General features: G+C 49.2%; 44 protein-coding genes and 1 pseudogene (2 of these 45 cut by a window edge). 27 read left to right on the top strand and 18 right to left on the bottom strand.

What is annotated here, in order from left to right:
- From BQ9893_RS00455 to BQ9893_RS00440, 4 genes are all read right to left on the bottom strand, one after another.
- Nucleotides 1–38: the 5' portion of a (Fe-S)-binding protein gene (locus tag BQ9893_RS00455; protein WP_075964252.1), read on the bottom strand. 703 nt of this gene lie to the left of the window's left edge; only the first 38 of its 741 coding nucleotides appear in the window; the start codon lies at nt 36–38; the stop codon falls past the left edge of the window.
- A 95-nt stretch (nt 39–133) separates the two neighbouring features.
- Nucleotides 134–3,406, bottom strand: a complete 3,273-nt coding sequence (gene carB, locus BQ9893_RS00450; protein ID WP_075964251.1) for a carbamoyl-phosphate synthase (glutamine-hydrolyzing) large subunit — start codon at nt 3,404–3,406, stop codon at nt 134–136.
- A gap of 50 nt (nt 3,407–3,456) precedes the next feature.
- Entirely contained in the window at nt 3,457–4,629 is a 1,173-nt protein-coding gene (gene carA, locus BQ9893_RS00445; RefSeq protein ID WP_075964250.1) for a glutamine-hydrolyzing carbamoyl-phosphate synthase small subunit, read from the bottom strand.
- Between the two features lie 19 nt (nt 4,630–4,648).
- Nucleotides 4,649–6,541, bottom strand: coding sequence for an amidophosphoribosyltransferase (locus BQ9893_RS00440; RefSeq protein ID WP_075964249.1), 1,893 nt, complete (start codon nt 6,539–6,541; stop codon nt 4,649–4,651).
- 529 nt (nt 6,542–7,070) lie between these two features.
- On the opposite strand from BQ9893_RS00440, the gene BQ9893_RS00435 reads away from it, so the two are divergent.
- A complete protein-coding gene (locus tag BQ9893_RS00435; RefSeq protein ID WP_075964248.1) occupies nt 7,071–8,615 on the top strand; it encodes an ATP-binding protein in 1,545 nt (514 codons plus the stop codon).
- Between the two features lie 56 nt (nt 8,616–8,671).
- On the opposite strand, the gene BQ9893_RS00430 is transcribed toward BQ9893_RS00435, so the two are convergent.
- Nucleotides 8,672–9,379 (bottom strand): DUF169 domain-containing protein, encoded by a 708-nt coding sequence (locus BQ9893_RS00430; RefSeq protein ID WP_075965335.1) that lies wholly within the window; start codon nt 9,377–9,379, stop codon nt 8,672–8,674.
- 338 nt (nt 9,380–9,717) lie between these two features.
- Between BQ9893_RS00430 and gltB the strand changes: the two genes are divergently transcribed.
- The 6 genes from gltB to BQ9893_RS00400 all read left to right on the top strand — a co-directional run bounded on the left by gltB (nt 9,718) and on the right by BQ9893_RS00400 (nt 18,443).
- Nucleotides 9,718–14,235: a glutamate synthase large subunit gene (gltB, locus tag BQ9893_RS00425; RefSeq protein WP_075965334.1), complete on the top strand. Its 4,518-nt coding sequence runs from the start codon at nt 9,718–9,720 to the stop codon at nt 14,233–14,235.
- Nucleotides 14,236–14,282: 47 nt separating this feature from the next.
- Nucleotides 14,283–15,716, top strand: coding sequence for a glutamate synthase subunit beta (locus BQ9893_RS00420; protein ID WP_075964247.1), 1,434 nt, complete (start codon nt 14,283–14,285; stop codon nt 15,714–15,716).
- Nucleotides 15,717–15,742: 26 nt separating this feature from the next.
- Nucleotides 15,743–17,407, top strand: a complete 1,665-nt coding sequence (asnB, locus tag BQ9893_RS00415) for an asparagine synthase B (protein ID WP_075964246.1) — start codon at nt 15,743–15,745, stop codon at nt 17,405–17,407.
- A gap of 105 nt (nt 17,408–17,512) precedes the next feature.
- Nucleotides 17,513–17,746, top strand: a complete 234-nt coding sequence (locus BQ9893_RS00410) for a DUF3791 domain-containing protein (RefSeq protein ID WP_075964245.1) — start codon at nt 17,513–17,515, stop codon at nt 17,744–17,746.
- Complete coding sequence (locus tag BQ9893_RS00405) at nt 17,743–18,222, top strand: DUF3990 domain-containing protein (RefSeq protein ID WP_075964244.1); 480 nt, start codon at nt 17,743–17,745, stop codon at nt 18,220–18,222. The genes BQ9893_RS00410 and BQ9893_RS00405 overlap by 4 nt, the downstream gene beginning before the upstream one ends.
- Nucleotides 18,219–18,443 carry a hypothetical protein gene (locus BQ9893_RS00400; RefSeq protein WP_075964243.1) on the top strand — a complete coding sequence of 75 codons (225 nt, stop codon included), beginning with the start codon at nt 18,219–18,221 and terminating at the stop codon, nt 18,441–18,443. Before BQ9893_RS00405 ends, BQ9893_RS00400 begins: the two co-directional genes overlap by 4 nt.
- A 90-nt stretch (nt 18,444–18,533) precedes the next feature.
- On the opposite strand, the gene BQ9893_RS00395 is transcribed toward BQ9893_RS00400, so the two are convergent.
- Nucleotides 18,534–18,866 (bottom strand): cupin domain-containing protein, encoded by a 333-nt coding sequence (locus BQ9893_RS00395; protein WP_075964242.1) that lies wholly within the window; start codon nt 18,864–18,866, stop codon nt 18,534–18,536.
- A 113-nt stretch (nt 18,867–18,979) separates the two neighbouring features.
- On the opposite strand from BQ9893_RS00395, the gene BQ9893_RS00390 reads away from it, so the two are divergent.
- The 10 genes from BQ9893_RS00390 (at nt 18,980) to BQ9893_RS00345 (ending at nt 32,779) form a co-directional block, all read left to right on the top strand.
- The gene (locus tag BQ9893_RS00390; RefSeq protein WP_075964241.1) at nt 18,980–22,564 is read left to right on the top strand and encodes a glycoside hydrolase family 2 TIM barrel-domain containing protein; all 3,585 of its coding nucleotides are present in this window, start codon (nt 18,980–18,982) and stop codon (nt 22,562–22,564) included.
- Between the two features lie 315 nt (nt 22,565–22,879).
- The gene (gene dapF / locus BQ9893_RS00385; RefSeq protein ID WP_075964240.1) at nt 22,880–23,704 is read left to right on the top strand and encodes a diaminopimelate epimerase; all 825 of its coding nucleotides are present in this window, start codon (nt 22,880–22,882) and stop codon (nt 23,702–23,704) included.
- Nucleotides 23,705–23,730: 26 nt separating this feature from the next.
- The gene (locus BQ9893_RS00380; RefSeq protein ID WP_075964239.1) at nt 23,731–24,960 is read left to right on the top strand and encodes an LL-diaminopimelate aminotransferase; all 1,230 of its coding nucleotides are present in this window, start codon (nt 23,731–23,733) and stop codon (nt 24,958–24,960) included.
- A gap of 433 nt (nt 24,961–25,393) precedes the next feature.
- Nucleotides 25,394–26,026, top strand: coding sequence for a transposase (locus tag BQ9893_RS00375; protein ID WP_244155011.1), 633 nt, complete (start codon nt 25,394–25,396; stop codon nt 26,024–26,026).
- Nucleotides 26,027–26,222: 196 nt separating this feature from the next.
- Nucleotides 26,223–26,579, top strand: coding sequence for a P-II family nitrogen regulator (locus BQ9893_RS00370; RefSeq protein ID WP_075964238.1), 357 nt, complete (start codon nt 26,223–26,225; stop codon nt 26,577–26,579).
- Nucleotides 26,580–26,648: 69 nt separating this feature from the next.
- Nucleotides 26,649–27,917, top strand: a complete 1,269-nt coding sequence (locus BQ9893_RS00365; RefSeq protein ID WP_081415330.1) for an ammonium transporter — start codon at nt 26,649–26,651, stop codon at nt 27,915–27,917.
- A gap of 95 nt (nt 27,918–28,012) precedes the next feature.
- The gene (locus BQ9893_RS00360; RefSeq protein ID WP_075964236.1) at nt 28,013–30,199 is read left to right on the top strand and encodes a glutamine synthetase III family protein; all 2,187 of its coding nucleotides are present in this window, start codon (nt 28,013–28,015) and stop codon (nt 30,197–30,199) included.
- Between the two features lie 124 nt (nt 30,200–30,323).
- A complete protein-coding gene (locus tag BQ9893_RS00355) occupies nt 30,324–30,533 on the top strand; it encodes a hypothetical protein (RefSeq protein ID WP_075964235.1) in 210 nt (69 codons plus the stop codon).
- The gene (locus BQ9893_RS00350; RefSeq protein WP_075964234.1) at nt 30,512–30,841 is read left to right on the top strand and encodes a type II toxin-antitoxin system RelE/ParE family toxin; all 330 of its coding nucleotides are present in this window, start codon (nt 30,512–30,514) and stop codon (nt 30,839–30,841) included. The genes BQ9893_RS00355 and BQ9893_RS00350 overlap by 22 nt, the downstream gene beginning before the upstream one ends.
- 6 nt (nt 30,842–30,847) lie before the next feature.
- On the top strand, nt 30,848–32,779 hold the full coding sequence (locus BQ9893_RS00345) for an NAD(+) synthase (RefSeq protein WP_075964233.1): 1,932 nt from the start codon (nt 30,848–30,850) through the stop codon (nt 32,777–32,779).
- Nucleotides 32,780–33,416: 637 nt separating this feature from the next.
- Here the strand turns inward: BQ9893_RS00345 and BQ9893_RS00340 are convergent.
- Nucleotides 33,417–34,829, bottom strand: a complete 1,413-nt coding sequence (locus BQ9893_RS00340) for a Gfo/Idh/MocA family protein (protein WP_075964232.1) — start codon at nt 34,827–34,829, stop codon at nt 33,417–33,419.
- 73 nt (nt 34,830–34,902) lie between these two features.
- Nucleotides 34,903–36,162, bottom strand: a complete 1,260-nt coding sequence (locus tag BQ9893_RS00335) for a DEAD/DEAH box helicase (RefSeq protein WP_075964231.1) — start codon at nt 36,160–36,162, stop codon at nt 34,903–34,905.
- Nucleotides 36,163–36,292: 130 nt separating this feature from the next.
- Here BQ9893_RS00335 and recQ point away from each other — a divergent pair, with 130 nt between their 5' ends.
- Nucleotides 36,293–38,122, top strand: a complete 1,830-nt coding sequence (recQ, locus tag BQ9893_RS00330; protein ID WP_075964230.1) for a DNA helicase RecQ — start codon at nt 36,293–36,295, stop codon at nt 38,120–38,122.
- Between the two features lie 18 nt (nt 38,123–38,140).
- On the opposite strand, the gene BQ9893_RS00325 is transcribed toward recQ, so the two are convergent.
- From BQ9893_RS00325 to BQ9893_RS00300, 6 genes are all read right to left on the bottom strand, one after another.
- On the bottom strand, nt 38,141–38,731 hold the full coding sequence (locus BQ9893_RS00325) for an aminotransferase class IV family protein (protein WP_075964229.1): 591 nt from the start codon (nt 38,729–38,731) through the stop codon (nt 38,141–38,143).
- Nucleotides 38,715–39,716: an aminodeoxychorismate synthase component I gene (locus BQ9893_RS00320; protein WP_075964228.1), complete on the bottom strand. Its 1,002-nt coding sequence runs from the start codon at nt 39,714–39,716 to the stop codon at nt 38,715–38,717. Before BQ9893_RS00320 ends, BQ9893_RS00325 begins: the two co-directional genes overlap by 17 nt.
- Nucleotides 39,713–40,588, bottom strand: coding sequence for a carbon-nitrogen hydrolase (locus BQ9893_RS00315; RefSeq protein ID WP_075964227.1), 876 nt, complete (start codon nt 40,586–40,588; stop codon nt 39,713–39,715). Before BQ9893_RS00315 ends, BQ9893_RS00320 begins: the two co-directional genes overlap by 4 nt.
- 53 nt (nt 40,589–40,641) lie before the next feature.
- Entirely contained in the window at nt 40,642–41,679 is a 1,038-nt protein-coding gene (locus BQ9893_RS00310) for an agmatine deiminase family protein (RefSeq protein WP_075964226.1), read from the bottom strand.
- Nucleotides 41,680–41,738: 59 nt separating this feature from the next.
- A complete protein-coding gene (locus BQ9893_RS00305) occupies nt 41,739–43,298 on the bottom strand; it encodes a DUF7824 domain-containing protein (protein WP_075964225.1) in 1,560 nt (519 codons plus the stop codon).
- 146 nt (nt 43,299–43,444) lie between these two features.
- The gene (locus tag BQ9893_RS00300) at nt 43,445–43,933 is read right to left on the bottom strand and encodes a Dps family protein (protein WP_075964224.1); all 489 of its coding nucleotides are present in this window, start codon (nt 43,931–43,933) and stop codon (nt 43,445–43,447) included.
- Between the two features lie 217 nt (nt 43,934–44,150).
- Between BQ9893_RS00300 and BQ9893_RS00295 the strand changes: the two genes are divergently transcribed.
- From BQ9893_RS00295 to BQ9893_RS00255, 9 genes and pseudogenes are all read left to right on the top strand, one after another.
- Nucleotides 44,151–45,077: a hydrogen peroxide-inducible genes activator gene (locus BQ9893_RS00295; RefSeq protein ID WP_075964223.1), complete on the top strand. Its 927-nt coding sequence runs from the start codon at nt 44,151–44,153 to the stop codon at nt 45,075–45,077.
- A 300-nt stretch (nt 45,078–45,377) separates the two neighbouring features.
- Nucleotides 45,378–45,581: pseudogene (locus BQ9893_RS22400) on the top strand (AAA family ATPase); the annotation flags it as partial.
- Between the two features lie 304 nt (nt 45,582–45,885).
- Nucleotides 45,886–46,731, top strand: a complete 846-nt coding sequence (locus BQ9893_RS00285) for a prephenate dehydratase (protein WP_075964221.1) — start codon at nt 45,886–45,888, stop codon at nt 46,729–46,731.
- On the top strand, nt 46,706–47,917 hold the full coding sequence (locus tag BQ9893_RS00280) for a pyridoxal phosphate-dependent aminotransferase (RefSeq protein WP_075964220.1): 1,212 nt from the start codon (nt 46,706–46,708) through the stop codon (nt 47,915–47,917). The genes BQ9893_RS00285 and BQ9893_RS00280 overlap by 26 nt, the downstream gene beginning before the upstream one ends.
- Nucleotides 47,918–48,007: 90 nt before the next feature.
- Nucleotides 48,008–49,075, top strand: a complete 1,068-nt coding sequence (locus tag BQ9893_RS00275; protein ID WP_075964219.1) for a bifunctional 3-deoxy-7-phosphoheptulonate synthase/chorismate mutase type II — start codon at nt 48,008–48,010, stop codon at nt 49,073–49,075.
- A 97-nt stretch (nt 49,076–49,172) separates the two neighbouring features.
- The gene (locus BQ9893_RS00270; protein WP_075964218.1) at nt 49,173–49,946 is read left to right on the top strand and encodes a prephenate dehydrogenase; all 774 of its coding nucleotides are present in this window, start codon (nt 49,173–49,175) and stop codon (nt 49,944–49,946) included.
- Nucleotides 49,947–50,056: 110 nt separating this feature from the next.
- The gene (locus BQ9893_RS00265) at nt 50,057–50,605 is read left to right on the top strand and encodes a DUF4833 domain-containing protein (RefSeq protein WP_075964217.1); all 549 of its coding nucleotides are present in this window, start codon (nt 50,057–50,059) and stop codon (nt 50,603–50,605) included.
- A gap of 281 nt (nt 50,606–50,886) precedes the next feature.
- Nucleotides 50,887–52,974 carry a DNA topoisomerase 3 gene (locus tag BQ9893_RS00260; protein WP_075964216.1) on the top strand — a complete coding sequence of 696 codons (2,088 nt, stop codon included), beginning with the start codon at nt 50,887–50,889 and terminating at the stop codon, nt 52,972–52,974.
- A gap of 110 nt (nt 52,975–53,084) precedes the next feature.
- Nucleotides 53,085–53,576: an NUDIX hydrolase gene (locus tag BQ9893_RS00255; RefSeq protein WP_075964215.1), complete on the top strand. Its 492-nt coding sequence runs from the start codon at nt 53,085–53,087 to the stop codon at nt 53,574–53,576.
- A 160-nt stretch (nt 53,577–53,736) separates the two neighbouring features.
- Here the strand turns inward: BQ9893_RS00255 and glmM are convergent, their stop codons facing one another.
- The 4 genes in view from glmM to BQ9893_RS00235 are tightly spaced (at most 53 nt apart) and all read right to left on the bottom strand, a layout consistent with a single transcriptional unit that may run on beyond the window.
- Entirely contained in the window at nt 53,737–55,125 is a 1,389-nt protein-coding gene (gene glmM / locus BQ9893_RS00250; protein WP_075964214.1) for a phosphoglucosamine mutase, read from the bottom strand.
- A gap of 9 nt (nt 55,126–55,134) precedes the next feature.
- Entirely contained in the window at nt 55,135–55,716 is a 582-nt protein-coding gene (locus BQ9893_RS00245) for a BamK family beta-barrel-assembly machinery protein (RefSeq protein WP_075964213.1), read from the bottom strand.
- A gap of 53 nt (nt 55,717–55,769) precedes the next feature.
- The gene (locus BQ9893_RS00240; protein WP_075964212.1) at nt 55,770–56,819 is read right to left on the bottom strand and encodes a DHH family phosphoesterase; all 1,050 of its coding nucleotides are present in this window, start codon (nt 56,817–56,819) and stop codon (nt 55,770–55,772) included.
- 44 nt (nt 56,820–56,863) lie between these two features.
- Nucleotides 56,864–57,671, bottom strand: partial view of a ComEC/Rec2 family competence protein gene (locus tag BQ9893_RS00235; RefSeq protein WP_075964211.1) — the 3' portion only. Its footprint extends 467 nt past the window's final position; 808 of the gene's 1,275 nt are visible here — the last part of the coding sequence; the start codon falls outside the window, past its right edge — the gene reads right to left on this strand; it ends in the stop codon at nt 56,864–56,866.

Raw genomic sequence — 57,671 nt, 5'->3', positions numbered from 1 at the left:
GCATTGATATAACAAGGAATAAATAGTCCTATCTTCATATTGGTTTGTTTTAATTACCACAAATGTAGTAATTATTTCTGTTACTTTTGGCTTGATCCAAAAGTAACAGAAATATCAAGCCAAAAGTGACGGATCACTTATACTCTTGCCAGCTCCGGATCTGTATATCGTCCATGCTCAACGTGCAGAATGCTTCGATAAAGGCACTTGCCAGACGTGCATTCGTGATAAGCGGGATGTTCAGGTCGATGGCGGCACGGCGGATCTTGTAGCCGTTGTCCAACTCTCCGGCGGAAAGGTCACGCGGGATGTTCACAACCATATCGATTTTCTTTTCGTGTAGCATAGCGAGTGCTTGCGGTTCCTTGCCTTCTTCGCTCGGCCAGTAGACCAACGTACTGGGGATACCGTTTTCCCGGAGGAAACGGTGCGTTCCGCCTGTAGCGAAGAGGTTGTAACCTTTCGATGCCAACATCTTGGCGGCATCCAACATGGCAACTTTCTGTTTCGGTGTACCCGTCGAGAGCAGGATGTTCTTTTCCGGGATACGGAGGCCGACGGAAAGCATGCTCTTCAGAACTGCTTCGGAAACATCATCACCGATACATCCGACTTCGCCCGTCGAAGCCATGTCGACACCCAAAACGGGATCGGCCTTCTGCAAGCGGTTGAAGGAGAACTGGGAGGCTTTGATACCTACATAATCCAGATCGAACTCGTTCTTATTCGGTTTCTCGACAGGCAAGCCCAACATGATACGGGTAGCCAGTTCGATAAAGTTAATCTTCAAGACTTTGCTGACGAACGGGAAGGAACGGCTCGCACGGAGGTTACACTCGATCACCTTGATCTCGTTGCCTTTCGCCAAATACTGGATATTGAACGGACCGGAGATATTCAGCTCTTTTGCGATCTGCTTGCTGATACGCTTGATCCGGCGAACCGTTTCGACATACAGTTTTTGCGCGGGGAACTGGATGGTCGCATCACCGGAATGCACGCCGGCAAACTCTATATGTTCAGAGATGGCATACATGACAATCTCACCTTTATCGGCCACCGCATCCATTTCCACTTCTTTAGCATGCTCGATGAACTGGCTGACAACGACCGGATGTTTTTGCGACACGTTGGCCGCCAGCTGCAGGAAGCGTTCGAGCTCTTCCTGGTTGGAGCAGACATTCATGGCGGCGCCACTCAGCACATAGCTCGGACGGACCAGAACCGGGAAGCCCACTTCGGCCACAAACTCGTTGATATCTTCCATCGACGAAAGCTCTTTCCAACGCGGCTGGTCCACACCGATACGATCCAGCATGGCGGAGAACTTCTCACGGTCTTCGGCATTGTCGATGCTCTTGGCAGACGTTCCTAAGATATTGACATGCTGTTCGTCAAGGCGCATCGCCAAGTTATTGGGTATCTGGCCGCCTGTCGAGACAATCACGCCGTGCGGATTTTCCAGTTCGAGGATATCCATCACACGCTCGAAGGTCAGCTCATCGAAGTAAAGGCGGTCACACATATCATAGTCGGTCGAAACCGTTTCGGGATTGTAGTTGATCATCACCGAACGCCAACCTTCCTTACGGATCGTTTCCAACGCCTGCACGCCACACCAGTCGAACTCGACCGAGCTGCCGATCCGGTAAGCACCGGAACCCAGCACGACGATAGAGCGATGGTCACCCTGATACTGCACGTCGTTTTCCGTACCGCTATAGGTCAGATACAGATAGTTCGTCTGCGCCGGGTATTCGGCAGCCAGCGTATCGATCTGCTTCACTACCGGGACGATGCCGTGTTCCTTTCGGAACTGGCGGACCTGCATCATACCTTTTTCTATATTTCCCTCAAGGCCGAAGGCGCGGGCTATCTGGAAATCGGAGAAACCTTGCCGTTTCGCTTTGCGAAGCAATTGACAATGGACAATGGACGATTGACAATCATCAGGATTGCGATATTCTTTTTTAATTGCCAATTGTCCATTTTCAATTGTCAATTTGTGCAACTCCTTGGAGGTACACATGATTCCATAGAGTTTTTGCAGGAACCACCGGTCTATCTTGGTCAGTTCGTGTATCTGGTCGACGGTATATCCGGCGCGGAATGCTTTGGAGATAACGAAGATACGGGTGTCGGTCGGTTCATGGAGCGCCTTGTCGATGTCGGCTATCACCAGCTCCTTGTTTTCAACGAATCCATGCATGCCCTGTCCGATCATACGCAACCCTTTTTGGATCGCCTCTTCGAAGGTGCGGCCGATCGCCATCACCTCACCCACAGATTTCATGCTCGACCCTAATTCGCGGGCCACGCCGTGAAACTTACCTAAATCCCAACGCGGAATCTTGCAGACCACATAATCGAGAGCCGGTTCGAAGAAAGCGCTTGTTGTCTTTGTCACCGAGTTTTTCAAGTCGAAGAGGCCGTAGCCCAATCCCAACTTGGCAGCGACGAAAGCCAACGGATAACCGGTAGCTTTGGAGGCCAGCGCAGACGAACGGGAAAGACGGGCGTTCACCTCGATCACGCGGTAGTCTTCGCTCTCCGGATCGAAAGCATACTGCACGTTACATTCGCCCACGATGCCGACATGGCGGATGATCCGGATAGCCAGTTCGCGCAGTTTATGATATTCGCTGTTGGTCAGTGTCTGCGACGGAGCGATCACGATACTTTCGCCGGTATGGATGCCCAGCGGGTCGAAGTTCTCCATGTTACAGACCGTGATGCAATTGTCGAAACGGTCGCGCACCACTTCATATTCCACTTCTTTCCACCCTTTCAAGCTCTTTTCCACCAATACCTGGGGAGAGAAAGAGAAGGCTTTTTCGACCAGCATATCCAGTTCCTCTTCGTTGTCGCAGAAGCCGGAACCGAGGCCACCCAGTGCATAAGCGGCACGGACAATCACCGGATAGCCTAACTCGGCAGCAGCCCGGCGGGCATCTTCGGCATTCTCCACAGCTTCGCTCTTGATCGTCTTCACACCGATCTCGTCGAGCTTGCGGACAAAAAGTTCGCGGTCTTCCGTATCCATGATCGCCTGTACCGGAGTACCGAGTACACGGACGTTATATTTTTCCAGCACACCACTTTGGTAAAGCGCCACACCGCAGTTCAACGCCGTCTGGCCTCCAAAAGCGAGCAGGATGCCATCCGGACGTTCTTTGGCGATCACTTTTTCGACGAAGAAGGGGGTGACGGGCAGGAAATAAACGGTATCCGCCACTCCTTCCGAAGTCTGTACCGTAGCGATGTTCGGATTGATAAGCACTGTCTGGATTCCCTCCTCCTTGATGGCTTTCAAAGCCTGGCTGCCTGAATAGTCGAATTCGCCCGCTTCGCCGATCTTAAGGGCGCCGGAACCAAGTATCAGGACTTTCTTTATATCTTCTTTCATTTTTCGGACTCTTTTATTCGTTAACATTTTTAGGTACGTTGCCTCACTCCCTAAAGAAGGTCGACAAACTTATCGAAGATGAACTCCGTATCGGTCGGCCCACTGCATGCTTCGGGATGGAACTGGGATGAAAAGAAAGGTTTCGTCTTATGCCGGATCCCTTCGTTCGTCCCGTCGTTCATGTTGATAAAGAGCGGTTCCCAGTCAGCCCCCAACGTGTCGCCCGCCACTGCGTAGCCGTGATTCTGGGAAGTGATAAAACACTTATCCGTCCCCACCATGCGTACCGGTTGGTTATGGCTGCGGTGGCCGTATTTCAACTTATAGATAGAAGCGCCTCCGGCTTTGGCAAGCAACTGGTTTCCCATGCAAATGCCGCAGATAGGTTTGTCCCCATCAAGTGCCTTGCGGATGTTCCGGACGGCAGCATCGCAGGTATCGGGGTCGCCGGGACCGTTCGAAAGGAAAAGCCCGTCATATTCCAGGTGATTGAAATCGTAGTTCCAAGGGACACGTATCACAGCAACATTCCGCTTCAAAAGGTTACGGATGATATTGGCCTTCACACCGCAATCGAGAAGCACTACACGCTTTAAGAGTTGAAAGTTGAAAGTTGAAAGTTGAAAGTTGTCAGTATCTACGGGAAACGACATTTTCGTTCCGTCAGGCAGGTAGGCAATGATCTCTTTACAGGAAACGCGGTCCACATAGTTGATGCTCCCGTAGTCCGGCATTTCCCCTTCACTTTCTCCTTTCACCTTTCCACTTTCACCTTCGTTATCGGTACCCCCGATAACGATGCGTCCCATCATTACCCCATGCTCCCGGATTTTCTTCGTCAGCGCACGGGTATCGATACCGGTGATTCCGGGGATCTTTTCACGTTTCAGCCAGTCGCCGAGGCTTTCCACAGCATTCCAGTGGCTATACTCTTCGCTATAGTCACTCACGATAATCGCCTCCGCATGAATTTTCTCACTCTCCATAAAGGTAGGCAAGCCGTTCTCTTCGATAGAGAAAGGAGGCACCCCGTAGTTTCCGACCAGCGGATAGGTCAGAACCATCAACTGCCCGGCATACGAAGGGTCGGTAAGACTTTCGGGATAACCGGTCATGGCAGTGTTGAACACCACCTCACCGGCCACTGCCTTGTCGAAACCAAAAGAGAAGCCGTGAAACATGCTTCCGTCGTCTAAGACCAATGTTGCTGTTTTTCTTGTCATTTTCAATCTTATTCAATTATCATTTTTCATTTTCCAAATATTCCTCTTCCATATAATGGATGAACGCTTCGTTCACCATTCGCGCACCACCCGGCGTCGGATAATCGCCAGAGAAGTACCAATCGCCCGGATGATCGGGACAGGCGGCATGCAGCCCTTCGAGCGTCTGGTAGACAATCTCCACCTTCGCATGCGTCCCGGCGGGGGTAAGCAATTCCACCATCTTGGCCGAGATTTCCTCATCGGTGAAAGGCGCATAAATTTCCTTCACATAGTTCACGGTCGTATCGCATGGCACGGCCTGTTGTTGCTTGGCTTTCTTATAGGCACCGAGCAAGACGGATTCCATACCCTTGTCCACTAAAAGCGCCACGGCAGCCTTGAACGCGATAAATTCGCTCATGCGAGACATGTCGATACCGTAATAGTCCGGATAACGCACCTGCGGAGACGAACTGACCACCACGATCTTCTTCGGGTTCAGGCGGTCCAGGATACCGATGATACTCTGCCGGAGTGTCGTGCCACGCACGATACTGTCGTCGATCACGACCAGATTGTCTTCGAAAGGCACGATACTGCCATACGTGATGTCATACACATGGGCAGCCAGGTCGTTACGGCTGTTTCCTTCGGCAATGAAAGTACGCAATTTTATATCCTTGATCGCTACTTTTTCACATCTGACGCGCATGGACAGGATTTGTTCCAGTTCTTCCTCCTGAAGCAGGTGGCTGCGATCGGTGATCCATTCCTTTTTCTTCCTGTTCAGATATTCGTTCATCCCCTCCTGCAACCCGAAATAGGCGACCTCCGCCGTATTCGGAATAAAGGAGAAGACCGTATGGTTCAAGTCATTGTCCACTGCCTTTAGTACGGCTGGCACAAGATTTTCCCCTAATCGTTTCCGTTCGCGGTAAATATCCCGGTCGCTTCCACGCGAGAAGTAGATGCGTTCGAACGAGCAGGCCTTATTCTCTTTCGGCTCCATGATCTGCGACGTATGCCACTCGCCTTGCTTGTTGATGATCAACGCATCTCCTCTTTTCAGTTCGCGTATGTCATCGACAGAGACGTTCATGACCGTCTGGATCACCGGACGTTCGCTCGCCAGGATCACAATCTCGTCATCGGCATAATAGAACGCCGGACGGATGCCCCAGGGATCGCGCACGCTGAAAGACTCGCCGCTCCCCGTCAGCCCGCAGATCACGAAACCGCCGTCCCACAGCGGGGCACAACGTTTCAGGACATTCGACAGGTCGACATTCGCTTCGATCGCATGGGTGATCTCCATCCCTTTCAGTCCTTCGGCCTCATACAGCCGATACAGGCGTTCGACCTCGCGGTCCAAACGATGCCCGACCTGTTCCAACATGATGAATGTGTCGGCATAGGCACGCGGATGCTGGCCGATGGCTGTTATCTTTTCAAAAATATCTTGTACGTTAGTAAGATTGAAATTACCGCAAAGAGCGAGGTTCTTGGCTCTCCAGTTGTTGCGGCGTAAAAAGGGATGGACATAGGAAATACCGGACTTACCGGTTGTACTGTAACGCAGGTGTCCCATATAAAGCTCTCCTGCAAAAGGTAGGTTTGTTTTGGCAAAAAGCGGATCGTTCAGTTTGCCGGGTGGCAAATCTTTGTAATGTTCATGAACGGCGGCAAATATTTCGGTAATGGCTCCAGTGCCTAACGCTCTTTCCCGAAACATATATTCTTCGCCGGGGCTGGCTTCCAACTTGACGCATGCTAAACCGGCTCCTTCCTGACCACGGTTGTGCTGCTTTTCCATTAACAAATAGAGCTTATTGAGCCCATACATCCAGGTTCCATACTTCTGATGATAATATTCCAAAGGCTTTAGTAACCGGACCATGGCGACTCCACACTCGTGCTTAAGTACTTCCATTTGGTTCTATCTTGTTTATTTCGACTGCAAAGATACTTACATTATATTACATAATGTTCATACAAACGAAATTTATTTGACACATTAATAGAAATAATCACTTTATCTACCATTTGGTTAAATTATTTTATAAAACGATACTCTTTCGACAATTCTGTCAAATGAAAAGAAAAAACCCTTTCACCCTATACGAATTGTAAGAAAGCAAAAGGCTTTTCCTTTACAATCATAATCGGAGCGTTTTTGTTCCGGGGAAGCAAACAAAGAATCTATTTTCGACAATCTTTTCCACTTTGTCTTTTTGACAACCCAATCAGGGTTTTGGCTATCATATAGACTGTTAAAAAATATTACCCTTGCTACTAATTTCCAAAAAACAGCCTACTAATTCAAAATAGAAGGGATAGTGCTGTCATTTTGATAATAACAAATATGTTCCGTACGACCGGCCAACATCCAGAAAATCTCACATTTCCATATCCTTTATCGTAAAAAACCTGTATATTTGTCTAACGTTAAAATTCAAGTTATGAGAATCTATTACTCCATTATCATCCTCATCATCGGTTTCTGTGTTTCCCTTCAGGCACAAGACAATGCGGACAATTTTAAACGACAGGCCCAAAGTAGCTTTGAGAACAAAGACTATATGAAAGCCCGCAATCTTTATATCCAGGCATATAAGGAGTATGCAAATGAAGGAAAAGCAACGCAGGCAATCGAATGCGGAACACAAGCGGCCTCCCTCTATTACCGTGAGAACAACTATCAGGATGCGTTCGAGCTTTGCCGGCAAATGAACCAGATAGTGGCGAACCAGGAGCAGGCGGAACAAAAGAAACTGTACGACCTGCGTTTTATGATCACAAAAGAGCGCCTGCAAATGTATATCAAACTGAGAAACGCCGCACAGGCGCAACTCCAGCTTAACACACTGGACAACCTGGCCGAAGAATCAGGCAATCCCGGACTTTCCGAAGAGCTGTTGTACACAAAAACCGATTACTACTATATCTTCGGGCAGAAGAGTGAAGGAGACGCAGCTTTCAACAAACTCGTCAACCAATACCGGGAGAAAAAGGAATACGGCAAAATCAGTGAATGCTATCAAAATCTAATCGCGATTGCACGCAATGCCAATAATATCCCGCTGATGGAGCAGACCTACGAGAAATATATGGTATGGACCGATTCAGTAAAGAAGCTTACCGAAGAGGATAAATTGGACGCCTTGCAACAAAAATACAATGGCAGCCTGCAAACGATACAGGAAAAAGAAGGCCAGTTATCAGTCAAGCAGTATATCATCGCCGGACTCTGCACGCTGATCGCCATCCTGGTTGCCGCGTTGGTGTTCCTGGCATTCATGGTCATGCGTTTCATCATCCTGAACCGGAAGTTGAAGAAGACTATCCAGACCATCACCGAGCACAGCGAACAACAGACCGGATTCATCCAAAGCATATCGGCGCAGATGGGACCGACGCTGGAAGGAATGAGCAAGTCGGTAGCCGGACTGCAGGCCTCCTCACCCGGACAGGCAAAGGCCATACAGGCACGCATCGATACCCTGAAACAGTTCGGAGACCATATACAAGAACTTTCTTCGCTTGAAAACTCCTTGCTGGAAACCTACGAAGCGCAATCTTTTAATGTCAGCTCTTTCTGCGAGAAAGTGATGGAACAGATAAAAGAGGATGTCCGTCCGGGCGTCGAAGTCACCACGGATATTCCGAAGATAGAAATCAAGACTAATGCCGAACAGTTGCAACGCATCCTGCTGCATCTGTTGAGGAACGCAGCGAACTACACGACTTCGGGCAAAATCAAGCTGGAATTCAAGAAGAAAGGAGCCCATATCTGCCAGTTTATCGTGACCGATAACGGTCCGGGCATTCCAGCCGAAAAGCAGGAGGTGCTCTTCAAACCTTTTACCGAAATCAAGGATCTGGCCGATGGCGACGGACTGGGATTGCCTATCTGCTCCCTGATCGCTTCAAAAATGAACGGCACACTGTCCATAGATTCCGAATATAAAAAAGGCAGCCGTTTTATTCTGGTGTTGCAGGTGTAACCTGACACATACATTGCCGGACGCGGGGAAACGCGTCCGGCTGTATCCGGTAAATGTCACTCCATCCTCGCCTTTACCTTCTCCCAGGCATGCGTGTCGAAAAGGCAACAGCTTCTCATCGTATCGTACATTTCACGGAACCGCGACAACGGTATCATAAAACTTAAAATATCCGGTTCGAAATAAGGACGTACCGAAGGATCGAAAAATCCGATAAAAGTACGCTTGCCTCCCCGGTTGTTTTCTACAACGGCTTGTGTCACGACGGAGCAACACCCCGAACCGAACAGAGAGGTAACGGCATCCGGCGCGTTATTATCGAAAAAAGCCCAGGTAGCCAGGCCGGAAAGCATATCGGGAGTAGCCAGGAACAACACCCCTTCCAGATTGTCGAAGCTCTCCACCTGGTCCATACGCGCAAAGTTCAGGTAAGCAGACTTTGCCCTGGGGACTTTCAGTTCATCAAGAAACTCCGATACCTTCTCCGGTGTCTGTTTGTACTTTTCCTTTAACGACACGAAGCCCGGTATACGCTCCGGCATCTCCGTAAAACCGGCATAGAACTTTCCTCCGCCACAACCGATAGTATCGACACTCAGGGTAACCGTCTTTCCTTCCCTGACATCTTTCATACATTTAAACAGACAGCCTCCGATCTTATCGACCGGATTCACTGAATGATCTGAAAACCAAAAGACAATGGGTAAGTCGACTTTCTCCCCGAAGGCTTCACGGAAGTTATTAAGAAATACTTTTATATCCATGATATAAACAGTTTTATTGGTTTTGTCAAATATACGCAAAATAGAGCAACCAAGTGCGACTAAGCAAAAAGACAGGGCCAGCTTCATTTGTTATCATTTTGATTATTTCCATAGAAAACACAATAAACTTTCATTTTTATACAACAAAACAAGAATATAATTACAAATTATCACACAAATCAATCATATCCTTTCAAATAGAAACAGACCAATTCCTAAAATAAAAAAGCCTCTCATCTTTTATGCATAACAACATTACATTTTGAAACACATATAGTATATTTGTCGAACATTTTGATAAGCAAATAAACATTACACAAACATAAGGTCAACAAATGATGAAAGAGAGAAGCCTTTTGAACAACAAACAAGGATTATACGATCCTGCTAACGAGCATGACGCTTGCGGCGTAGGACTGGTCGTAAACGTCCACGGTGGTAAATCACACGACATTGTAGAGTCTGCCCTTAAGGTATTGGAAAACATGCGGCATCGAGGTGCGGAAGGAGCAGACAACAAGACCGGAGACGGGGCAGGCATCTTGTTACAAATTCCACATGAATTCATCTTACTACAAGGCATTCCTGTACCTGAAAAGGGTAAGTACGGAACCGGGCTGGTCTTCTTTCCGAAAGACGAAGAGCAGCGTTCGGCCATACTCAGTATCATGATCGAAGAGATCGAAAAGGAAGGGCTGACCTTGATGCATCTGCGCAAAGTCCCTGTCAACACAGACATCTTAGGAAAAGACGCACAGGACACGGAACCGGATATCAAGCAGGTGTTCATCACCGGATGCGACGATCAGCAAGCATTGGAACTGAAACTCTACATCATCCGTAAACGGATCGAGAAACGGGTGGCGGCATCCGACATACCGGACAAGAAAGATTTCTACGTGGTGTCGCTTTCCACCAAGAGCATTATATATAAAGGTATGCTGGAGTCGATGCAGCTTCGCCACTATTTTCCCGATCTGACCAACCACTACCTGACAAGCGGGTTGGCACTCGTCCACTCCCGCTTCAGCACGAACACATTCCCGACCTGGAGCCTGGCACAACCATTCCGCCTTCTGGCACACAACGGAGAGATCAACACGATACGGGGCAACCGGGGCTGGATGGAAGCACGCGAAAGCGTCCTCTCCTCTCCCCGCATCCCGAACATAGACGAGATACGCCCGATCATCCAGCCGGGCATGAGCGACAGCGCCTCGCTGGACAACGTGTTGGAGTTCTTTGTAGCGTCCGGCATGAGCCTGCCGCATGCCATGGCAATGCTGGTTCCGGAAAGTTTCAATGAGAAGAACCCGATATCGGAAGACCTGAAAGCGTTCTACGAATATCATTCCATCCTGATGGAACCGTGGGACGGACCGGCCGCCCTGCTCTTCAGCGACGGGCGATATGCCGGAGGGATGCTCGACCGTAACGGTCTGCGCCCGGCACGCTACCTGATCACGAAAAACGGCATGATGGTCGTGGCATCCGAAGTGGGTGTGATGGACTTCGAGCCGGGTGAGATAAAAGAAAAAGGCCGCCTGCAACCGGGCAAGATCCTGTTGGTCGATACGGAAGAAGGCAAAATCTATTACGACGGCGAACTGAAAAAACAGCTTGCCGACGCACAACCCTACCGCGTCTGGTTGGCCAACAACCGGGTAGAGCTGGACGAACTGAAATCAGGCCGCCGTGTCTCGCACACCGTTGCCGGATACGACAGGATGCTGCGTGCTTTCGGATACAGCCGCGAGGATATCGAGCGCATTATCACTCCGATGTGTACAGGTAGCGCCGAGCCGGTCGGTTCGATGGGGAACGACACGCCACTGGCCGTCCTATCCGAACGCCCGCAGCTGTTGTTCAACTATTTCCGCCAACAGTTCGCCCAAGTGACGAACCCACCGATCGACCCCCTTCGTGAAGAATTAGTCATGAGCTTGACGGAATATATCGGTGCAGTGGGAAATAACATCCTGACACCGAACGAGGCACATTGCAAAATGGTGCGCCTTGCCCATCCGATACTGACCAACACACAATTAGATATTCTTTGCAACATCCGCTACAAAGGTTTCAAGTCTGTCAAACTGCCGATGCTCTTCGAAGTGTCGCGGGGCAGCGAAGGACTGAAAGCAGCCCTCGACCAGCTTTGCAAACAAGCGGAACAATCCGTTACAGACGGCGTGAACTACATTATCCTGAGCGATAAGAACGTGGATGAGACCCATGCTCCCATTCCTTCGCTTCTCGCCGTCAGCGCTGTGCACCACCACCTGATCTCCGTGCAGAAACGCGTACAGACTGCATTGATAGTGGAGACGGGGGAAATGCGCGAAGTGATGCATGCCGCCCTGCTCTTAGGTTACGGGGCGAGCGCCATCAACCCATACATGTCATTCGCCATCCTCCAGGATATGGTAGACAAGCAGGAGATACAGCTCAACTACGAGATGGCCCGCAAGAACTATATCAAAGCGCTTTGCAAAGGCTTGTTCAAGGTAATGAGCAAGATGGGTATCAGCACGATCCGCAGCTATCGCGGCGCCAAACTGTTCGAAGCAGTCGGTCTCTCGAACGTACTCATCGATGCCTATTTCGGCGGGACGGCAAGCAGCATAGGCGGTATCCGCCTGCAAGAGATAGCCGCCGATGCCATCGCCCTGCACCATCAGGCTTTCGGCGGGGAAGTGGACAGCCTGGTTCTTGAACACAAAGGGCTATACAGTTTCCGTAAAGACGGTGAGAAACATGCATGGAACCCGGAGACGATCTCGACCCTTCAATTGGCGACCCGGCTGGGCAGCTATAAGAAGTTCAAAGAATATACGCATCTTGTAGACGAAAAGGACGCACCGATCTTCCTTCGCGACTTCCTGACTTTCCGGACGGGAAAGCCCGTTCCGGTCGAAGAGGTGGAACCGGCAAGCGAGATCATGAAGCGTTTCGTCACAGGCGCCATGAGTTTCGGCTCGATCAGCAAGGAGGCACACGAGACGATAGCGATGGCGATGAACAAGATACACGGACGCAGTAACACCGGAGAAGGCGGCGAAGACTCCGCCCGTTTCACTCCCCGCGAAGACGGCCTCTCCCTCCGTTCCGCCATCAAGCAGGTGGCCTCCGGGCGTTTCGGCGTGACAGCCGAATACTTAGTGAATGCAGACGAAATACAGATCAAGGTCGCCCAGGGAGCAAAACCGGGAGAAGGCGGACAGTTGCCGGGATTCAAGGTTAACGATGTGATTGCCAAAACACGCCACTCCATCCCGGGTATCTCGCTGATCTCTCCTCCTCCTCACCACGACATTTACTCGATCGAAGACCTGGCACAGTTGATCTTCGACCTGAAGAACGTCAACCCGCGTGCCGAGATAAGCGTGAAGCTGGTATCGGAAAGCGGTGTCGGGACGATCGCCGCAGGTGTGGCAAAAGCAAAAGCCGACCGCATCGTCATATCGGGAGCCGAAGGGGGAACGGGAGCTTCACCGATGAGTTCCATCCGCTACGCCGGGCTACCTCCCGAATTGGGATTGTCGGAGACGCAGCAGACCCTGGTCATGAACAACCTTCGCGGACAGGTCCGCCTGCAAACCGACGGACAGTTGAAAACCGGACGCGACATCGTCCTTATGGCACTGTTGGGAGCCGAAGAGTTTGGTTTCGCCACCTCCGCGCTGATCGTGCTGGGCTGCGTGATGATGCGCAAATGCCACATGAACACCTGCCCGGTAGGTGTCGCCACTCAAAACGAGGAGCTGCGTAAACGTTTCCACGGCCGCCACGAATATTTGGTGAACTTCTTCACCTTCCTCGCCGAAGAGGTCCGGGAATATTTGGCTGAGATGGGCTTCAAACGATTGGATGACATCATCGGGCACACGGAACTGATCACTCTGCGTCCCATTGCATCATCCGGCAAATACGCTCTACTCGATTTCTCCAAATTGCTGCACGTCCCGGCACAGGCGGCCACCCATGCCGTCCGGCACACGACGGAACAGGAGCATATGATCGGCAACGTGAAAGACCGCGACATCATCCAGCATGCCATGCCGGCCATAGAGCATCAACAGGAGATTTCTTTGGATTATGCCATAGCCAACACCGACCGCTCGGTTGGCGCCATGCTCTCCGGCGAGATCGCCAAACGATACGGTAACGCAGGACTGCCGGAACATACGCTCAATATCAAGTTCAAAGGTTCAGCCGGACAGAGCTTCGGCGCCTTCCTTGCGCACGGTGTCAACTTCCGCCTCGAAGGGGAAGCCAACGACTACTTAGGCAAAGGATTGAGCGGCGGGCGTATCAGCGTGATGCCTCCGGTACGGTCGACCTTCGTAGCCGAGAACAACACGATTGCCGGAAACACCCTGATGTATGGCGCGACAAGCGGCGAAGTGTATATCAACGGACGGGTTGGCGAACGTTTCTGCGTACGTAATTCCGGCGCTATCGCTGTCGTGGAAGGGGTCGGTGACCATTGTTGTGAATATATGACCGGCGGCCGCGTAGTGGTCCTCGGACGTACAGGACGTAACTTCGCTGCCGGTATGAGCGGCGGTGTCGCGTATGTCTGGAACAAGGAAGGGGACTTCGATTACTACTGCAATATGGAAATGGTCGAACTCTCGCTGATCGAAGACAGTGCGACACGCAAGGAACTGCACGAGTTGATCCGCAAACACTATCATTTCACCGGCAGCCATCTCGCAGGCAAGATGCTCGACAACTGGGACAAGTATGTGGATGAATTCATCCAGATCGTCCCGATCGAATACAAAAAGGTCTTGCAGGAAGAGCAGATGAAGAAGTTGCAGCAGAAGATCGCCGAAATGCAGCGCGACTACTAAGCAGCAGAGCCATAAAAACAGTATCAGTATAAAATAAAATTACCAACATGGGAAATCCGAAAGCATTCCTCACCATACACCGGCAAGAAGCCGGATATCGTCCCGTTCACGAACGCATCGACGATTTTAGCGAAGTAGAACAAACGCTCAACAGCAGCGACCGCCGCACACAGGCCTCCCGCTGCATGGACTGCGGTGTGCCCTTCTGCCACTGGGCATGCCCGCTGGGTAACAAACAACCCGAATGGCAGGACCTGCTCTATAAAGGCAAATGGCGCGAAGCCTTCCACGTGTTGGAGCAGACTTGCGACTTTCCGGAGTTTACCGGACGCATCTGCCCTGCCCTCTGCGAGAAAAGCTGCGTGCTGAAACTGAGCTGTGACGAACCTGTCACGATACGCGAAAATGAAGCCTCCATCGTCGAGGCTGCTTTCCGTGAAGGATATATCCAACCGGTCCACCCTGTACGCAACGGCAAACGGGTAGCCGTGATCGGTAGCGGTCCGGCCGGACTGACAGCCGCCAATCGTCTGAACCGCCTGGGATACGAAGTGACGGTTTTCGAGAAATACGAACTGCCGGGCGGCCTGCTCCGGTTCGGTATTCCGAATTTCAAATTAGGAAAGAACATCATCGACCGCCGCATCCGGTTGATGGAACAGGAAGGGATCATCTTTAAAGTCAACACGATGGTCGGAAGCGAAGTTTCTGCCAAAGAGATCGTCTCGACGTTCGATGCCGTCTGTGTCGCCATCGGTTCCGAAGTGCCGCGCGACCTTCCCATCGAAGGGCGCAATCTGAAAGGTGTCCACTTCGCCCTCGAACTGTTGTCACAACAGAACCGTATCCTCGAAGGCATCGCCATTCCGCCTAAAAGCATCATCAACTGCAAGGGCAAGAAAGTCCTCGTCATCGGAGGCGGCGACACGGGAAGCGACTGTGTCGGGACTGCCAACCGCCACGGAGCCGCGAGCGTGACACAAATCGAAATCATGCCCCAACCTCCCGTCGGGCATAACCCGGCAACCCCTTGGCCTATGTATCCGCAGGTACTGAAAACAAGCAGTAGCCACGAAGAGGGCTGTATCCGCCGCTGGAATCTCGCCTCCGTCCGTTTCATTGGCGACAAGAACATCCTGAAAGGTGTCGAAGTCGAAGAGGTAGAATGGCTACCCGCCAAAGACGGCGGTCGTCCGGAAATGCGTAAAACCGGACGTACGGAAGTGATCGAAGCCGATCTCGTGTTTCTCGCAATGGGTTTTATCCATCCCGAACAGGAGGGGCTCGTCAAAGAACTTTCCCTCGCAGTCGACGCACGCGGTAACATCGCCGTCGATCCGACAACCAATCAGATAGCCGGCACAAACATCTTCGCTTCCGGCGATGCCGTCAGCGGAGCCAGCCTTGTTGTCCGCGCCATGGCTTCCGGCCGTAAAACAGCCGCAGCCATCGACAAATACCTATACCCCCATAAATCATAATTCATAAATTAAAAATCATAATTTCCATGTGTGGCATTACAGCAATATTCAACATCCATAGCAGCGCCGCCGACCTTCGTCAGCAGGCTTTAAAAATGAGTAAACGCATCCGTCATCGCGGTCCGGACTGGAGCGGAATTTATCAAGGGAAGACCGCCATTCTCGCCCACGAACGCCTCTCCATCGTCGATCCGGCATCCGGAGGGCAACCGTTGAAAAGCAAAGACGGCAAACTGATCCTCACCGTCAACGGTGAGATATACAACCATCGCGAACTCCGCGAACAACTGAAAGACGAATACGAATTCCAGACCGGAAGTGACTGCGAGGTCATCCTCGCCCTCTATCGCAAGTATGGTGTCGGATGTGTGGAAAAACTGAGCGGTATCTTCGGTTTCGCCCTCTATGACGAAGCGAACGACTGCTACCTGATCGCCCGTGACCCGATCGGTGTCATTCCTCTCTATATCGGTTATGACAACGAAGGACATCTTCTCGTATCTTCCGAACTGAAAGGACTTGAAGGTTTCGCCGCCTCATACGACCAGTTTCCTCCGGGACATTATTTCTATAGCCGCGATAAGGATTTCACCCGTTGGTACGTCCGCGACTGGATGGAGTATGACAACGTGAAAGACAATCCCGCCAGTGTAGAGGAACTGCACGATGCCCTCGAAGCAGCCGTACGCCGCCAGCTAATGAGCGACGTGCCCTACGGCGTGCTTCTTTCCGGCGGCCTGGACTCGTCCATCACCTCCGCCATCGCAAAAAAATATGCTGCCAAACGTATCGAGACCGAAGGAAAGGCCGATGCGTGGTGGCCTCAGCTGCACTCCTTCGCCGTCGGTCTCAAAGGCGCTCCCGACTTGGCGGCAGCCAAGAAAGTGGCTGATTATATCGGTACTGTCCACCACGAGATCAACTACACGATCGAGGAAGGGCTTGATGCCATCCGCGACGTGATCTACTATATCGAAACATACGACGTGACGACTGTCCGTGCCTCTACCCCGATGTACCTGCTGGCCCGTGTAATCAAGTCGATGGGCATCAAGATGGTGCTGAGCGGTGAAGGGGCGGACGAAGTGTTCGGCGGTTACCTCTATTTCCATAAAGCCCCGAATGCGAAGGCATTCCACGAGGAGACAGTCCGCAAACTGAGCAAACTCTACATGTACGATTGCCTACGGGCCAACAAAAGCCTGTGTGCCTGGGGTGTGGAAGGCCGCGTTCCTTTCCTCGACAAAGAGTTTCTTGACGTTGCCATGCGCCTCAATCCCGAAGCAAAAATGTGTCCGGGCAGTGTGATCGAGAAGAAAATCCTCCGCGAAGCTTTTGCCGACATGCTCCCTCCTGAAATCGCCTGGCGTCAGAAAGAACAGTTCTCCGACGGTGTCGGCTACAGCTGGATCGACACCCTGAAGAAGGTGACAGCCGAGGCTGTCAGCGACACCGAAATGGCGAATGCTGCCCGACGCTTCCCGATCAACACGCCGCAGAACAAAGAAGAATACTTCTACCGTACCATCTTCGAAGAACATTTCCCCAGTGAAAGCGCCGCCCGCAGCGTGCCGAGCGTACCCAGTGTCGCCTGTTCCACTGCCGAAGCTCTCGCCTGGGATGCCTCCTTCAAAAACATGAACGACCCCAGCGGCCGAGCAGTGAAAGGAATACACGAAGCAGCCTACTAACATACCGATCCCCGTAACAAAACACACCTAAATCCATATTTTGCTACGGGGATTATTTTATTTTCGCTATCTTTGTGAACATCATCGGTAATAACAGCAAATGATATGAATACAAATTACCCAATAGCAGATAAAGTAGAATTCTTAATCGCTTGTGTATCGGAATTTGCAAAAGCCCATTCTCTAAAAAAGAAACAGGCTTTCAACTACATTGAAAGATATAAAGGTTTGGAATTTATTTCTAAACATTATGGAGTAGAACACACTTTTTCTTTCAATGATGTGATAAAACACATTACCGACTTTTGTCACCGCCAAGGAGGGGCGCTTGTCCTATGATACTATATCACGGCACAAACAAACCATTCGATCAAATAGATCTATCAAAATCTAAGCCTAATAAAGATTTCGGTAAAGGCTTCTACCTAACTTCGGATAAACGACAGGCTATAGATATGGCTAAAGCTAAGATCGACCAACAGGGAGAAGGTGAAGTCTTTATATATGCTTTCGAACTCGATGCTTCACTCTTATCATCCGGCGAGCTGAAAGTAAAATCATTTGATACTTACACCGAAGAGTGGGCTCTTTTTATACTGGCTAACAGAAATAATTCGATGAAGGATCCAATCCATGATTATGACATTGTGATAGGTCCTATTGCCAATGATCGTGTTGGTTTTCAATTACGTAGATACACAGACGATATCATAGACTTAGAAACCCTTGTCAAAAAGCTAACTTACATGAAAGGAATAACAATTCAGTATTTCTTTGGAACAATAGCGGCAATTTCTAAACTTAAACGATTATGAACAAGAAAGAAATAGAATACATGGTCGAAAGTATAGTCAAAGATCTCACCTTGCTATTAATGGAACGGCATGGAATGGATACGGAAATAGCCTTGCGCACTATTTATAACTCCGATACTTATGCCAAACTTGAAGATGTAAAAACGCATTTATATTATCAAAGTTCATTGTATATATATGATTTCCTCGAAAACGAAATCTTGACGGGTAAGATGCAATAGCCCTTATTGGTACAAAAATAGCCTACCTCCGGACATTGCCGGAGATAGGCCGTAAAGCATAAAGCCTAAAAAACTATACCCTTTAATGTATTACAGAAAATCCTTGCGCATCGGGCTGAATGTGTCGATCAGTACGCCTGCCTCCAGGCACTTGCAACCGTGTAGGACACCCGGTTTCATGTAGACGCCGTCGCCCGGACGGACGATCTTTGTCTCGCCATCCGTCGTAAACTCGAACACACCGCTTGCCACATAAGTCGCCTGTGTGTGCGGGTGTGTATGAGGCGTGCCGACAGCCCCGGTTTCAAACTTGACCTTGACCATCATCAGGTCGTCATTGTAGGCCATGATCTGACGGACGACACCTTCACCGGCATTATCCCACTTCATTTCTCTCTCGTACTGAAAATTATCACTTTCCATATTCCTCCTATTCTGTTTATATACAGACAAAAGTAAAAATAAATACAGAAACGGGAATAGGATTATCCGCCAAATTGTCCTACTTTTGAGAAATAATACAAATCTATATTCATATGAAAAGTAAGATTTCTACCGGGATGCTCTTCGCCATGCTTCTGTTTATGGCCATGCTTCCCCGAATAGGACATTCACAAGAGATCGATCCTAACGCTTATTACGAAATCGTAAGCAGCAACAATCTGGTTCTCGACAATCAAGACAGCGAAGACGACGGAACCCAGATATTCATCAACAACCGTGTGGAGAACCGCGTGTCGCAAGTATGGCAACTGACGACTCCCGGCTATGGGGTCTATAAGATCTGTACGCCTCTCACAGACAAATGCGTGGACAACAACAACACGAAAGAACCGGGTCCGGTTATCCAGTGGGACAATGGGACGACCAACATGAACCAATTCTGGAAACTCACGAAAGTAGGCGAAAACACCTACACGTTCACCTGCATAGCCAACGGGCTGAACCTCGGCATCAGCGATGACGGGCAACCGGGAAAAGCGGCTCTCCAGCTTGTTGCCGATTCGACCAACGCCAGACAACATTGGACGCTGCGCCGGTCGAACATCAAAATAGACAAGGAAGCCTTGCGCGGATCGAGCGACAAGGATTGGGAAAACGAGACCATCTTTGCCGTCAACAAGGAACCGGGGCATACGACCTATGTTCCCTTCCCCTCCGTGGAAAGCCTGCAAAGCTCTCCCGACTACCGCAAAGCCTGGCTTCGCCCGAACTCGCCGCGCTACCAGCTGTTGAACGGTAACTGGAAATTCAACTGGGTGAAACAGCCGTCCGAACGTCCGGCCGATTTCTATAAACCGAACTACGACGTTTCCGGCTGGAAAGAAATTCCGGTTCCATCCAATTGGGAAATGTACGGATACGGCACGCCGATCTATACGAATATCACATATCCGCATCGCAACAACCCTCCTTTCATACAAGGAAAGAAAGGATATACGATCATGGACGAACCGAACCCGGTCGGTTCCTACCGCCGCGACTTCAATATCCCGGACGATTGGAAAGGAAGTGAAATCTTTATCCATTTCGACGGTGTCTACAGCGCCATGTACCTTTGGGTGAACGGAAAGAAAGTCGGATACAGCCAAGGGGCGAATAACGACGCGGAATTCAATATCACGAAATATGTAAAACCGGGAAAGAACGTCCTGGCTGTCGAGGTGTACCGCTGGAGCGACGGCAGCTACCTGGAAGACCAGGACATGTTCCGCCTGAGCGGTATCCATCGCGATGTTTATCTGTTCGCGACTCCCAAACTGCGTTTGCGCGATTACTACCTGACCGCTTCATTCGCGGAAGATGACCTGAGCCGGGCGACATTCAATGTCCGCACGAACGTGACGAGCTATGGCAAAACGGTGGACGAAGCGGTTGTCGACATCACGCTGCTGGACAAGGACGGCAAGCAGGTGGCCATTATCTCCGATGTTGTCAAGGACATCAGGAAAGGACAGGAAGCGGTCAGCACAGCCAGCGTAGACATCAAGAACCCGCATCTCTGGTCTGCCGAGACTCCCTACCTCTACACGACGATACTGGAACTGAAAGACAAGACGGGCAAAACGCTCGAAGCGATGTCTTCACAGTTCGGTTTCCGCAAGATCGAGATCAAGAACAAGCGGGTATACATCAACAACGAACAGGTGTTCTTCAAAGGGGCTAACCGCCACGACATCCATCCGCAGCAGGGGAAAGCAGTTCCGGTCGAGTCGATGATCGAGGATATATTGCTTTTCAAGCGTTATAACCTGAACACGATCCGCACGAGCCACTATCCGAACGACGCCAAGATGTACGCATTGCACGATTACTATGGCCTCTACGTGATGGACGAAGCCGATATCGAGTGCCACGGCAACCATTCGATCAGCAACAAGGAAAGCTGGTTGCCGGCCTATGTAGACCGTATGGTTCGCATGATCGAGCGCGACAAGAACCACCCGTCCGTCATCTTCTGGTCTATGGGCAACGAGTCCGGCGACGGCAAGAACTTCGACACCGTATACGAGGAAGCACGCAAACTCGATCCGCGCCCGATCCACTACGAAGGAAAGAACAGGATCGCCGACATGGATTCCCGCATGTATCCGTCCATCGAGTCGATGAAGCAACAGGACGAAGAGAAGAGCGACAAGCCGTTCTTCCTTTGCGAATATGCACACGCGATGGGTAATGCGATCGGCAACCTCGACGAATATTGGGATTATATCGAAAACCACTCCTGCCGCATGATAGGCGGTTGTATCTGGGACTGGGTGGACCAGGGTATCAACAAATACGGCGAATTGCCTGACCGCTACTATTTCGGCGGTGGCTTCGGCGACAAACCGAACGACTTCGATTTCTGCTGCAACGGCATCGTGACTCCCGACCGCCGGGTGACGCCAAAATTGATCGAGGTGAAGAAAGTGTACCAATACATCAAATTCAAGCCGGTAGACCTCAAAGCCGGCAAGGTGAAGCTGGAAAACCGCTATGACTTCCTGAACCTGAATCAGTTCGACCTGCAATGGCAGTTAATGAAAGACGGACAAGTAGCCGAATCGGGCGTACTGTCCTTAGGCAATGTCGCCCCGAACAAAGATATCGAAGTGACGATCCCTTATAAAACAGCTTTGGAGGCCGGCAGCGAATATTTCCTTAATTTGTCGGCCCGGTTGAAAAAAGATTGCAACTGGGCGAATGCCGGACACGAAGTGGCTTCCGAACAATATTCGCTGACCGGAAAGGTTGCGGTCGCTCCTGTCGACATGGCTTTCAACGACACGCTGAAAGTGGAAGAAGAGAAAGAGCAGACCGGGTTCCGCGCTCCGGGATTTTTCATTGCTTTCAATCCGGAGACAGGCAAAATGGTTTCTCTGCGCTATGCCGGTACGGATATGATCTATAATAAGGAAGGTCTCGATTTCAACTGGTTCCGTGCAATGGACAATGACAAGCGGGATTACTTGCCGACCACCGTCAAGAAGCAGTCATTCGACTGGAAGCAGTCTGCCGACAAAAAGTCGGTCATCGTTACCACAAGCCTGGAGGCGACCGTAGGAAACGGAGACAAAAAGGTGGTACTGCCATTCGACGTCACCTATACGGTCTATGCCAACGGCACGGTCGATGTGGATGCGACTTTCAAAACCGGCGACGACTTCAACCTGCCTCGTCTCGGTCTCCAGGTTGCTTTGAATCCAAGATTGGAACAGGTGGAATGGTACGGACGCGGCCCGATCGAAAACTATTGGGACCGCAAAAATGCAGCCTATGTCGGCCTGTACAAGAACACCGTGACCGGAATGAAAGAAGCCTACGTGCGTGCCCAGTCGATGGGTAACCGCGACGATGTACGCTGGCTGACACTGAAAAGCCTCGACAACCAAGGTATCCGCATCACGTCTAAAGACCACCTGAACTTCAGTGCGCTCCATTTCACAGATCCGGAACTGTGGGGACTGACCTACGGACACGACCTCGACAATATCCGCCGTGCGGAAGTGATCCTTAGCCTCGACTGCATCCAGCGTGGCATCGGAAACGGCAGTTGCGGTCCAGGCCCGCGCCCGCATTATGAGATTGAAAAGAACAAAAACTATAGCTACTCGTTCCGTATAGAGAACGCGAAATAACCTGTCCGAAGCGGGTGTGCATTCTATGTTTTTACTTGCATGAAAACATAGAATACACACCCGCTTCTCTTGTTAAAAACCATTGTGTAAGCCGATCCGCCACTTCTCTCCCTAAATCAACTTACAATCATAAACATAAAACCTGCCATAACATTACGAAATATAACACAAAACCCACCTGTTTATAACAATCCGTCACAAACAATATATTTTTCGTACATCCAGACACAATTTTAGCAACTAATATATCAAAAAGTCGTATATTTGCACTGTAACAAAACAAAAAGATACAATAAACAAATTATAACAAGTAAAATGACAAAACCAATCAAATTCACAAAGATGCACGGAGCCGGAAACGATTATATATACGTGAACACAATGGCTTTTCCGATTCAAAACCCGGAAGAACTTGCCATCAGATTGAGTGCGCCTCATACCGGAATCGGCTCGGACGGATTGGTTCTGATCGGTTCTTCAAAGATCGCCGACTTCAGCATGCGTATTTTCAATGCAGACGGCTCCGAAGCCATGATGTGCGGGAATGCCTCCCGTTGCATTGGCAAATATGTATATGACAAGGGGTTGACAGACAAAAAGATCGTTACGCTGGAAACACTATCCGGCATCAAGGAATTGCAACTGTCCACCCGGCAACTTTCCGGTTCCCGCGAAGAGGTAACCGAAGTGACGGTCGACATGGGCTGTCCGGCTGTAGGCGAAACGGCACTTGAAATAGAAGCCGGAGGCAATTTTTATACAGGAACGGTCGTCTCGATGGGGAACCCGCATCTCGTCATTTTCGTCGAAGATATTACGAATATAAATCTGCCGGTCATCGGACCTTTATTGGAATGCCATCCGCTATTCCCGAACCGTACAAATGTAGAATTTGTTCAAGTACTAAGCACCGACGAAGTACGGATGAGGGTTTGGGAACGCGGCTCCGGCATCACGATGGCTTGCGGAACCGGAGCTTGTGCGACAGCCGTAGCAGGCGCAGTACGTGGGAAAACCGGACGGAAAACCAAAGTCATCATGGATGGAGGCCCCCTCACCATCCGTTGGGACGAAAGTTCCGGACATGTCTATATGACCGGTGGAGCGGTCAAAGTATTCGAAGGGGAACTGGAAATATAAACACAACAAAAAACGATTGATTGAGTATGGCACTGATTAATGAGCATTTCCTAAAGCTACAAAACAATTACCTGTTCTCGGACATTGCAAAGAAGGTAAACAGTTTTAAGGTTACACATCCGAAAGAGAGGATTATCCGCATGGGTATCGGCGATGTGACACAACCGTTAGCCCCAGCCGTCATCGAAGCCATGCATAAGGCGGTCGATGAAATGGCAAGCAAGGATACATTCCACGGATACGGCCCCGAACAAGGCTATCCTTTTCTGATAGATGCCATCATCAAAAACGATTACGCCAGCCGCGGCATCTTCCTCGAACCCGCCGAAGTGTTCGTGAGCGACGGTGCGAAAAGCGACTGCGGAAACATAGGCGATATGCTTCGCCACGACAACAGCATCGGTGTGACAGACCCGGTCTATCCGGTATATATCGACTCGAACGTGATGAGCGGACGGACCGGCATACTGGAAGACAGCAAATGGAGCGACGTGGTCTACATTCCCTGTACGGAAGCCAACAACTTCGTCCCCGACCTGCCCAGCCGACGCGTAGACATCATTTATCTCTGCTACCCGAACAACCCGACCGGGACGACACTTACGAAAGACGAGCTGAAGAAATGGGTGAACTATGCCCTTGCCAATGACTGCCTGATCATGTACGACTCAGCTTACGAGGCCTACATCCAAGACCCCAACATTCCTCATTCTATCTATGAGATCAAGGGAGCGAAGAAGGTGGCGATCGAATTCCGCAGCTTCTCCAAGACAGCCGGTTTCACCGGTGTGCGGTGCGGTTACACGGTTGTTCCCAAAGAGTTGAACGCTTTCACCCTGGCAGGCGAACGGGTTCCGTTGAACCGGATGTGGAACCGCCGCCAGTGCACAAAGTTCAACGGTACGAGCTACATCACCCAGCGAGGCGCCGAAGCGGTATACAGTCCGGAGGGCAAAGCGCAGATCAAGAAAACGATCGATTATTATATGACCAACGCCCGTATCATGCGGGAAAGCCTCCAGAGCTGCGGTTTGAAAGTGTATGGCGGCGAAAACGCCCCTTACATCTGGTTGAAAACACCGAACAACCTCTCTTCCTGGAAGTTTTTTGACAAGCTGCTTTACGAAGTCAACATAGTAGGGACTCCCGGTGTGGGGTTCGGACCCAGCGGCGAGGGTTTTCTCCGCCTCACTGCTTTCGGAGACAGAGACGACACGTTGGAGGCCATGGCCAGAATAAAAAAATGGCTGATCTGAGCGAACGAAGGACATTTAGGTTATCATGCGAATCAGCAGTTGAAAACATCTTCAGATTCTTGATTTAAAAGTTTGTAATTCAGTTAATTATCTCATTATTTTATTTTGTAATCTCCTTGAAAATCAGTAAATTAGAAGAATAAAACCACTCATTTTTCTAATTATGATTCCCAAGGAGAAAAAGTTAATACTAATAGGTTTGTATATGTATATCTGTGATGTCCATAAGTCTTCTCTGCGTTTCCACTGCCAGAGATTCAGTAACAATTCCAATCCTGAGTTTACGGATGAGGAGGTTCTTACCATCTATCTGTTCTGCGGGTACTGCCAGAGATACTTCAACATCAAGGAGATACATACCTTCGCTAAGGAGTATCTGTCATCATGGTTTCCAAAATTGCCGTCTTATCAAACGTTTTGCGTACGCCTAAATATGCTTTCAGAAACATTTAAGGTGCTGGTGGAAACCATGATACAATCATTCAAGCCCAAGGATTGCGACTCCATTATATCCATTGTCGATTCTATGCCGATAGTGACCTGTAAAGGGAAAAACCGAGAGGGGAAAGTAGCTACGGAGATAACATCAAAAGGGTATTGCTCCACTAAGAACATGTACTACTATGGCATGAAACTGCATATGGTAGGACAGCGTAGGGAGGGAACCTTACCTTTTCCGGAAATGATAACTCTGACACCGGCTTCGGACAACGACCTGACCGTATTCAAAAGCGAATGCGTGCCATACCTATCCGGAAAGACGGTGCTTGCAGACAAGATTTACAGCGATTTCTCTTTCTTTAATGAGAACAATCCGGTTAAAGTGCTTACTCCGCATAAAGAGATTAAAGGGGAACCGGAAGTTCTCAAACAGAGGGAGAAAGCTGCAAGAGACCTTTTCTCGCAAGCCGTTTCTAAAGTCAGACAACCTATCGAATCCTTTTTCAACTGGCTGAATGAAAAAACAGAAATTCAAAGAGCATCTAAAGTAAGAGCTACCAAAGGGCTGTTGGTACATACCTTTGGAAAGTTGGCTATTGCTCTACTTACATTTGTTAATTTTTAATTTTTGAATCAGAAAGCCAACTGCTGATTCGCATTTATCATAAAAAAAGAAAAAGGATTGTATAGAAAAGTCCGTCCAGTTTATTGATTTTATAGAATGTTATACCGCAACCATCCCCAACTGAAGCGACGGACATTCTATACACCTTTTCCCAAAATATTAATCGGGTGAGATTTCACCCCAACTCTTTAAGGTTATGAAAAAGATTGAAGCAATTATTCGCAAGACCAAGTTCGAAGAGGTGAAAGAGGCACTTCTCGAAGCCGACATCGAATGGTTTTCGTACTACGACGTGAGAGGGGTCGGTAAAGCACGGCAAGGACGTATCTACCGTGGTGTCGTATATGACACAAGCTACATCGAACGTACGCTGATCTCCATTGTCGTCCGTGACAAGAATGTGGAGAAGACCGTACAGGCCATCATCAAAGCCGCTCAAACGGGCGAGATAGGCGACGGGCGCATCTTTGTCATTCCGGTTGAAGATTCCATCCGTATCCGCACGGGGGAACGCGGTGATATAGCACTCTACAATGCGGAGCAGGAAAAATAAATAATATGCCAAACCACTATCTTACCCATTGGCATATTGGCTAATCAATCAATTAAACAATCATTCACAATGGATACTACATATACAATAACAGACTTAGCCCTATCACTCGATACCGTGTGGATGCTACTTGCAGCCATGTTAGTTTTTTTCATGCAGCCGGGATTCGCTCTCGTAGAAGCCGGCTTTACCCGGACCAAGAATACGGCGAATATATTGATGAAGAACCTGCTCGATTTCATGTTGGGATCATTGCTGTTCTGGTCCGTCGGTTTCGGCATCATGTTCGGAGCCGGCAGTTTCATCGGGACGCCCAACCTGTTCAACCTGAACTTCTATCACTCTCAACTACCGGTCGAAGGGTTCCTGATCTTCCAGACGGTATTCTGCGCGACAGCTGCCACAATCGTTTCCGGTGCGATGGCTGAACGGACCAAATTCTCCATGTATCTGGCCTATACCATCCTGATCAGCTTGCTGATTTATCCCGTCAGCGGTCACTGGACCTGGGGAGGCGGCTGGCTGATGAACAGCGAAGAGGGCAGTTTTATGATGAACACGTTCGGGACGACTTTCCACGATTTTGCCGGTTCCACAGTCGTCCACTCCGTAGGCGGATGGGTAGCTCTGGTAGGTGCAGCCATCATCGGGCCGCGTATCGGCAAATACGGAAAAGACAAGAAATCGCGGGCCATTCCCGGACATAGCCTGACATTGGCCTGCCTCGGTGTGTTCATCCTGTGGTTCGGTTGGTTCGGGTTCAACCCCGGTTCGCAATTGGCTGCTTCGGGCGAAGGCAACCGCATGGCGATCTCCCACGTATTCCTGACAACCAACTTAGCTGCCTGCGCCGGGGGGTTCCTTTCGCTGGTCGTAGCTTGGATCAAATATAAGAAACCCTCTCTTTCATTAACGCTGAACGGGGTCTTGGCCGGGCTGGTCGGCATCACTGCTGGTTGTGACGTGGTGTCTCCGTTAGGGGCCGTGATCATCGGCGCCATTTGCGGTACGATCATGATTTATGCGGTCGAGTTTATCGACCACGTCCTAAAAATCGACGATCCGGTCGGTGCCTCTTCCGTACATGGTGTCTGCGGATGCCTCGGTACGATCCTGGCTGGATTGTTTGCCACGGAAGAAGGGCTTTTCTACAGCGGAAGTGTGAACTTCCTGCTGGCACAGGTGTTCGGTGCGGCAGTCGTCGGTTGCTGGGCAGCCACAATGGGTTTCGTGGTATTCAAGGGCCTGGACATCATACACGGACTGCGTGTTCCGGCACGTGTGGAAGAAGAAGGGCTGGACATCTACGAGCATGGCGAAACGGCCTACAACAGCTAAACGGCAGTCCGGCTAAAAAGCGATTTGCAATCAACAATATAAAATAAACAAGATTTCCAATCATCGGGAAGTAATCACATTAAATCATTATATCTATGTCAAAGTTAAGATTCAGAGTAGTAGAGACAGCCTTCAAGAAACAGGCTGCAGAAGTACCGGCTCCGGCCGAACGTCCATCCGACTATTTCGGGCAGAACGTATTCAACCGGGCGAAGATGTTCAAATACCTCACTGAAAAAGCGTATGAACGGATCACGGACTGCATCGACAACGGTACTCCGCTCGACCGCGAAACTGCCGACGCCGTAGCCGCCGGCATGAAGAAGTGGGCGATCGAAATGGGTGCCACCCACTACACGCACTGGTTCCACCCGTTGACCGAAGGAACGGCCGAGAAGCACGATGCTTTCGTCGAACACGACGGCAAAGGCGGCATGGTCGAAGAGTTTTCCGGCAAGCTGTTGATCCAGCAGGAACCGGATGCATCCAGTTTTCCGAACGGTGGTATCCGAAACACATTCGAAGCACGCGGTTATTCTGCCTGGGACCCCTCCTCTCCTGCTTTTATCGTAGGCGATACGCTCTGCATCCCGACTGTCTTCATTGCTTATACCGGCGAATCACTGGACTACAAAGCACCGCTGCTGAAAGCCCTCGAAGCCGTCAACAAAGCTGCCGTAGATGTTTGCCACTACTTCAACCCGGATGTTAAGAAGGTGTATGCCTACCTGGGTTGGGAACAGGAATACTTTCTGGTCGATGAAGGTTTGTATGCCGCACGCCCCGATCTGTTGCTGACAGGCCGTACGTTGATGGGACACGAAAGTTCGAAGAACCAGCAGTTGGAAGACCACTACTTCGGCGCCATTCCGACCCGCGTCCTGGAATTCATGAAAGACCTGGAGATCGAAGCGCTCAAATTAGGCATTCCTTTGAAAACGCGCCACAACGAAGTAGCCCCGAACCAGTTCGAACTGGCTCCTATTTTCGAAGAATGCAACTTGGCAAACGACCACAACCTGCTCGTAATGGCCCTCATGCGCAAGATCAGCCGTAAGCACGGCTTCCGCGTCCTGCTGCACGAAAAGCCGTTCAAGGGCGTAAACGGTTCCGGCAAACATAACAACTGGTCGCTCGGAACCGACACGGGCATCCTCCTGATGGCTCCGGGCAAGACACCGGAAGAGAACCTCCGCTTCATCACCTTCATCGTCAACGTGCTGATGGCTGTCTACCACCACAACGGATTGCTGAAAGCCAGCATTTCGAGTGCCACCAATGCCCATCGTTTAGGAGCCAACGAGGCACCTCCAGCAATCATCTCCAGCTTCCTCGGCACGCAGTTGTCGAAAGTCCTGGAGCATCTCGAAAAAAGCGAACCGGAAGACCTGATGTTGGCAGGCAAACAGGGCATGAAGCTCGACATCGCCCGCATCCCCGAACTGCTGATCGACAATACGGACCGTAACCGTACCTCGCCTTTCGCCTTCACCGGCAACCGTTTCGAATTCCGTGCCGTAGGCTCCGAAGCCAACTGTGCTTCCGCCATGCTTGCCCTGAACGCTGCCGTAGCCGAACAGTTGAAGACCTTCAAAGCCGAAGTAGATGCAAAAATCGCCGATGGCAAGGAGACATTCGCTGCCATACTCGAAGTGCTCCGCAAAGACATCAAGGAATGCAAGGCAATCCATTTCGACGGCAACGGCTACAGCGACGAATGGAAAGCCGAAGCTGCCCGTCGCGGACTGGACTGCGAGACAAGCGTACCGGTAATCTTCGACAACTACCTGAAAGAAAGCAGTGTACGGATGTTCGAATCGACCGGTGTCATGACACGCAAGGAACTGGAAGCTCGTAACGAAGTCAAATGGGAAACCTACACGAAGAAGATACAGATCGAAGCCCGCGTACTCGGCGACCTGGCGATGAACCACATCATCCCGACCGCCACCAAATACCAGACTTCTCTGATCGACAACGTCTACAAGATGAAAGACCTTTTCCCTGCCGACAAGGCGTCCGTCCTTTCATCCCGCAACCTGGAGATCATCGAAGACATCGCCAACCGGACCAACTTCATCAAAGAGAAGGTAGACGAAATGGTGGAAGCTCGCAAAGTTGCCAACAAGATCGAGAGCGAACGCGAAAAGGCAATCGCTTACCACGACAAGATCGTCCCGATGCTGGAAGCCATCCGCTACCACATCGACAAATTAGAGTTGGTTGTCGACGACCAGATCTGGACATTGCCGAAGTACAGGGAATTATTATTCATCAGATAGTTTTTTGTTGATTGTTTTGTGTTTGCAAGGGAAGCATGCTGTGAAGTATGGCTTCCCTTCTTTTTTTATTACAAAGGAATTGCATACCTTTGGAGCATAATTTAACAAGAAAGGAGTCTACGTCATGACGGCAATGGAATTACAACAATGGAAACAGAACATTATCCACGATTATCTGGAAAAGATAGATGATCTGCTATCCCCACTCGCTTTCAATATAGACGAAGCAAATGCAGAAATCGATATTGCTGAAAAAGAACTAAGCGAAGGCAAAGGCATCAAAGAAACAGAAATGCATCAATTCTTTGAAGAATGGAAAAAGAAATTGAAATAATCTGGGCACCTCGTGCACAAAAACAAGCTGATTTAGCCATCACCTATTGCCTGACACAATTTGGGAGAACTATCGCTCGAAAATTTGTAAACAAGCTCGAAAAAGATAATTTACGTATCAAAAACAATCCTTTTATCGGAGCTGTGGAACCAGCTTTTGACAATAGGACGAAACAATATCGTTCTTTGATTGAAGGATATTACAAAATTATTTATACCATAGAAAATGATTATCTTATACAAGTCGTTTTATTATGGGATTGCCGTCAGGATCCGGACAAACTCAAACAATCAATAAGACAAATATAAACGAATATGAACTACGGATTTGTAAAAGTTGCCGCCGCCGTGCCGCATGTACAGGTTGCGGATTGTTTTTATAATATAGACAAAATAGAAGATCTGATGCGAGAGGCATCGGAAAAAGGCGTACAGATAATCGCTTTCCCCGAACTGTCCGTCACTGCCTACACCTGCCTCGACCTGTTTGCCCAGCAGACGCTGGTCAATGGCGCAGAAGCAGCGTTGATCCAGTTGATCAACAACACGGCAGACCTGGATATCCTGACCATCGTCGGCGTTCCGCTCCGGACGGAAAACCGGCTGATCAATGCCGCCGTTGTTTTCCAGAAAGGAGTCATACGGGGTGTCGTCCCTAAAACTTACTTGCCTAACTATAAAGAATTCCAGGAACAACGCTGGTTCACTTCCGCTACGGAACTTCGAGAATCGACGATTTCCATCGGAAAAGAAGAATATCCGCTCGGCAGCCGTCTGCTGTTCCGTTCGGGACGGCTCTCGGTCGGCATCGAGATATGCGAAGACCTTTGGGTTCCCGTCCCTCCCAGTTCGCTATTGGCAATGGAAGGAGCCAACATCATCTTCAACCTGTCTGCCAGCAACGAGCTGATCGGCAAACACGCCTACCTGCGTTCGCTGATCTGCCAGCAGTCCGCCCGCTGCATGGCCGGCTACGTCTATGCTTCCTCCGGCTTCGGCGAATCGAGTACCGACCTGGTCTTTGCCGGTAACGGGATCATTGCCGAAAACGGGAACCTGCTTGCCGAATCTCCCCGCTTCACGATGGAAGAACAGCTCGTCATCAGCGAGATCGATATCGAAACATTGCAAAACGACCGGCAGGTAAACACCAGCTTCATGTACGGGGCGTCGGGCCTGCTGAAGGAAAAGGCACAGGCCGTAGACTTCCAGCTCCGGACTCCGAACGGATTCAGCCTGACACGTCCGGTCGATCCGCACCCGTTCACCCCCTCGGGAGACGCCTTGAAGGAACGCTGTGAAGAGATATTCCACATACAGGTTGCCGGCCTTGCCAAACGCCTTGTCCATACACACGCCCAAACGGCTGTCGTCGGTATTTCGGGCGGCCTGGACTCCACACTGGCTTTGCTCGTGACCGTCATGACCTTCGATGCCCTGAAGATGCCTCGCGAACAGATCATCGGCCTCACGATGCCCGGTTTCGGCACGACCGACCGCACCTACACCAATGCCTGCGACCTCATCCGCTCTCTCGGTGTCACCCTGAAAGAAATCTCGATCAAGGAAGCCTGCCTGCAGCATTTCCACGACATCGGCCACGATCCGTCCGTCCACGACGTGACCTACGAAAACAGCCAGGCACGCGAACGTACCCAACTGCTGATGGATATCGCCAACCGGAAGAACGGTCTCGTCATCGGCACCGGCGACCTCTCCGAACTGGCACTCGGCTGGGCGACCTACAACGGCGACCACATGTCGATGTACGGCGTGAACGGAAGCATTCCCAAAACATTGGTCAAATATCTGGTCGAATGGGTTGCCAACAACAAGGTGGACAACGCTTCCCGCCTCACCTTGCTGGATATCGTCGACACGCCGATCAGCCCCGAACTGATCCCGGCAGACGAAAACGGCAACATCAAACAAAAGACAGAGGACCTGGTCGGCCCGTACGAACTGCACGACTTTTTCCTCTACCATTTCCTGCGTTTCGGCTCCCATCCGTCCAAGATATTTTTCCTGGCACAGAATGCGTTTGCCGGCATCTACGACAAGGCTACGATCAAGAAATGGCTCTACACCTTCTTCCGCCGCTTCTTCCAACAACAATTCAAGCGCAGTTGCCTGCCGGACGGTCCCAAAGTCGGCTCCGTCAGCCTCTCGCCACGTGGAGACTGGCGCATGCCGAGCGATGCGATGTCGCAGCTTTGGCTGGAAGAGATAGAGAATATCCCTGTCTGATTGCCTGCAAAGATACGAACCGAGAAAAAACCAGAGTCGATTAGAGTCGATTAGCGTCGAATAGAGTCGATTAAAATGCACATTTTTTATGACTACTCGGTTTGGCGCATTCGTGACCGGTCTCAGGGCCTTATCAGACAGGAGTTTATGGCATAGTGTGGCGATCACATGCATACTCACTTTGGCGATCTATCTTAATATATAACAGAAGATTTCTTTTATAAAGATATATAAATAGGATTTTTTCAAATTTTTTTTTGACTAATCCCTAAAGACCGACACACCAGCCTTCCCTTCAAAACATAGGTGTTTTGAAATGGAAACATAGGTGTTTTGGATTCAAAACACCTATGTTTCGCACCACGGAGCAACGGGCTCTATATCCGAAAACAATCCGCAATCAGGAGAAAAAAATCCACAAATGTAAAATTAATCGACTCTATTCGACTCTAATCGACGCTAATCGACTCTAATCGACTCTGCTTTTTCATATAGCCATATATTTGCAGGGTAATCGATTCACAAACGTTCTTTGAAATATTGGATCAATCCGAAATCTTCACATAGCCACCCGGTTCCATAAAAAAAGGGGAAGGCAAAACAGCCTCCCCCTTTTTTTCGGATATTTCAGTTTTTCTTATTCAGACAAAGCAAATGCCGGCTGACGGTGGATCCACTGTCCGCGAGTAAAGTCAGGGAAGTCGACCAATGCGCCGCCACGGGCGACAGACATCTCAGACAAAGCGGAAATAGCACTCCATGCAGCAGCATCGTAGCAGTCCATAGGAGCCGGTTTCTTGTTATGGATTGCGTTGATCAAGTCGAACATCATCACGTAGTCCATACCGCCGTGTCCGGCCTGAGATGCTTCGGCTTCGTGTTTGGACCACAATGTATGGTCGAACTTCTTGAGCCATTCTTCTGAATCATCCCAACGGTGAGGTTTGGACTGGTTCTCTACGTAGATGTGATCACCGTCGTTCATCCACAAGCCTTCGGTTCCCTGAATGCGGAAGCCCAAAGAGTAAGGACGGGGAGAGTTGGTGTCGTGAGTCACGATAACCGTCTGTCCGTTCGCACATTTGATCATCGAAGTCACGATATCGCCCAAGTTGAAATTGATCTTGGCATACGGATGGTTTTCACCGCCTTTGTCTACAATGAACTTATGCAAGCCGCGAGACTGGGTTGCCATAGCGGACAAAGAGAGGAAACGGTTACCGCGGTTGATATCAAGGCAGTTTGCCACCGGTCCGATTCCATGTGTCGGATAGACATCGCCATTACGGTGAACAGAATGGTTCGTACGCCACTGGGCTTCGGCATATGCATCCTTACCCATGCGCAATTCGCCGCCTTTCTGGTAAGTATAATGTTGTCCGTCATTGAATTTCACATCACGCAAGTCATGTTCGTATCCGCATCTTGCATGAATCAGTTCACCGAACAGGCCTTTGCGAACCATGTTCAACGCAGCCATACAGTCACGACGGTAGCAAACGTTTTCCATGATGTTCAGATGGCTTCCCGTAGCTTCCGATACGTTGACCAGATCCCAACATTCTTCGAGGGTATTGGCGGCAGATACTTCCACGCCGACATAGGGCACACCTGCTTTCATGGCTGCAACCGACATCGGCACGTGCCATTCCCACGGGCTGGCGATGATGACACAATCGAATTCTTCGTTGTTCAACATCTTTTCAAATTCACGCTCGCTGCCTGTGTATACTTTCGGAGCCGGAACGTTGAATTTGGCGATATGATCCAACGTACGCTGGATCGGACCGGCCTGGATATCGCAGATAGCCACGATCTTGTTTCCGGGGATAGACAAGACGTTGTTGATATGTTCATGACAACGGGAACCTGTGCCGATAAAGCCGAAGCGCAATTTGCCATCGTCTTTGCCAGCAGGTTTCTTTTTCTTTTCTGCACCTGTTTCTGTTGTAACTGTAGCAGCAGCGGCGTTACTACTTAATGCAAGACCTGCTGTTCCGATTCCGGCAGCGGTCATTTTTTTCAGGAATGAACGACGAGTGTTTTCCATTTTCCAATTTAGAATTTTATGTTAAGTGGGCAAATTTATAATATTCCATGCATATATCAAAGGATATCGTCTATTATTTTGCAGCTGTTCTCTTCTTATTCCGCCAAAAGTTGCCATCCCGTTTGCTCCCGAACATGTTCCGGCGCTTGGACTTTTCTTTTATCGCTTTTTTCATTTCGGCAACCGCTTCCTTTACTTCGGCACTTTCGAACATATGACCTCCGGCAACCGGCACTTCCTTGCCGATCAGCTTCTGGATATCTTTCAGGTAGGGAACCTCCTCCACATCGCAAAAAGAGAAAGCGATCCCGCTATGGCCGGCACGACCGGTACGGCCGATACGGTGCACATAGGTTTCCGGCACATTCGGCAAATCATAGTTGATGACATGCGAAAGATGGTCGACATCGATGCCGCGGGCAGCGATATCGGTCGCGATCAAGACACGGAGCGTATGATCCTTAAAACTGGATAAGGCACGCTGACGGGCACTCTGCCCTTTGTTTCCATGAATGGCTTCTGCTCCGATCCCGGATTTGTTCAAGACACGGGCGACCTTGTCGGCTCCGTGCTTCGTACGGGTAAAAACCAAGACGGATTCCAGCGAACGGTCTTCCAGCAGTTTCTTCAACAGGTCGATCTTTTCGACTTTCTCAACAAAATAGACCGACTGGTCGATCGTATCGACAGTGGAAGAAGCAGGAGTCACCTCGACTTTTTTCGGTTCGTGGAGGATCGTCCCGGCCAGGCGCTCGATCTCAGGCGGCATCGTCGCAGAGAAGAACAGAGACTGGCGCTTCTTAGGCAGTAAAGGCAGGATGCGTTTGATATCGTGGATAAATCCCATATCCAGCATCCGGTCCGCTTCGTCCAGGACAAAATATTCCAATGTATTCAGACGGACAAAACCCTGATTGATCAGATCTAACAAACGGCCGGGGGTTGCAATCAATACATCCACGCCGCGGTTTAATGCATCCGTCTGCGGTTTCTGTCCCACACCTCCGAAAATAACGGTATGGGCCACATGCGTATAACATCCGTAAGCGGCAAAGCTTTCGCCGATCTGGATCGCCAATTCGCGTGTCGGAGCCAGGATCAAGGCTTTGATCCCCGGCCTATCTTCGCTTAAGATCTGCTTTTCGATCCTTTGGAGGATAGGGATGGAGAATGCCGCCGTCTTACCGGTTCCTGTCTGTGCGCAACCTAACAAATCTAATCCGTCCAACACTATGGGAATGGCTTCGGCTTGTATGGGAGTGGGAGTTGTGTACTTTCTTTCTTTGAGAGCCATCTGTATCGGCTCGATCAATTCTAATTGTTCAAATGTCATATAATAGGTATGAGCCGTCGCGGCTCGTTAAATAAATAATGGTGACAAAGGTACGTAAAAATCTCGTATCTCTGCAATTATTCGCTATATTTGCGTGCTTTTTAAAAACATTCGATTCTTTTTGATTCTCATGAAAGAATTATTATCGCTGCTCAAACGATTCTTCGGATACACCTCGTTTCGTCCTTTACAGGCCGAGATCATACAACGCATCTTGCAGAAAGAAGACTCGCTGGTCCTGATGCCTACAGGCGGCGGCAAGTCCATCTGTTTCCAGCTTCCGGCAATCTATATGCCGGGAACCGCCATCGTAGTCTCTCCTCTGATCGCATTGATGAAGGATCAGGTCGAAGGGCTGATCGCCAACGGAATCCCCGCAGCTTCGCTCAACAGCATGATGCCGGAAGAAGAACGCCACCGGATACGGCAACTCTGCATACAAGGCAAAGTGAAACTGCTCTACATCTCGCCCGAAGGGATCATAAGCGAACTGCATTGGCTTCTGCCCCGCATCGACATTTCTCTGATCGCGATCGACGAAGCACATTGCATCTCGCATTGGGGACATGACTTTCGGCCCGAATATACGCAGCTCTCCGTCTTGAAAGAAAATTTCCCGAACGTCCCGATCGTCGCCCTGACGGCTACGGCAGACAAAATCACCCGGACTGACATCGTGAACCAGTTGAAACTGCGGGAGCCGAAAACATTCATTTCGTCTTTCGACCGGCCTAACCTGTCGCTCACGGTTCGCCGCGGACTGAGCAAAAAAGAGAAGATCGCGGCTATTGTCCATTTCATCAACCGCCACCACCGGCAGAGCGGCATCATCTACTGCATGAGCCGCAACAGCACGGAGTCTTTGGTCGAAGAGCTGTCTGAGTTCAGCATCCGGGCAGTCGCCTATCATGCCGGCCTCAGCCCCGACAAGCGCGAGAAAGCACAGGACGACTTCATCAACGACCGCATCCAGGTGGTATGCGCAACAGTCGCATTCGGGATGGGGATAGACAAAAGCAATGTCCGCTGGGTCGTACATTATAATATGCCGGCAAGCATCGAGAACTACTACCAGGAGATAGGGCGTGCCGGACGGGACGGGATGAAAAGCGACACGCTTCTTTTCTATTCCGTGAGCGACATCCTGCTCCTCCGCCGTTTCGCGGAGGAAAGCGGGCAGAAGGACGTCTGCTTGCAGAAGTTGAACCGGATGCGCCGGTATTGCGAGGCGGATATCTGCCGGCGCCGTATCTTGTTGAGCTATTTCGGAGAAGAGACGGACAAGGATTGCGGGAACTGCGACGTCTGCAAGAACCCGCCCCGGCGTTTCGACGGGAGCATCTTGGTACAGAAAGCCTTGAGCGGAATTTTCCGTACCGGGCAAACGGCCAATATGCACCTGCTGATCGATATACTCCGGGGAGCCGAAAAGGAAGAACTGACAGAAAAAGGATACGACAAGCTAAAGACTTTCGGCGTGGGCAAGGACCTCAGCTACAAAGAGTGGAAAGAATATCTATACCAGATGCTTCAGCTCGGCTATATCGAAATCGACTATATGTCGGCCGGCCATCTGAAAGTGACTCCATTGGGGCGCAAAGTCCTTTTCGGCGAACAACAGGCGTTCTTAGCCATTTACCAAAAGACGAAAGATTTTGCCCTACCGACCAAGAAAGGCGGCTACAGATATCGTCCGATCCGCCCGATCGAATCCACCTCTGTGGATGAAACGCTGCTCGACTCCCTGCAACAGCTCCGCAAGCAGATAGCCGAACGCGAGCATACTCCGGCTTATATCCTCTTTTCGGATGACGCCCTCGAAGATATGGTCCGGAAGAAACCGGTCACGCTCGACGAGTTTAGCGAAATACGGGGCGTCGGACAACTCAAGCTCGACAAATACGGAAAGGTCTTCGTCGCCTTGATCCGCTTTGTCCTTCGTTTGCCTAAAAAGGAATAGGACGGATTTCTTTTCGAGTCAAAACATGATCTTATCTACCGGCAGCTCGATTTCGCCGAATTCAATCATCGCATTGAACAGCCGGATACGGGAATAAGCCGGCAAATCATCCGGACGGATATCACCCGTGGCAATCTCTCCCTGCTCCAGCAAAGAGGCCCTTTTCGTTCCTGCCAGCAACGGCTTGGAAGGGGTTATCCATTGTTTCCCGTTCCAGAGCGCAATGTTGCAGATAGAGGTGTCGGTCAACCATCCTTTCCGGACGACCAGCACATCGTCTGCCGTTCCGCGAGATGCGAACAAACGGTTCAGCACGCTCCGGTCCGTACTTTTATAGCGATAGACGGCTTCGTTGCCGGCAACCAGCCGTAAGGTGGATACGGGGCGGATATGATAGGCGGCATAGTCCGTTTTCAGGATTTCCGTACCATATTCGACACGGCACTTCGTCCGCTCCCGGTAGTTTCCGGGGTGGATATAGTCACTCAAATCAAGCGTACCGGTTTGATGCAACACGTCCCGGCGTGTCTCGTTCATACGCCGGTTATGATAGGGCAAGTTATAAATCCGCCCGTTCTCGATCCGGATTGTTTCAATAAATGGGGACATAGACTTTCTGTTTCATTTCGTTATACTCGCTTGTCAAATCACTTCGGGACGTGATGCCTCCTCCACTCTTAAAGACCAAAGAGCCATCCGCCTGTTGTTCCAAAAAGCGGATCATGACGGCACTGTTCAGGCTGTCCCCGTCAAAATAGCCCATGACACCGGTATAGAACCCTCTTTCGTATGTCTCGGCTTCCGCTATAATCTCCATTGTTTTCTTTTTGGGCGCTCCGGTAATGGAACCTGCGGGAAGGAGACGGAACAGCAACTCTCCTGCTTCTGCCTGCCAGTTCCCGGCAAGACGGCCCCGGATCTCCGAACTGACCTGCAACAAAGCGCCTGTATGTGTCGGCAGCTCGTCTATGTACCGGTAGCGGGTCACCGTCACTTCGGTCGCGACCATGCTCAGGTCATTGCGGATCAGGTCGACAATCGTAGCATGTTCGGCCGTTTCCTTCGGATCGTCCAATATCCGCCTGCGGGCATCCGGCAACGTGGCGTCGATCGTTCCTTTCATCGGATAGGAATAGATATGTCCATCCCGGATTTTCACGAATATCTCAGGAGAGAAAACGACAAAACGGTCTTTCATCCAGAGCTTATATCGGGCTTCCGAACGGGAAAAGATATCCTTCAAACTCAGATCGGTCCGTACAGGAGTGGCACAAGTCAGGTTGACCAGGTAAGAGTTTCCGCCCCGGATATGCCCGACAACTTTATGAAACGAATCTGCATAGGCCTCTTGTGTCACCGGGAATGTTTCCCATCGAATCGCAGTACCTCGGTTCTCCCGGCCGTTTACACGATCGGCAGCCGCGACATTCGTCACGCCGTCCAGGTTGTAGAGCAACTCTTCCGGATCGACCTGATCCGGCTCTTCCACCATCACCCGGTCTTGCCCGTAATCGATCACAAACAGGAAAGACCGTCTTTCCGCACCCAATCGGTTCATACGGCAGACGGCCTCCATACGGTTATAGAATTTCATATCAGAAAACGTTCGGTCAATCCGCCAAAGGCATCGATACGGCGATCACGGAAGAAAGGCCACCAACGGCGGACATTCTCGCTACGGGTCTTGTCGATCTCCACAATTCGTATTTCTTCATCTTTATCGGACAGTTCGGCCAAGAGTTCTCCCTGCGGACCGGCTACGAAACTGTTCCCCCAGAACCGGATGCCATTCGTCTGTCCGGACGGATCGGGCTCGTGCCCTACCCGGTTTACCGCAACGACCGGAAGCCCGTTGGCCACGGCATGCCCCCGCTGAACAGTCACCCAGGCTCCTAACTGGCGTTTTTTCTCTTCCTCCGTGTCGGTACTTTCCCAACCGATGGCTGTCGGATAAATCAGCAGCTCCGCCCCTTTCATCGCCATCAGACGGGCCGCTTCGGGATACCACTGGTCCCAGCAGACCAATACACCCAATTTGCCGACCGAAGTCCGGATCGGTTCAAAGCCGAGATCACCGGGAGTGAAATAGAACTTTTCATAATAAGCCGGATCATCCGGGATATGCATTTTCCGGTATTTCCCGGCGATAGAACCGTCTTTCTCAATCACGACAGCCGTATTGTGATACAAACCGGGAGCCCGTTTCTCAAACAAAGAAAGAACCAGCACGATCTCCAGTTCTTTTGCCAACGCCCCGAATGTTTCGGTCGAAGGCCCCGGAATCGGTTCCGCCTGATCGAACACGTCGGTATTCTCCGTCTGGCAAAAATAAAGCCCGTTATGCAACTCCTGCAAAACGACCAATTCAGCACCTTGCAAAGCACAAGCCCGAATATTTTGTTTCAGTTTTTCAATATTGGCAGCCCGGTCACCGCTATTCGCCTGCTGCACTAGCCCTAACTTCATGATTTATGATTTATAATTTATGATTTATGATTTGAACACGCAATTGTCTATTATCAATCGTCAATAGACACGACTCCTTCCGGATATTGCATCGTCACGCAATGTAGCGAGCCATGTTGTTTAATCAACGGCAAACAATTGATTCCTACAATCTCACGATCCGGAAAGGCCTGCTGCAAAGCAGCCTTCGCCTGTTCATCTTTTGGAGAATTATAATAAGGGAGCAATACGGCTCCGTTGATAATCAAAAAATTGGCATAAGTAGCCGGAAGGCGTTCGCCCTCCCATACCACCGGGTCTGCCATCGGCAAGGCGATCAACCGGTAAGGTTTGCCGTTTGCCTGTTTGAAGGCTTGCAACTCTTGTTCCATCGCCTGCAATTCCTCGAAATGTTCATCCGACTCATCCGTACACTGCACATACGCGATCGTATCTTCGCTGCAGAAGCGTGCCAACGTGTCGACATGGCTATCCGTGTCATCACCGGCCAAATAACCGTTTTCAAGCCATAAGATGCGTTCAAAACCGAAGACTTCCTTCAGATAGGCTTCCAATTCTTCCTTTTGCAGATATTCGTTCCGGTTCAGAGACGAGAGGCATTCGACCGTGGTGAGCAACGTTCCCTTACCATCCGATTCGATGCTGCCGCCTTCCAATACGAACGGTTGCATATTGATAACCGGAACCCCTTCGGCAAATGTTCCTTCTATGGACAGCCGGCGCGTAATCAGGTTATCCAGGTTTGCTGCGAACTTCATTCCCCACCCGTTGAACACGAAGTCATACACAGCCGGCTCTCCTTGATCGAACACCGTAATGCCGCCATGATCGCGTGCCCAGGTATCATTCGTCGCCATCTCCCGGAAAATGATGCGGCTGTAATCCACATCGCCCAATTGTTTACGGACATCCTGTTCGTCCGGACAGACAATCAAGAGTTTTTCGTGTTTGGTCACTTCTTTGGCTATCGCTACGAAACAAGGAATCACTTCTTCCAATATGGGCGCCCAATCCGTATCCTCATGCGGCCATGTCAACTGGACGGCGCTTTGCGGGTACCACTCTGCCGGTAATATGATTTTATCTTCCATCTGCGTTTAAAATATACGATTCTATTACAGCACAAATATAGGCTTATTTTCCATCATTCTTAATATAAAGATTCTATCACCTCTGTCAATTTGCTGTTTTTCTTCCATGCCGCAAGCAAAGAAAGAAGCAAGGTGTTTGTCACCTTCGGCCAGCCATTAACCGTTTGAATTTCTGAAAAGATCTCCAACAACCGCTTTAAATCCTTCACCGGATTTTCCGGCAGGCAAGATAAAAAAGAGACAAACAGCACAGACAGTTCCCTATTATGGAAAGACGATCTGTTGATCAACATTTCAAGGACCAGTCCTGAAATTCTCTGCACAGGCGCCCATTCCGATGATTGGATTTTACCCAATACCCTGCCTAAAGCCACATTGTCTATCAAGCCTTTCTCCACAAGTTCTCTCCAAAGATCCGCCGCGCACAAACGAACAGAACGGTCGATGCTTAACAGGCACACCGCCAGATACGTCAGAGCCATTCCTCCGCTCCACTTCCAATCAAGTTCGCACAGAGTCTCAAGAGCGACCAAATTAAGCTTGGTCAGTTCCAGATCGTTCCAATGGGAATCTCTTATGCGATCCCGCACCAGTAAAGCCAACAAGACCTGAGGCGCATTCGGAGAAAGCAACAAGAGCCTCTTCAGGTCCTTTTCCCGTAAAGGCATCTGCCAAAAAGTCTCCACCAAAAGCGGGACACGGGAACAAGGCCGATACGTCATATACAAGGCATAGCCTCCAAACCTCCATTTTATCGCGACATTCTTGCTTGCCGGAGGAATCAACTGTAAGATACGGTCGACCTTCTCAAACGGTTTTTCGTAGGTGAACACATCACAGGGGATATCTCCCGTCAAATAAGCACGGTTTACGGAAGAATAAGGAAAATCCTCAAACTCGCCATAGATGGTATCAGGACTTTTGACCAACGCTGCTGTCATCCAAACGGCCTGAGACGTAAAAGGCTCTTTCGGGCGTGCTTCCGGCTTGAACAGGAAGAGCAACAGCTCGCGATATTCGCCCGTCATCTCTTGTTCGACTAAGCGGACAGCCTCGTCCGTATCATCCAGCGCCACTCGCGAAACCGCAATTTGAAAGTCCAGGTTGTCCGGCCTGCATCCCTTTTTCTGATATTCCGACAACCGGGAGACAAGCACGACCGGATCAATCCAGGCCGGACGGTGGGTCGGTGTCGAAAGCAAAGGCAACGTATTACGATCCTTCATACGGCTAAAAGCCAATTTTTCAAGATCCCGATATGGCTTATAGTCTTGAAAAGATTGTTGTTTCGCCCTTTTGGCTCGTTTCTCCGATCCGGCAAGCACTTCGGCATAGTCAAGCAGGAAAGAGGCGGTAAGCATATCCAACCCTCCTATCTCGCTCTCCGGCATCTCCATTACAGTTCCAGCCCATTCGAAAACCGGCGCCATACGCTCCGCATCATCCGATTTTATGTACGGATGCAAACGAACCAGCGAAGCCAACAGCAAATCAAAATAAAAACTCTCCTGACCATCCATCAGCCGGCCCATAAAAGAGACCAAACCGTCTACATCCGCCACATCTGGAAGACGCCGGTATTCCTGTATTAGCGGTTCTTTTTCCATCCTGTCCATCATTCAGCTCTTATTTTCGGACAAATATAAACAGAAAAACGAACGGAAGATACATCCTATAAATTAAACGCCAACAAAAAAAGGCAGTCTCCTTACGAGGCTGCCTTTTCCAAACGCAACGAATAAACTATTAATTACTTATGCGCTTATTATTTCTTGCAGTCGCAAGAAGAGTAAGCCACTAACATCCAAACCAATTTTTCCTGTTCCTTCAGGTAGTCGCTCATCAGGGCTACTGTCGCTTCATCTCCGGATTCGGAAGCCAGAGAAAGCAACTTACGTTCTTCGGCAATAAACTGGCTGTAAGTGTTCAGCACGTTTTCCAACGCTTCGTCTGCACAAGATACGCCCGACACTTCCTTTACTTTGGCAACTTTCAGATATTCACTAAATTTGTTAACCGGAACACCTCCCAACATCAGGATACGCTCAGCCAGCTCATCCACCTTTCCGGCGGCATCGTTATACATGTCTTCGAATTTGCCGTGAAGGACAAAGAAACCGTGTCCCTTGATGTTCCAGTGAAAACCACGAAGGTTTGTGTAGAACACCTGATAATCGGCCAACAACTGTTGTAATGCTTCAACGACTTTACCTGCTGCAACTGCGTCCAAATGGATATAATCTAATGTCTTCATAATTCTTTCCTTTTTAATTGTTATACTTTTCATTTTTCTTGTACTGCAAAGATACATCAGATATAAACGTCTGTCAAACAGATAATTTCTATACCATCATAGACTCATTCTATCACGCGTCCGGCAGAACGGACTGCGATAATTACCACATTCCATGTTTTTTTTCTACCTTCGTAAAAAATATCATCATAGGGTCTGTAACAACAAACAATGAATTATGAACATCCAACAACTCGAATACATCCTGGCCGTAGACACTTACCGCCATTTTGCCAAAGCGGCAGAACATTGCCGCGTGACTCAACCTACACTAAGCATGATGATCCAAAAGCTGGAAGATGAATTGGGAGTGAAACTTTTCGACCGCAATACACAGCCGGTCTGCCCTACCCCTGCGGGTCGTAAGGTGATCGATCAGGCACGTGTCGTCCTTCACCAGGCTTCCCTCATCAAAGAGATCGTAAACGAAGAAGAGCAATCTTTGAAAGGCACGTTCCGCCTCGCAGTGTTACCGACGATTGCCCCTTATCTGCTTCCCCGCTTCTTCCAACAAATAACGGAGAAACACCCCGATCTGGATATCCGCATCCAGGAAATGCAAACGGCCCCGACAATAAAAGCCCTCCAGAACGGAGAAATAGACGCTGCCATCATCGCGAACCAACCGACAGAGATGCAACTACAGGGAAGTACCCTGTACTACGAACAGTTTTATGCCTACGTAGCCCGCAACGAAAGTGTGTTCAAGAAAGAGATGGTCCGTTCGGCCGATATCAGCGACGAACGTCTTTGGTTGCTGGATGAAGGGCATTGTTTCCGCGATCAGCTGATGCGTTTCTGCCAGATGGAGAAGGTCAAACTCCGTCAGGCTGCCTACCGCCTGGGAAGTCTGGAGACTTTTATGCGGATGGTAGAAAGCGGTAACGGCATCACTTTCATTCCGGAACTGGCAACCCTTCAGCTAAGCGAACAGCAAAAAGAACTGGTACGCCCGTTTGCCATCCCCAAACCGGCACGTGAAATCGTTTGGATAACCCGCAAAGATTTTATCCGGCATTCGATCGCAAACATTCTGACCGAAAGCATCAAGAAATCCGTTCCGAAAGAAATGCGCACGCTGCAAGCAGGATTGAGGGTGGTTTAAAAAAGGATCGCGTAATAACACATCTCCCGTATATCGTTTATTTTGTATTCGTTTATTTGGACAGTCGGCAATTTATTACGTTATTTGCGTAACGCAAATCGCGTAATAACAATAAAACAAGGGAATGAAACTAAATAATCCATTTTTGATAGCCGGATATCACAGTCCTGAATACTTTTGCGACAGGTTAAAAGAAACGGAAACAATCACTAATGCGTTGCAAAACGAACGAAACATTACTTTGATTGCCCCCCGTCGTATGGGAAGAACTTGATAGCAGCTTATCCCGGAGTGGCAACCAAATTAATGAAAGCGATAGCGAAAGAGGGAATCGTAACTGAAATAAATTCCGGAAAATTCATCTCAAAATACAAACTGAAAGCAGCCAGCAGCATAAATACGGCATTAGCAAAACTCATTGACAAGGAGATTGTCTACAAAGATACACAAGGATACATAATATACGACCGATTCATGTCTATCTGGCTAAGAAGACAACCCTGAAGGAATAAATATTTCGGATGTAATGAAAAAAAATTATTACTTTATGCTTGTATTTTCCAAAAAAGCGTTACTTTTGCTGCGAATTAAAAAACAAAGAGACAAAATGAATCGATTTAGCTTTACATATTACTTTTATTACTTTTACTTTAGCAGAGTGAAGGCAGGAGTTTGTATGTAGAGCGTTGATAAATGAATGTATATATCAATAACAAAATATGAAGTCCTGCCGGTTTCGGTGGGACTTTTTTTTTAATGGACAATTGAGAATTAACAATTGACAATTTGAAAGAAAAAAAAAGAGAAGATGAAAAAGAAAGTAGCAATCCAGGGAATAGCCGGTTCGTATCACGATATAGCCGCCCGCAATTATTTCGAAGGTGAAGAGATTGAAATTATCGGTTGCAATACATTCAGAGATGTTATTTCGACCATCAAGAAAGATCCTTCCATTCTGGGAATGATGGCGATCGAAAACACGATTGCAGGTAGCTTGTTGCAGAACCATGAACTGATCCGCGAAAGCGGCCTGCAGGTTATCGGTGAATACAAACTGCGCATCTCACACTCGCTGGTTGCTCTTCCGGGGACCAACATCGACGATGTCAGAGAGGTCAACTCCCACCCGATCGCCTTGATGCAATGTACCGAATTCCTCGATACGCTGCCCAACGCAAAAGTAGTCGAAAAGGAGGACACCGCCATGAGCGCCCGATGGATTTCGGAAAACCAACTGAAAGGACACGCCGCCATCTGCGGGAAACTGGCCGCCCAGATATACAACATGGAAGTCCTTGCCGAAGGGATCGAGACAAACAAACGCAACTTCACCCGCTTCCTGGCAATAGCCGACCGGTGGACGGCCGACGAGATGCTCAAAGGAAAAGACAAAAACAAAGCGTCTCTCGTTTTCGCTCTCCCCCACACAGCCGGCAGCCTCTCCAAAGTTCTCTCCGTCCTCTCTTTCTACGACATGAATCTTTCAAAAATACAATCCTTGCCGATCATCGGCCGCGAATGGGAATATCTGTTTTATATCAATCTGACATTTACGGATTACCTGCGCTACAAACAGGCATTGGATGCTATCAGACCGTTGACAAAAGACTTAAAAATATTAGGCGAATATGCAGAAGGAAAACAAAGCGTGTAAAACAATTACACCCGCTAACCGTGTAGGTAGCGTACAGGAATACTACTTTTCCAGGAAACTGAAAGAAGTAGCCGAAATGAATGCCGCAGGTAAAAATGTGATCAACCTCGGTGTTGGCAGTCCCGACCTTCCTCCTTCAGAACGGACAATCGAGACCTTGTGTGAACATGCTCATCAGCCGAACGAACACGGTTATCAGCCGTATATCGGTATTCCCGAACTGCGTAAAGGTTTCGCCGACTGGTATAAGAAATGGTATAACGTAGAGCTCGACCCGAAAACGGAGATCCAGCCGTTGATCGGTTCCAAAGAAGGAATCTTGCACATCTCGCTGGCATTCCTGAATCCGGGTGACGGCGTGTTGGTTCCCAACCCCGGCTATCCGACCTACAGTTCGGTAAGCAAATTGGTCGAAGCCAATCTGATCCCTTACGAACTGAAAGAAGAGTTGGGCTGGCAACCGGACTTCGAAGAGCTGGAAAAAATGGACCTCTCGAACGTCAAACTGATGTGGACCAACTATCCCAATATGCCGACAGGAGCCAATGCAAGCATGGAACTGTACGAAAAGCTGGTCGCTTTCGGAAAGAAGCACGGGATCATCATCTGCAACGACAACCCGTATAGTTTCATTCTGAACGAGCATCCGTTGAGCATCCTGTCCGTACCGGGAGCCAAAGACATCTGTATCGAAATGAACTCCATGAGCAAGGCACACAATATGCCGGGTTGGCGTATGGCAATGCTCGCCTCCAATGCACAGTTCGTACAGTGGGTACTGAAAGTGAAAAGCAATATCGACTCCGGACAGTTCAAACCGATGCAACATGCAGCCGTCGAAGCGTTGAGCGCACCGAAGGAATGGTATGACAATATGAACCGGGTGTACCGCAGCCGACGCAGCCTCGCCGGAGAGATCATGCATGCTCTGGGATGCGAATATGACGAAAAACAGGTGGGCATGTTCCTCTGGGGAAAAATCCCCGCCGAGGCAAAAAGCAGCGAAGCGATAGCCGACAGAGTCTTGTATGAAGCCAATGTATTCCTGACACCGGGATTCATCTTCGGCAGCCAAGGCGAACGTTACATCCGTATCTCGCTCTGTTGCAAAAACGAGACCTTGGAAGAGGCTCTTCGACGAATTGTTTCGTTGAAACAATTCGATCAATTGACAATTAAGAATTGACAATTGACCATTTTTTAAGAGAAAAAGAAAGAAACAAATAAAAACAACAATAAAACAAACAATTGTCAATTGACAATTAATTATAAGGTTATGGAAATGGAATTAGAATCGATCATGTTACCCGGTGTAGACCCACAGCGTCCTGTCGTAATCGCCGGTCCGTGTAGTGCTGAGACAGAAGAGCAAGTAATGGAAACGGCCAGAGGAATCGCTGACAAAGGCATCAAGTTGTTCCGCGCAGGAATCTGGAAACCTCGTACCAAACCGGGTGGATTCGAAGGAATCGGTGCAGAAGGCTTGCAATGGTTGAAACGGGTAAAAAAGGAAACAGGTATGTATGTGGCTACCGAAGTGGCAACGAAAGACCATGTTTTCGAAGCATTGAAAGCGGGGATCGACGTGTTGTGGATCGGAGCCCGTACAACGGTTAACCCGTTCGCCGTACAGGAGATCGCCGATGCACTGAAGGGTGTAGACGTCCCTGTTTTGATCAAGAATCCGGTCAATCCGGATCTGGAACTGTGGATCGGAGCTTTCCAGCGTCTCTATGGTGCCGGTATCCGTCGCCTGGGAGCCATCCATCGCGGTTTCAGCTCTTACGATAAGAAGATGTACCGCAACCTCCCGCTCTGGCATATCCCCATCGAACTTCGTCGCCGTATGCCGAACCTGCCTATTTTCTGTGATCCGAGCCATATCGGAGGCAAACGCGAACTGATCGCTCCTCTCTGCCAGCAGGCTATGGACTTGAGTTTCGACGGTTTGATCATCGAATCGCATTGCAACCCGGATTGTGCCTGGAGTGATGCTTCACAGCAGATCACACCGGATGTGTTGGATTACGTTCTGAATTTATTGGTTATCCGCGACTCCAACCAGACAACGGAAAACCTGGCCGAACTTCGCCGCCAGATCGACGGTATCGACGAACAATTATTGGAACTGTTAGCTAAACGTATGCGCATCTCCCGCGAAATAGGCGTGTATAAGAAAGAACATAATATGCCGATCCTGCAATCACCGCGCTATAGCGAGATTCTGGAAAAACGTTCCAATATGGGCGAACAGATGGAACTGAACACAGACTTTGTAAAAGAAATTCTGAAAGAAATTCATGAAGAATCCGTCCGTCAACAGATGATCATCATGAATGAATAATAATAATGTGCCAATAATATGCCAATCAGCTAATGGGAGATTCTCTTTAATTATCCCATTGGCACATTATTACTAATACATTAAACAGTTATTGATAATGAAAATACTTATATTGGGTGCAGGGAAGATGGGATCTTTCTTCACCGATTTGCTTAGTTTCGAACACGAAGTGGCTGTGCTGGAGAGCGATCCGAAGCGGATGCGTTTCATATACAACGCCCTTCGCCTGCAGAAGCCGGAAGAAGTAGCCGAGTTTAAACCCGAATTAGTCATCAACTGCGTGACACTGAGCTATACGATCGAAGCATTCAAAAGTGTCATGCCTTACCTGCAACCCTATTGTATCATCTCGGATATCGCATCGGTCAAGACACACCTGAAAGAATTTTATGAGACATGCGGCTTCCCGTATGTCTCCACCCACCCGATGTTTGGCCCGACATTCGCCAACCTGGGACAACTGGAAAAAGAAAATACAATCATCATCTCCGAAGGTGATCATCTGGGGAAAATATTCTTCAAAGACATCTATTCCAGCCTGCGTCTGCACATATGCGAATATACTTTCGAGGAACATGACAAAGTCGTGGCCTACTCGCTCGGTATTCCGTTTGCATCTACCATGGTATTTGCAGCCACGATGAAGCACCAGGATGCTCCGGGTACGACCTTCAAACGTCACATGAAGATCGCCAGAGGCTTGCTTTCCGAAGATGATTATCTCCTAACGGAAATCCTTTTCAACCCGCGCACGCCTCATCAGATCGCACGCATCCAAGAAGAATTGGATATCCTGCAAGGGATCATCAAAAACAAAGATTCGGAAGGGATGAAAGAATATCTGACCAAGATCAGGAAGAATATCGAATAATAATTTTCCTACAGACGTGAACCGTATGTTCCACAAGTTTGAGCCGGCCGGTTCATGCTTGTGGAACGATTTATTTATTTGATGATATTCATCTTATAAAATGAATAATTATGAACAGCACTATCCACCTTATAACAAGACTATTATTAACATATTGCCTATTATGGGGCACATTCATCCATACTTATCCGCAAAACCGGAATGCCGATCCGGGGTCCACATATCCGACACCGGACCGGCTTTTCCATATTGCACGCAGCTTGAACCGTAATCTCGTCTGTTACAATGCCAACCAAACCAATGGCAAGCTGGACACCAAAGAACCCATTAATGTTTATTGGCTGAACCGGGAAAAGGAACCGGGAAAAACCAACGGGCTAAGTTTCATACAAAAGAAGATGGCTTACGGCTACAAAGTGGTTTCGCAGACGGAGCAGACCTGTACGATCACCCTCACGGCCTATCCGGAAAGAGAACTGACAGTCTGCTGGGAAAAAGACCATTTCGTCTGCCACATCAAGATAAACGACCGGCAAGCCATCCTACAATCCTTGTATGTCAAAGCCAGTCCCAACAATCCGCTCCATGTGGAATACGTGGAACTGCAAGGCATAACAGCCGACACCGGTGTCCCCGTCACAGAAAGAATCAGCAAATAAAAAGAAACAACTCTTCCCTCTCTCTTGGCCCTTATCACCATCCTGGATTCTGAATCAAAGACGGACATCGGGTTAACTCATCCTGCATGATCACACACGCCCGTCATTCACAACAATACTTATTTCTTATAAGTACAGTAAACATAGAGACGAAGCACAATGTCAAATTATCAGATTTAACGAACTATCTAAAAGGATTATTTAAATCACACATATGATTTCGGGAAGTCATCAAGAAAACGTATTTTTGCAAGACTATTTCAAAAAAGAGTGTTTTACGGATGAAGGTATGTATAGCTGAAAAGCCCAGTGTAGCACGCGAAATTGCTGAAGTACTCGGGGCGACTAAAAGGATGAATGGGTATATTGAAGGAAACGGGTATCAGGTTACCTGGACTTTCGGACATCTGTGCACTCTTAAAGAACCCAACGATTATTCGGACAACTGGAAACGGTGGAGTTTGGCTTCTCTCCCGATGATCCCGCCACGGTTCGGGATCAAATTGATCAGCAACCCGACATACGAACAGCAGTTCAAAACAATCGAAGAGCTGATGCAGAACGCTGAAATGGTCATCAACTGCGGGGATGCCGGCCAGGAAGGAGAGCTGATCCAGCGTTGGGTGATGCAAAAGGCAGGCTGTAAATGTCCGGTCTATCGCCTGTGGATATCTTCGTTGACTGAAGAAGCGATCCGCGAAGGTTTCCAACACCTGAAAGAACAATCCGATTTCACCCGGTTGTATGAGGCAGGCCTTTCGCGTGCCATCGGCGACTGGCTGTTAGGGATGAACGCAACGCGCCTCTACACGCTCCGCTACGGGCAAAACCGGCAAGTGCTCTCCATCGGACGGGTGCAAACGCCAACCCTTGCACTTATCGTAAACCGGCAGGCCGAAATAGACAACTTCAAGCCTGAACCCTATTGGGAACTGAAAACAGTCTACCGGAACACGACCTTTTCGGCCACCAAAGGCAAATTCACGAAGAAAGAAGAAGGGGAGGCTTTCCTGGAAATAGCCAGCCAAGAGGATTTTACTGTCACCGACATATCAGAAAAGAAAGGCAAGGAATATGCTCCCCGCCTCTTCGACCTGACCTCGTTGCAGGTGGAATGCAATAAGAAATTCGCATTCACGGCTGACGACACGTTGAAGCTGATCCAGTCGTTATACGAAAAGAAAGTGACGACCTACCCGCGTGTCGACACCACTTTCCTGAGCGACGACATCTATCCGAAAGTTCCCAACACGCTTAGCGGCCTGGTCGACTACGCCGATCTGACAGCCCCGCTGCTGAAAGCGAAGATACGGAAAGACAAACGTGTGTTCGACAACTCGAAGGTGACGGACCACCATGCCATCATCCCGACCGGTGTAGCGGCACGTAACCTGACAGACAACGAGCGGAAGGTGTACGACCTGGTGGCCCGCCGTTTCATCGCGGTTTTCTATCCGGACTGTGAGATCTCGACCACAACGGTGTTGGGCAAAGTCGGCAAAGTGGATTTCAAAGTAACAGGCAAGCAGATACTGAAACCGGGATGGCGCGTCGTGTTCGGAGCAGAGCAGAAGGACCCGGATGCCGAACCGTCAGACGAAGAAGGCGTATTACCGGATTTCGTCAAAGGAGAAAGCGGTCCCCACAAACCGACATTAGGTGAAAAATGGACACAACCGCCCAAACCCTACACCGAAGCGACGTTGCTCCGCGCAATGGAAACCGCCGGCAAACTGGTGGACAACGACGAATTGCGAGACGCTCTGAAGGAAAACGGCATAGGCCGTCCTTCCACCCGAGCCGCCATCATCGAGACGTTGTTCAAACGCAATTATATCCGTAAGGAACGCAAGAACCTCTTCCCTACGGCCACCGGAGTGGAACTCATCGGCACGATACAGGAAGAACTGTTGAAAAGCGCCGAACTGACCGGCCTCTGGGAAAAGAAGCTCCGGCAGATCGAACGGGGCACTTACGAGGCCCGTACTTTTTTGGAAGAGCTTAAGCAGATGGTCCACCAGGTAGTGATCAACGTCCTCTCCGACCAGACCGGACGCACCATCACGATCGAGCAGGCCGTTCCGGAAAAGCCCCAACCCGAAAAAGGATCGAAAGAACCGAAAGAAAAGAAACCGCGCAAGCCGCGTGCCAAAAAGGAAAAGACAGCCGGTCAGCCGGAAACAGCAGCCGTTCCCACGAAGCCGGTATGCCCAATCTGCAAGAAAGGCAGTATACTGCGTGGCAAAACAGCTTACGGCTGTTCCGAATACAAAAACGGTTGTACTTTCCGCATGGACTACGCCACCTATGGCGAAGGATTGTCGGATGAAGAACTGATAAAAGCTATCAGTGGGATTGGAAAAGCCTGATACAGGTTTGGTTTACGCTTTATTTACGACAAATCAGAACGTGAAAACATAACAGATAAAGAACTACAAAGTATTTTGTGGAAAAATAGGTTTTAAAAAATCAAAAATCGATGAAAGAAGAATGGTTTCCTTTGGTTAATGAGGAGGGAGAGACAATAGGGAAGGCAACCCGCAAGGAATGTCATAGCGGATCGAAGATGTTACATCCGGTGGTGCATCTGCATATTTTCAATAAGGCAGGCGAGCTCTACCTGCAAAAGCGTTCGATGAACAAAGATATCCAACCCGGTAAATGGGATACAGCCGTTGGAGGCCATATCGACTACGGTGAGACGGTCGAAGAAGCCCTTCGCCGGGAAGTACGGGAGGAATTAGGTATAACAGATTTCGTTCCGCAATTCATCACCCGTTATGTATTCGAATCGGCCATAGAGAAAGAATTGGTCAACACCTTCCGTACCACTTACGAAGGCCCGGTCACCCCCGACCCTTCCGAACTGGATGGCGGACGTTTCTGGTCTCCGGCCGAAATCCTCGATAACATAGGGAAAGGTGTTTTCACGCCCAACTTCGAAGGAGAATACAAACGATTGTTCATGTAAACAACAAAAAACCGCAACAGCAGACCTGTGATTTCAAAACACCGGTGTTTTGAAATCGAAACATAGGTGTTTTAAACTCAAAACATATATGTTTTGAAAAAGCAAAAAAAGAGGCCATGCAATCAAGCATGACCTCTTTTTTTATTATCTCGATGAATGATTATTTACACATATCACGAATGATCTGAATCAGTTCGTCGCCAATTTCTTCTGCTTCCTGCATCGTGTGAGCTTCGGAATAGATACGGATGATCGGTTCTGTATTGCTCTTGCGCAGGTGAACCCATTTTTCAGGGAAGTCGATCTTCACGCCGTCGATATCGGTGATATCGTATTGGGCGAATTTCTCTTTTACTTTTGCCAGGATAGCATCGACATTGATATCCGGAGTCAGTTCCACTTTCTTCTTCGAAATGAAATACGGAGGATAGGTAGCACGCAGTTCGCTTGTCTTCATCTGTTTCTTTGCCAGATGAGTCAGGAACAGGGCGATACCGACCAAAGCATCACGACCGTAATGGCTGGCCGGGTAGATCACACCGCCATTGCCTTCACCACCGATGATGGCGTTAGTCGCTTTCATCTTCGTCACGACATTCACTTCGCCTACTGCTGCCGCGTTATACTCGCAACCATGAGCACGGGTAACATCACGCAGAGCACGGCTCGAACTCAGGTTGCTGACCGTATTGCCCGGTGTATGGCTCAGGACATAGTCGCTGACAGCCACCAATGTGTATTCTTCTCCGAACATCTCCCCGTCTTCACAGATAATGGCCAAACGGTCTACGTCCGGGTCCACAACAAAACCGACATCGGCTTTGGCATGCTTCATCAGGTTGGATATCTCCGTCAGGTTTTCAGGGATCGGCTCCGGATTGTGTGCAAAGTTACCGTGAGGAGCACAATGCAGTTTGAAGATTTCCTTTACCCCCAAAGCAGAAAGCAATTCGGGGATAACGATACCGCCCACCGAGTTCACGCAGTCGATAGCGACACGGAAATTAGCGGCCTTGATAGCCTCTACATCCACCAAATCCAGCTTCAACACGCTTTCGATGTGCTTTTGGTTATAGGTATTGTTGATATAGACTTTTCCCAAATGGTCGACATCGGCAAATACAAAACTTTCTTCAGCAGCAATCTTCAGCACCTCGGCACCTTCGGCTGCATTCAGGAATTCACCCCGTTCGTTCAACAACTTCAGTGCATTCCATTGTTTCGGATTATGGCTGGCTGTCAAAATGATACCGCCACAAGCTTCTTCCCAGGCAACAGCCAATTCGGTGGTCGGAGTAGTGGCCAGGTCGATGTCCACCACATCAAAGCCCATTCCGGTAAGCGTGCCGAGAACGACTTGTTTAACCATCGGACCGGAGATACGCGCATCACGGCCTACCACGATCTTGTTTGTTGTCACCTTCGTATTTTTCTTAATGAATGTAGCATAAGCTGCCACAAACTTGACAATAGCCAACGGATTGAGCCCGTCTTCCGGATTCCCGCCAATTGTACCACGAATACCGGAAATAGATTTAATCAGTGTCATTAGTTAGATTTATTTTATAAAAGTATACTTCACTTTCTCAAAAAACACAGGAGTTCCGGAGCTTTGGAAATCACTGCTCATCAGCTTAAACGGAACGATCAGTTTGACAACCGCGCTGTCTCCCACATAAGGAAGTCCGGCTCCCAAACCTTCACAAATAAACATATCCCATGTATAAGAGTAATCCGGATTCAAAGAAGTATAATAACCATATCTGAACTCTACCGGATACGTACCGTTTGAATTCGGGCCGAGCAGGTCGACGGTACCGGTTCCCATACTGCTGCTTTCCATAAACATCCGGGCGATGAAACGGGAACGGATCGCGGTTTGCCCCAGCACCGCACGTTCACTGTTTCCCTTATTGACGATATTCAGATAAACACCATTATCCAACTCTACAAATTCATTTTCCTTAAAAATACTATCCGCAGGGAAATCATCCAAAAAGACCAGGCCGCTATCAACCTGCAAACGCTCGATCGCTTTTCTCTGGGCCTTCAACATATCAGTGTATGACTTTGTCTTGTCACACGACACCACCATTATGGCAGCGCACATAATCAACAGGATATAAAAACCTCTCTTCATCTGTTACTATTTATTGTAAATGAATGGCAAATGTATATAATCTCTGCCATATCTCAGGCATGTTTATTTAAATCTTCTGTTTTATTAGGATTAAATTCCCTTAAACCTTTCTCAAAAACGTTTACAGCATCGGCCAATGAACCACAAAATTCTCCCCCCGAAGCGTTTTTATGTCCGCCTCCATTGAAATACAGGCTTGCAAACTGGTTGCAGGGGAAATCTCCGACAGACCGGAGCGAGATCTTCACATAATCCTTATCTTCGCGGATAAAGACACTGAAAGCCACATTTTCGATACTCAACGGCAGGTTGACAAACCCTTCGGTATCGCCTGTCACATAACGGAAACGGTTCATCTCTTCCAACGAAAGCGTGATCAGAGCGGCATGTTGTTCCGGATAAATCTTCATCTTTTCATACAGGACATATCCCATCATGCGCAAACGGCTTTCCGAATAGACCTGGTTCACTTTCCGGTAGATCAGATCCTTGTCGATACCTTTCTTGATCAGTTCGCTTATGATCGTATAAATCTCCGGCTTGTTCGAATTGTAGGTAAACGAACCTGTATCCGTCATCATGCCCGTATAGATGCAGGCGGCACAATCTTTATTGATCAGGTCGAACATCCCCATGCGGCAGATGAAACGAAAAACCATCTCACTCGTAGACGACATTTCAGGATATGACATCGTGACCCGGCAAAAATCGGCCGGATTCAGATGATGGTCGATCATCACCTTTCGCCCATCTGCCGCCACAACAGCCGGAGCCAGTTTTTCGATACGTTTGGGTTCGTTGAAATCAAGGCAGAAAATGACATCCGCATCCCGGATCAACTGTTCGGCAAAATCAGGATATTTCTCATGAATGACAATTTCCTTATTTCCCGGCATCCATTTATAGAATTTTGGGAAATCGTTGGGAACCACTACCGTCACGTTATCTTTTCCATAGGTTGTCAAAAAATGGTACAGTCCCAATGCGGAACCTATAGCATCCCCGTCAGGGGTAACATGTGTCACTATTACAAAACTTTCGCCTTTCTCGACGTACTTCTTGGCTTTCTGAATTTTCTCTTCGTGAATGATTTTCGTAATCATATATTCTCTTATTTTCAGTGACAAAGGTACTACTTTTTTTAGATTCAGCACAGCTTTAAATTCTCAATCACCCGGACAAGAAGCATAATTAACAACAAAAACAGAGAGACAAGCAGATAGCGCGAACGTCCGGCATGAACATACCACAAGGTAGACAGAAGCATTCCATACGCCACCAGCATCGTCAGGAAATCGAACCGGAAAGAAAAAACCGCTCCCGGCACCCGGCTAAAAGAGTCTACGATCCAAAGCAAACCACGCGCGAGCCATTCCACGACAACCTGCAACCAACCATACCCAAGAATCCATTCTGGCAAAATCATATAGACCAAACTTGCCGGTATCAACAAAGTCGCAAGAAACGTAAGCGGCAAGTTCGTCAACAAAAAGACAGTCGAAAACTGCCCGAAATAATACAGACATAAAAAAGTCGTGCCCGCCTGTGCCGACAGGGTGACCGTGACCCATCCCCACGGTGTCCTCAAAAACGGATTATGCACCTTTATCAACGCCTGCAACCGGGGCTGGAAATAAAGGATGGACAGCACGGCCAGATAACTCAGCTGGAAACCTATGTCGAATAAGTACAAGGGTTCATAAACCAACATGCAAAAAGCGGAAGCCGCCAATATATTATAACGCTCCGCCCTCCTATCCAACACTCCGCCCGTCAGATACATCGTAAGCATCAACGCAGCCCTCACAGAAGAGGCCGCCAAACCTGTTATCGCAGCAAATCCCCACAATAGCACGAGCAGCGAGATGTAGCGAATCCACCGGCAACATCCATTCCTGGGGAGAAAAGAAAAAAGAAAAGATAAAAAGCCACAGACGATTGCCACATGAAAGCCG

The organism is Parabacteroides massiliensis (assembly GCF_900155425.1).
Taxonomy (GTDB): Bacteria; Bacteroidota; Bacteroidia; order Bacteroidales; family Tannerellaceae; genus Parabacteroides; species Parabacteroides massiliensis.
This window is presented reverse-complemented; position numbering and strand designations above follow the sequence as displayed.

Excerpts from the sequence above, each read along its gene's own strand:
- carB (WP_075964251.1), bottom strand. The coding sequence starts at position 3,406 with ATGAAAGAAGATATAAAGAAAGTCCTGATACTTGGTTCCGGCGCCCTT.
- carA (WP_075964250.1), bottom strand. The coding sequence starts at position 4,629 with ATGACAAGAAAAACAGCAACATTGGTCTTAGACGACGGAAGCATGTTT.
- BQ9893_RS00440 (WP_075964249.1), bottom strand. The coding sequence starts at position 6,541 with ATGGAAGTACTTAAGCACGAGTGTGGAGTCGCCATGGTCCGGTTACTA.
- BQ9893_RS00435 (WP_075964248.1), top strand. The coding sequence starts at position 7,071 with ATGAGAATCTATTACTCCATTATCATCCTCATCATCGGTTTCTGTGTT.
- BQ9893_RS00430 (WP_075965335.1), bottom strand. The coding sequence starts at position 9,379 with ATGGATATAAAAGTATTTCTTAATAACTTCCGTGAAGCCTTCGGGGAG.
- gltB (WP_075965334.1), top strand. The coding sequence starts at position 9,718 with ATGAAAGAGAGAAGCCTTTTGAACAACAAACAAGGATTATACGATCCT.
- BQ9893_RS00420 (WP_075964247.1), top strand. The coding sequence starts at position 14,283 with ATGGGAAATCCGAAAGCATTCCTCACCATACACCGGCAAGAAGCCGGA.
- asnB (WP_075964246.1), top strand. The coding sequence starts at position 15,743 with ATGTGTGGCATTACAGCAATATTCAACATCCATAGCAGCGCCGCCGAC.
- BQ9893_RS00410 (WP_075964245.1), top strand. The coding sequence starts at position 17,513 with ATGAATACAAATTACCCAATAGCAGATAAAGTAGAATTCTTAATCGCT.
- BQ9893_RS00405 (WP_075964244.1), top strand. The coding sequence starts at position 17,743 with ATGATACTATATCACGGCACAAACAAACCATTCGATCAAATAGATCTA.
- BQ9893_RS00400 (WP_075964243.1), top strand. The coding sequence starts at position 18,219 with ATGAACAAGAAAGAAATAGAATACATGGTCGAAAGTATAGTCAAAGAT.
- BQ9893_RS00395 (WP_075964242.1), bottom strand. The coding sequence starts at position 18,866 with ATGGAAAGTGATAATTTTCAGTACGAGAGAGAAATGAAGTGGGATAAT.
- BQ9893_RS00390 (WP_075964241.1), top strand. The coding sequence starts at position 18,980 with ATGAAAAGTAAGATTTCTACCGGGATGCTCTTCGCCATGCTTCTGTTT.
- dapF (WP_075964240.1), top strand. The coding sequence starts at position 22,880 with ATGACAAAACCAATCAAATTCACAAAGATGCACGGAGCCGGAAACGAT.
- BQ9893_RS00380 (WP_075964239.1), top strand. The coding sequence starts at position 23,731 with ATGGCACTGATTAATGAGCATTTCCTAAAGCTACAAAACAATTACCTG.
- BQ9893_RS00375 (WP_244155011.1), top strand. The coding sequence starts at position 25,394 with ATGCTTTCAGAAACATTTAAGGTGCTGGTGGAAACCATGATACAATCA.
- BQ9893_RS00370 (WP_075964238.1), top strand. The coding sequence starts at position 26,223 with ATGAAAAAGATTGAAGCAATTATTCGCAAGACCAAGTTCGAAGAGGTG.
- BQ9893_RS00365 (WP_081415330.1), top strand. The coding sequence starts at position 26,649 with ATGGATACTACATATACAATAACAGACTTAGCCCTATCACTCGATACC.
- BQ9893_RS00360 (WP_075964236.1), top strand. The coding sequence starts at position 28,013 with ATGTCAAAGTTAAGATTCAGAGTAGTAGAGACAGCCTTCAAGAAACAG.
- BQ9893_RS00355 (WP_075964235.1), top strand. The coding sequence starts at position 30,324 with ATGACGGCAATGGAATTACAACAATGGAAACAGAACATTATCCACGAT.
- BQ9893_RS00350 (WP_075964234.1), top strand. The coding sequence starts at position 30,512 with ATGGAAAAAGAAATTGAAATAATCTGGGCACCTCGTGCACAAAAACAA.
- BQ9893_RS00345 (WP_075964233.1), top strand. The coding sequence starts at position 30,848 with ATGAACTACGGATTTGTAAAAGTTGCCGCCGCCGTGCCGCATGTACAG.
- BQ9893_RS00340 (WP_075964232.1), bottom strand. The coding sequence starts at position 34,829 with ATGGAAAACACTCGTCGTTCATTCCTGAAAAAAATGACCGCTGCCGGA.
- BQ9893_RS00335 (WP_075964231.1), bottom strand. The coding sequence starts at position 36,162 with ATGACATTTGAACAATTAGAATTGATCGAGCCGATACAGATGGCTCTC.
- recQ (WP_075964230.1), top strand. The coding sequence starts at position 36,293 with ATGAAAGAATTATTATCGCTGCTCAAACGATTCTTCGGATACACCTCG.
- BQ9893_RS00325 (WP_075964229.1), bottom strand. The coding sequence starts at position 38,731 with ATGTCCCCATTTATTGAAACAATCCGGATCGAGAACGGGCGGATTTAT.
- BQ9893_RS00320 (WP_075964228.1), bottom strand. The coding sequence starts at position 39,716 with ATGAAATTCTATAACCGTATGGAGGCCGTCTGCCGTATGAACCGATTG.
- BQ9893_RS00315 (WP_075964227.1), bottom strand. The coding sequence starts at position 40,588 with ATGAAGTTAGGGCTAGTGCAGCAGGCGAATAGCGGTGACCGGGCTGCC.
- BQ9893_RS00310 (WP_075964226.1), bottom strand. The coding sequence starts at position 41,679 with ATGGAAGATAAAATCATATTACCGGCAGAGTGGTACCCGCAAAGCGCC.
- BQ9893_RS00305 (WP_075964225.1), bottom strand. The coding sequence starts at position 43,298 with ATGATGGACAGGATGGAAAAAGAACCGCTAATACAGGAATACCGGCGT.
- BQ9893_RS00300 (WP_075964224.1), bottom strand. The coding sequence starts at position 43,933 with ATGAAGACATTAGATTATATCCATTTGGACGCAGTTGCAGCAGGTAAA.
- BQ9893_RS00295 (WP_075964223.1), top strand. The coding sequence starts at position 44,151 with ATGAACATCCAACAACTCGAATACATCCTGGCCGTAGACACTTACCGC.
- BQ9893_RS00285 (WP_075964221.1), top strand. The coding sequence starts at position 45,886 with ATGAAAAAGAAAGTAGCAATCCAGGGAATAGCCGGTTCGTATCACGAT.
- BQ9893_RS00280 (WP_075964220.1), top strand. The coding sequence starts at position 46,706 with ATGCAGAAGGAAAACAAAGCGTGTAAAACAATTACACCCGCTAACCGT.
- BQ9893_RS00275 (WP_075964219.1), top strand. The coding sequence starts at position 48,008 with ATGGAAATGGAATTAGAATCGATCATGTTACCCGGTGTAGACCCACAG.
- BQ9893_RS00270 (WP_075964218.1), top strand. The coding sequence starts at position 49,173 with ATGAAAATACTTATATTGGGTGCAGGGAAGATGGGATCTTTCTTCACC.
- BQ9893_RS00265 (WP_075964217.1), top strand. The coding sequence starts at position 50,057 with ATGAACAGCACTATCCACCTTATAACAAGACTATTATTAACATATTGC.
- BQ9893_RS00260 (WP_075964216.1), top strand. The coding sequence starts at position 50,887 with ATGAAGGTATGTATAGCTGAAAAGCCCAGTGTAGCACGCGAAATTGCT.
- BQ9893_RS00255 (WP_075964215.1), top strand. The coding sequence starts at position 53,085 with ATGAAAGAAGAATGGTTTCCTTTGGTTAATGAGGAGGGAGAGACAATA.
- glmM (WP_075964214.1), bottom strand. The coding sequence starts at position 55,125 with ATGACACTGATTAAATCTATTTCCGGTATTCGTGGTACAATTGGCGGG.
- BQ9893_RS00245 (WP_075964213.1), bottom strand. The coding sequence starts at position 55,716 with ATGAAGAGAGGTTTTTATATCCTGTTGATTATGTGCGCTGCCATAATG.
- BQ9893_RS00240 (WP_075964212.1), bottom strand. The coding sequence starts at position 56,819 with ATGATTACGAAAATCATTCACGAAGAGAAAATTCAGAAAGCCAAGAAG.